General features: G+C 70.0%; 42 protein-coding genes, 1 tRNA gene and 1 riboswitch (2 of these 44 running past the window's edge). Of the genes, 9 read left to right on the top strand and 34 right to left on the bottom strand.

Features of this window, described 5'->3' with window-relative positions; genetic code table 11:
- From ABTX18_RS21830 to ABTX18_RS21795, 8 genes are all read right to left on the bottom strand, one after another.
- On the bottom strand, positions 1-404 hold the 5' portion of the coding sequence (locus ABTX18_RS21830) for a hypothetical protein (protein ID WP_352124371.1). It extends 1180 nt beyond the left edge of the window; 404 of the gene's 1584 nt are visible here — the first part of the coding sequence; its start codon is at positions 402-404; its stop codon lies beyond the left edge, outside the window.
- Positions 405-666: 262 nt separating this feature from the next.
- A tRNA-Leu gene (locus ABTX18_RS21825) sits at positions 667-752 on the bottom strand.
- A gap of 249 nt (positions 753-1001) precedes the next feature.
- Complete coding sequence (locus ABTX18_RS21820) at positions 1002-3410, bottom strand: glycoside hydrolase family 2 protein (protein WP_352124370.1); 2409 nt, start codon at positions 3408-3410, stop codon at positions 1002-1004.
- Complete coding sequence (locus ABTX18_RS21815; RefSeq protein WP_352124369.1) at positions 3407-4318, bottom strand: ATP-binding cassette domain-containing protein; 912 nt, start codon at positions 4316-4318, stop codon at positions 3407-3409. The genes ABTX18_RS21820 and ABTX18_RS21815 overlap by 4 nt, the downstream gene beginning before the upstream one ends.
- Positions 4303-5244, bottom strand: a complete 942-nt coding sequence (locus tag ABTX18_RS21810) for an ABC transporter ATP-binding protein (protein ID WP_148019026.1) — start codon at positions 5242-5244, stop codon at positions 4303-4305. The genes ABTX18_RS21815 and ABTX18_RS21810 overlap by 16 nt, the downstream gene beginning before the upstream one ends.
- Positions 5245-5289: 45 nt before the next feature.
- A complete protein-coding gene (locus tag ABTX18_RS21805) occupies positions 5290-6195 on the bottom strand; it encodes an ABC transporter permease (RefSeq protein ID WP_352124368.1) in 906 nt (301 codons plus the stop codon).
- Entirely contained in the window at positions 6192-7187 is a 996-nt protein-coding gene (locus ABTX18_RS21800) for an ABC transporter permease (protein WP_352124367.1), read from the bottom strand. The genes ABTX18_RS21805 and ABTX18_RS21800 overlap by 4 nt, the downstream gene beginning before the upstream one ends.
- A gap of 119 nt (positions 7188-7306) precedes the next feature.
- Positions 7307-9043 (bottom strand): ABC transporter substrate-binding protein, encoded by a 1737-nt coding sequence (locus tag ABTX18_RS21795; protein ID WP_352124366.1) that lies wholly within the window; start codon positions 9041-9043, stop codon positions 7307-7309.
- Positions 9044-9265: 222 nt separating this feature from the next.
- Here ABTX18_RS21795 and ABTX18_RS21790 point away from each other — a divergent pair, with 222 nt between their 5' ends.
- The 3 genes from ABTX18_RS21790 to ABTX18_RS21780 all read left to right on the top strand — a co-directional run bounded on the left by ABTX18_RS21790 (position 9266) and on the right by ABTX18_RS21780 (position 13877).
- The gene (locus tag ABTX18_RS21790) at positions 9266-10294 is read left to right on the top strand and encodes a LacI family DNA-binding transcriptional regulator (protein ID WP_352124365.1); all 1029 of its coding nucleotides are present in this window, start codon (positions 9266-9268) and stop codon (positions 10292-10294) included.
- Between the two features lie 212 nt (positions 10295-10506).
- Entirely contained in the window at positions 10507-11277 is a 771-nt protein-coding gene (locus tag ABTX18_RS21785) for an ABC transporter ATP-binding protein (protein ID WP_136329839.1), read from the top strand.
- Positions 11278-11345: 68 nt separating this feature from the next.
- Positions 11346-13877 (top strand): ABC transporter permease, encoded by a 2532-nt coding sequence (locus ABTX18_RS21780; RefSeq protein ID WP_352124364.1) that lies wholly within the window; start codon positions 11346-11348, stop codon positions 13875-13877.
- A 69-nt stretch (positions 13878-13946) separates the two neighbouring features.
- On the opposite strand, the gene ABTX18_RS21775 is transcribed toward ABTX18_RS21780, so the two are convergent.
- The 13 genes from ABTX18_RS21775 to ABTX18_RS21715 all read right to left on the bottom strand — a co-directional run bounded on the left by ABTX18_RS21775 (position 13947) and on the right by ABTX18_RS21715 (position 28142).
- On the bottom strand, positions 13947-15251 hold the full coding sequence (locus ABTX18_RS21775; protein WP_352124363.1) for a class I SAM-dependent methyltransferase: 1305 nt from the start codon (positions 15249-15251) through the stop codon (positions 13947-13949).
- 369 nt (positions 15252-15620) lie between these two features.
- The gene (locus ABTX18_RS21770; RefSeq protein ID WP_352124362.1) at positions 15621-17006 is read right to left on the bottom strand and encodes an NAD(P)/FAD-dependent oxidoreductase; all 1386 of its coding nucleotides are present in this window, start codon (positions 17004-17006) and stop codon (positions 15621-15623) included.
- A 435-nt stretch (positions 17007-17441) separates the two neighbouring features.
- The gene (locus tag ABTX18_RS21765; RefSeq protein WP_352124361.1) at positions 17442-18386 is read right to left on the bottom strand and encodes a Ppx/GppA phosphatase family protein; all 945 of its coding nucleotides are present in this window, start codon (positions 18384-18386) and stop codon (positions 17442-17444) included.
- 91 nt (positions 18387-18477) lie between these two features.
- Positions 18478-19011, bottom strand: coding sequence for a DUF501 domain-containing protein (locus tag ABTX18_RS21760; RefSeq protein ID WP_266779713.1), 534 nt, complete (start codon positions 19009-19011; stop codon positions 18478-18480).
- A gap of 83 nt (positions 19012-19094) precedes the next feature.
- Positions 19095-19565 (bottom strand): FtsB family cell division protein, encoded by a 471-nt coding sequence (locus ABTX18_RS21755; RefSeq protein ID WP_351395627.1) that lies wholly within the window; start codon positions 19563-19565, stop codon positions 19095-19097.
- A gap of 101 nt (positions 19566-19666) precedes the next feature.
- Entirely contained in the window at positions 19667-20947 is a 1281-nt protein-coding gene (gene eno / locus ABTX18_RS21750; RefSeq protein WP_352124360.1) for a phosphopyruvate hydratase, read from the bottom strand.
- 352 nt (positions 20948-21299) lie between these two features.
- Positions 21300-22043 (bottom strand): transglycosylase family protein, encoded by a 744-nt coding sequence (locus ABTX18_RS21745; protein ID WP_352124359.1) that lies wholly within the window; start codon positions 22041-22043, stop codon positions 21300-21302.
- A 4-nt stretch (positions 22044-22047) separates the two neighbouring features.
- Positions 22048-22218, bottom strand: a riboswitch (cyclic di-AMP (ydaO/yuaA leader).
- A 299-nt stretch (positions 22219-22517) separates the two neighbouring features.
- Positions 22518-23492: a transglycosylase family protein gene (locus ABTX18_RS21740; RefSeq protein WP_352124358.1), complete on the bottom strand. Its 975-nt coding sequence runs from the start codon at positions 23490-23492 to the stop codon at positions 22518-22520.
- A 106-nt stretch (positions 23493-23598) separates the two neighbouring features.
- Complete coding sequence (locus tag ABTX18_RS21735) at positions 23599-24921, bottom strand: cytochrome P450 family protein (protein ID WP_503061180.1); 1323 nt, start codon at positions 24919-24921, stop codon at positions 23599-23601.
- Positions 24922-24985: 64 nt separating this feature from the next.
- Positions 24986-25948 carry a nucleoside triphosphate pyrophosphohydrolase gene (locus ABTX18_RS21730; protein ID WP_352124357.1) on the bottom strand — a complete coding sequence of 321 codons (963 nt, stop codon included), beginning with the start codon at positions 25946-25948 and terminating at the stop codon, positions 24986-24988.
- A 33-nt stretch (positions 25949-25981) separates the two neighbouring features.
- Entirely contained in the window at positions 25982-26638 is a 657-nt protein-coding gene (locus ABTX18_RS21725; protein ID WP_352124356.1) for a SurA N-terminal domain-containing protein, read from the bottom strand.
- A 137-nt stretch (positions 26639-26775) separates the two neighbouring features.
- Complete coding sequence (locus tag ABTX18_RS21720; RefSeq protein WP_352124355.1) at positions 26776-27177, bottom strand: GtrA family protein; 402 nt, start codon at positions 27175-27177, stop codon at positions 26776-26778.
- Positions 27174-28142 (bottom strand): glycosyltransferase family 2 protein, encoded by a 969-nt coding sequence (locus tag ABTX18_RS21715; protein WP_352124354.1) that lies wholly within the window; start codon positions 28140-28142, stop codon positions 27174-27176. Before ABTX18_RS21715 ends, ABTX18_RS21720 begins: the two co-directional genes overlap by 4 nt.
- A 129-nt stretch (positions 28143-28271) precedes the next feature.
- Here ABTX18_RS21715 and ABTX18_RS21710 point away from each other — a divergent pair, with 129 nt between their 5' ends.
- Positions 28272-29474, top strand: coding sequence for a phage baseplate protein (locus ABTX18_RS21710; protein WP_352124353.1), 1203 nt, complete (start codon positions 28272-28274; stop codon positions 29472-29474).
- Positions 29475-29674: 200 nt separating this feature from the next.
- Here the strand turns inward: ABTX18_RS21710 and ABTX18_RS21705 are convergent, their stop codons facing one another.
- The 6 genes from ABTX18_RS21705 to ABTX18_RS21680 form a co-directional block, all read right to left on the bottom strand.
- Positions 29675-30217 carry a hypothetical protein gene (locus tag ABTX18_RS21705; RefSeq protein ID WP_352124352.1) on the bottom strand — a complete coding sequence of 181 codons (543 nt, stop codon included), beginning with the start codon at positions 30215-30217 and terminating at the stop codon, positions 29675-29677.
- A gap of 126 nt (positions 30218-30343) precedes the next feature.
- The gene (locus ABTX18_RS21700) at positions 30344-40960 is read right to left on the bottom strand and encodes a LamG-like jellyroll fold domain-containing protein (protein ID WP_352124351.1); all 10617 of its coding nucleotides are present in this window, start codon (positions 40958-40960) and stop codon (positions 30344-30346) included.
- A 237-nt stretch (positions 40961-41197) separates the two neighbouring features.
- Positions 41198-41818: a type 1 periplasmic-binding domain-containing protein gene (locus tag ABTX18_RS21695; RefSeq protein ID WP_352124350.1), complete on the bottom strand. Its 621-nt coding sequence runs from the start codon at positions 41816-41818 to the stop codon at positions 41198-41200.
- The gene (locus tag ABTX18_RS21690) at positions 41815-42186 is read right to left on the bottom strand and encodes a hypothetical protein (protein ID WP_352124349.1); all 372 of its coding nucleotides are present in this window, start codon (positions 42184-42186) and stop codon (positions 41815-41817) included. Before ABTX18_RS21690 ends, ABTX18_RS21695 begins: the two co-directional genes overlap by 4 nt.
- A gap of 153 nt (positions 42187-42339) precedes the next feature.
- Positions 42340-43086 carry an HNH endonuclease family protein gene (locus ABTX18_RS21685; protein WP_352124348.1) on the bottom strand — a complete coding sequence of 249 codons (747 nt, stop codon included), beginning with the start codon at positions 43084-43086 and terminating at the stop codon, positions 42340-42342.
- Positions 43087-43218: 132 nt separating this feature from the next.
- Positions 43219-44085 (bottom strand): SCO6745 family protein, encoded by an 867-nt coding sequence (locus ABTX18_RS21680; protein ID WP_352124347.1) that lies wholly within the window; start codon positions 44083-44085, stop codon positions 43219-43221.
- A gap of 117 nt (positions 44086-44202) precedes the next feature.
- Between ABTX18_RS21680 and ABTX18_RS21675 the strand changes: the two genes are divergently transcribed.
- Positions 44203-44781, top strand: a complete 579-nt coding sequence (locus tag ABTX18_RS21675) for a TetR/AcrR family transcriptional regulator (RefSeq protein WP_352124346.1) — start codon at positions 44203-44205, stop codon at positions 44779-44781.
- Here the strand turns inward: ABTX18_RS21675 and ABTX18_RS21670 are convergent, their stop codons facing one another.
- Together ABTX18_RS21670 and ABTX18_RS21665 are read right to left on the bottom strand one after the other, a co-directional pair.
- The gene (locus ABTX18_RS21670; protein ID WP_352124345.1) at positions 44782-45561 is read right to left on the bottom strand and encodes a GntR family transcriptional regulator; all 780 of its coding nucleotides are present in this window, start codon (positions 45559-45561) and stop codon (positions 44782-44784) included.
- A complete protein-coding gene (locus ABTX18_RS21665) occupies positions 45558-46100 on the bottom strand; it encodes a GntR family transcriptional regulator (protein ID WP_352124344.1) in 543 nt (180 codons plus the stop codon). The genes ABTX18_RS21670 and ABTX18_RS21665 overlap by 4 nt, the downstream gene beginning before the upstream one ends.
- A 148-nt stretch (positions 46101-46248) precedes the next feature.
- On the opposite strand from ABTX18_RS21665, the gene ABTX18_RS21660 reads away from it, so the two are divergent.
- Positions 46249-46647 (top strand): ATP-binding protein, encoded by a 399-nt coding sequence (locus ABTX18_RS21660; RefSeq protein ID WP_352124343.1) that lies wholly within the window; start codon positions 46249-46251, stop codon positions 46645-46647.
- Between the two features lie 81 nt (positions 46648-46728).
- Here ABTX18_RS21660 and mfd read toward each other — a convergent pair whose 3' ends face one another.
- From mfd to ABTX18_RS21640, 4 genes are all read right to left on the bottom strand, one after another.
- A complete protein-coding gene (gene mfd / locus ABTX18_RS21655; RefSeq protein WP_352124342.1) occupies positions 46729-50259 on the bottom strand; it encodes a transcription-repair coupling factor in 3531 nt (1176 codons plus the stop codon).
- 228 nt (positions 50260-50487) lie between these two features.
- On the bottom strand, positions 50488-53067 hold the full coding sequence (locus tag ABTX18_RS21650) for an ABC transporter permease (RefSeq protein WP_352124341.1): 2580 nt from the start codon (positions 53065-53067) through the stop codon (positions 50488-50490).
- On the bottom strand, positions 53064-53852 hold the full coding sequence (locus ABTX18_RS21645; RefSeq protein ID WP_352124340.1) for an ABC transporter ATP-binding protein: 789 nt from the start codon (positions 53850-53852) through the stop codon (positions 53064-53066). Before ABTX18_RS21645 ends, ABTX18_RS21650 begins: the two co-directional genes overlap by 4 nt.
- A 464-nt stretch (positions 53853-54316) precedes the next feature.
- Complete coding sequence (locus tag ABTX18_RS21640) at positions 54317-54916, bottom strand: TetR/AcrR family transcriptional regulator (RefSeq protein WP_352124339.1); 600 nt, start codon at positions 54914-54916, stop codon at positions 54317-54319.
- A 75-nt stretch (positions 54917-54991) separates the two neighbouring features.
- On the opposite strand from ABTX18_RS21640, the gene ABTX18_RS21635 reads away from it, so the two are divergent.
- From ABTX18_RS21635 to ABTX18_RS21625, 3 genes are read left to right on the top strand one after another with little or no spacing between them, the layout of a single operon-like run.
- Positions 54992-55684: an NAD(P)-dependent oxidoreductase gene (locus ABTX18_RS21635; protein ID WP_352124338.1), complete on the top strand. Its 693-nt coding sequence runs from the start codon at positions 54992-54994 to the stop codon at positions 55682-55684.
- Positions 55681-56118: a pyridoxamine 5'-phosphate oxidase family protein gene (locus ABTX18_RS21630; RefSeq protein WP_352124337.1), complete on the top strand. Its 438-nt coding sequence runs from the start codon at positions 55681-55683 to the stop codon at positions 56116-56118. Before ABTX18_RS21635 ends, ABTX18_RS21630 begins: the two co-directional genes overlap by 4 nt.
- Before the next feature lie 7 nt (positions 56119-56125).
- On the top strand, positions 56126-57022 hold the full coding sequence (locus ABTX18_RS21625; RefSeq protein ID WP_352124336.1) for a haloalkane dehalogenase: 897 nt from the start codon (positions 56126-56128) through the stop codon (positions 57020-57022).
- Here the strand turns inward: ABTX18_RS21625 and ABTX18_RS21620 are convergent.
- Positions 57019-57671, bottom strand: partial view of an aldo/keto reductase gene (locus tag ABTX18_RS21620; protein ID WP_352124335.1) — the 3' portion only. The gene runs 229 nt beyond the window's last position; 653 of the gene's 882 nt are visible here — the last part of the coding sequence; its start codon lies beyond the right edge, outside the window; its stop codon occupies positions 57019-57021. The two genes, ABTX18_RS21625 and ABTX18_RS21620, sit on opposite strands and share 4 nt — an antisense overlap.

The raw sequence follows: 57671 nt of genomic DNA, 5'->3' as shown, positions 1-57671 counted from the left end.
TCGATCTTGCCGTCTTTGTTGACGTCCGTCTTGGCCTTGCTCGTCGTCTCCTCGAACCCGAATTCGCCGCCGAATTCGATGCCGAGCGTTTCGAACGAGACGCCGAACTTGCCGCCCTGGGTCCCGGCCTTGGTCACCGTGGCACAGGTGAGGGGCTCGAACTCGGCGTTGGGATCGCCGCCCGCCTCACCGCCCTTGCCGGTGTCGCACCCGGCGCTGCCGCCGCCGACCGACGAGACGAGGCACTGGATCCTGTTGCTGATCTGTCCACCGAGGCCGGCCACCGCCATACCGCCGATGAGGGACACGACGACCAGGATCGTGCCGAGGTACTCGAACGCGGTAGCGCCCCGGTCGCCCCATCTGCTGCTGGGTATGGTCTCCCGATACCGCGTCCGCCGCATGGCTTGCCCTCCCGTATGGCCTGAGGGCACGGAGGCTATGGGAGGTGCGTGCGGTGCGACACGGGCCCGTGGGCCCAATTCCCGGTCCTAATTCGCGGGCGCACCGGGCGGGCGGGGCCCTCTCCACGGGCGGCGGGCCCAGACCGCACCCAGGCGGTAGCGGGCTGCGTATCAAGCGTGACGTACCGTGTTCGCCCGCCACCCGGCCCGCGAAGCCGCCACAGGCCCTCGACCCTCGCGCCTTCGTTCCCCGTGCGCGCGGTGGTGCCCGGAACCGGACTCGAACCGGTACGCCCCCGAGGGGCAGCGAGGTTTAAGCTCGCCGTGTCTGCATTCCACCATCCGGGCCTGACGCGCGGCTCCGCGTTTGGCACATGACCCTATCCGGGGGCACCCCCGCGCCGGACGGACAGTGGCTCGATGTTGTCCTATTTTATTGATCTCTTGAGGGTGCGTCAGCACACGTGGGAGGCATAGTCACATGCCCGGGCGGGGTAGCGGGCGCGGCGGCCTCGTATCCGAATTGACGGAAAGTCGCCGCACCCACACAGCCGATTCGCCAGGGGCGCGCCATGGATCGCCAGGGCCGCGCCACCCCTACCGGGTGACGGCGTCGTTGACGCAGCGCAGCACCGGGTGCGCAGCCAGTGCGTCCGGGTCCGCCAGGACCGCTCCCGTGACCGTGAACACCGCGCTCTCCCCGGGCAGCAGCGTGACGAGCATCTGGTCCACCTCGGCTGCCGGGTCCAGCCGGTCGGGGAAGAGCGCGAGGTCCCTCAGCAGGGTGCGGGCGGTCACCTCGACGCGGTAGCCGGGCGCCTCGCCGCCGCTCTCCGTCACCGTGGCCTCGAACCGGGCCTGCGGCAGCGCGAGGCGGGTGTCCTCCTCGTAGAACTCCACCGCCCGGGTGTCGCCGAGGTGCGCGACCAGGAGCTCGCGGGTCCGGTCGGCGGGTTCGGCCACCGACGGCGGCAGCGGGACCCGGGTGACCGAGCGCGCGGCCGTGCTCACCACCATCTCCTCCTCGGCCAGCACCGCCCCGTCCAGGCCGTGCCGGGTCAGGCGCAGCGTGCCGGTCCAGGCGGCGGGGGCGTCGTTGACCAGGTGGACGGCCCCGTCGCGTACGGCGATCAGACGGTCCCCGTACACGGCCCGCAGCGCGTACCAGAGCGGCTTGCGGCGGCCGTCCCCGTCGACGGCCGCCCAGGAGACGACCGGCCAGCAGTCGTTGAGCTGCCACACGATCGTGCCCATGCAGTACGGCGTGTGCGAGCGGAAGTGGCGGATGCCGAAGGCGAGCGCGCGGGCCTGGTTGAGCTGGGTGAGCCAGTGCCAGTCGTCGAAGTCCGCGCCCGGCTGCGGCAGGTGGTCGCCCAGGCCCCGGAGCAGCTTGGCGTTGCCCTCCTCGGCCTTCTGGTGGTGGGCCAGGAGCGGGGCGTCGGGGGTCAGCGGGCCGCTGACGGCGCGGCGCAGGGTGGCGTACGCGGGCGGGCCCTGGAAGCCGAACTCGGCGACGAAGCGCGGCACCCGGTCGGCGTAGGCGCGGTAGTCGGCCCGGTTCCACACGTCCCAGATGTGGATGGTGCCGTGCGCCGGGTCCTGCGGGTGGATGTCCTCGGTGCCGGAGTAGGGCGAGCCGGGCCAGTAGGGGCGGGTCGGGTCCGTCTCGGCGACGATCGCGGGGAGCAGCTCGTGGTAGTAGCCGTGGCCCCAGGTGCGGTCGCCCAGTTCCTTCTGCCAGCCCCAGTCGGCGTGGCCCTCCAGGTTCTCGTTGTTGCCGCACCACAGGACGAGCGAGGGGTGCGGGGCGAGGCGGGTGACGTTCTGACGGGCCTCGGCCGCCACCTCGTCCCACAGCGGCTGCTCCTCGGGGTAGGCGGCGCAGGCGAAGGGGAAGTCCTGCCAGACGAGCAGGCCCTTCTCGTCGGCGAGCTCGTAGAAGTCGTCGCTCTCGTAGAGCCCGCCGCCCCAGACCCTGACCAGGTTGACGCCGGCCGCGACCGCCTGGTCGAGGCGGTCGGAGATCCGCTGCCGGGTGAGGCGGGAGGGGAAGCAGTCCTCGGGGATCCAGTTGACGCCGCGTACGAAGACGGGCTCGCCGTTCACGACGAAGCGGAACGCCTCCCGCTCCAGCACCACACCGCGGAAGCCGGTCCTGGACCGCCGGACGTCCTCGCCGAGGCGGACGGTGACGTCGTACAGGGGCTGCTCGCCGTGGCTGTGCGGCCACCAGAGCTCGGCGTCGGGGACGGAGAGGGTCACGGTCGCCCGGTTCTCGCCCGCGAGGACGGTGAACGCGGCCCGCTCGCCCGCGACCTCCAGGGCGGCTTCGAGGGCCTCCTGGCCGGACCGGTCGACGTCGAGGGTGGCGGTGAGCCGCGGCACCCCCGCGTCGTCGAGATCCGGCAGCAGGGTGACCGACGCGATCCGGGGCCCGCTCCAGGTCTCCAGGGCGACCGGCCGCCAGATGCCGGAGGTCACGAGCGTCGGGCCCCAGTCCCAGCCGAAGTTGCACGCCATCTTGCGGATGAAGGCGTACGGCTCCGCATACGCGCCGGGCCGGTCGCCGAGCCGCTCGCGCAGCTCCTCGGCATAGGTGTACGGGGCGGTGAACCGTACGTCGAGGGTGTTGGCGCCCTCGGCCAGCACCGCGCGGACGGGGAAGCGGTGGCTGCGGTGCTGGTTGGCGCCGCGGCCCACCTCGATGCCGTTGAGCAGGACGGTGGCGACGGTGTCGAGGCCGTCGAAGCACAGGTCGGCGTGGTCGTGCCCGTCCGGCGTCCAGTCGAACGTGGTCCGGTACGTCCAGTCGGTGCGGCCGATCCAGCCGAGCCGCGTCTCGTTGTCGTCCAGGTACGGGTCGTCGATCAGCCCCGCCGCGAGCAGGTCGGTGTGGACGCAGCCGGGCACGGTGGCGGGCACGCCCCCTGTGGGGAGCCCCAGTGGCACAGGACTCTCGGCGGTGAGCGTCCAGCCGTCGTGCAGGGGCAGGTGGCGAAGGGTCACGCGGAGGTCCTTCCGCAGTCGGGGAGCTGGGCGCAGGCGACGAAGTGGTCGGGCTCGGTCTCGTACAGATCGGTGTCCTCGGCGCCGCCGCCCGCGTGGAAGGCGCAGCTCTCCAGCGGCTCGGGCGGGGCCCACGGGGTGTTGAGGCGGGGCACGGCGGCCAGCAGGGTGCGGGTGTAGGGGTGGAGCGGGTTGCCGAACACCTTCTGGGTGTCGCCGCGCTCGACGATCCGGCCGCGGCGCAGCACCACGGTCTTCTCGGCGAGGTAGGTGCCGAGCGCCAGGTCGTGGGTGATGTAGAGGACGCCGAGGCCGCGTTCCTTGAGGGCGGCCAGGAGGTTGAGGACGTCGATGCGGGTGGACGCGTCGAGCATGCTGGTGATCTCGTCGGCGACCAGGAAGCTCAGGTCGAGCAGGAGGGCGCGGGCGATGAGGAGGCGTTGCAGCTGGCCGCCGCTGAGCTGGTGGGGGTAGCGGCCGAGGACCTGTCCGGGGTCCAGGCGCACGTCCCGTACGGCCTTCTCGACGCGGTTGGCCCACTCCTTGTCACAGACGCCCGGGTGGTAGGCGCGGCGGATCATGTCGAAGACGCGGTCGGCCCGGAAGACGGGGTTGTAGCAGGAGAAGGGGTCCTGGAAGACGCCCTGGACGCGGCGGTAGAAGTCCTTGCCCGGGCGGACCGGGCTGCCGTCCAGCGTGAGGCTGCCGGAGCTGACGCCGGTCAGGCCGAGGATCATCCGGCCGATGGTGGACTTCCCGCTGCCGCTCTCCCCGATGAGGGAGACGACCTCGCCGGGCTCGGCGGTGAAGGACACCCGGTCCACCGCGGTGACGGAACCGCCGCCGAACGCTCCGGCGCGGTAGGTCTTGGTGACGTGGTCGAGGGTCAGCATCAGGCCTTCCAGCATGCGACGGAGTGACGGGGGGCTATCTCCACGACCGGTGGTTCTTCGGCGCACTGCTCGTCGGCGAGCGGGCAGCGGTCGCGGAAGCGGCAGCCGGCCGGGGGGTTCAGGAGGGAGGGCGGGGCGCCCGCGATGCCCTTGAGGGGCTTGTCGGCGTACCGGGCGCCGACCTCGGGGAGCGAGCCGAGCAGGAGCTTGGTGTACGGGTGGCGGGGCGCGGTCGTCAGGACCTTCGTGGGGGCCTTCTCGGCGAGCTTGCCCGCGTACATCACCATGATCGAGTCGGCGATGTGCGAGGTCAGACCGAGGTCGTGCGTCACGAAGATCATGCTGGTGACCAGGCCCTTGTCGCGCAGCCCGGTGAGCGCGCCGACGACGGCCCGCTGGGTGGAGACGTCGAGGGCGGAGGTGACCTCGTCGGCGATGAGGACGGACGGGTCGAGGAGCGTGGAGATCACCATGACGGTGCGCTGTTTCATGCCGCCGGACAGCTCGATCGGGTAGCGGTTCAGGACGTCGTGGTCCAGTCCCACCAGGTCGAGGCGGCGGTGCAGTTCGGGCGTGTCCACGCTGACGCCGCGCGAGGCGAGCAGTTCGCGGATCATGCGTCCGATGCGGCGGGTGGGGTTGAGGGCGCTCATGGAGTACTGCGGTACGAGCGAGATCCGGTGGAAGCGGAAGGCGTTCATCGCCCGGTCGTCGGCCACGGGCACGTCGTCGCCGTCGAGGGTGACGGTGCCGCCGGCGTGCCGCATCCGGCCGTCGAGGCGGATGAGCGACTTGCCGAGCGTCGTCTTGCCGCAGCCGGACTCGCCCGCGAGGCCGAGGATCTCTCCGTCGGCCAGGTCGAAGGAGACGCCGTCCAGGGCCCGGACCTCGCCGCGCAGGGTGCGGTAGTGGACGCGGAGGTCGGTCACGGTCAGGGTCATGTGCTCAGGCCTCCGGGAGAGCGGTCGGTCGGAATCGTCATCGGCTCACGCCTCCCGCAGCTTCGGGTTGAAGACCTCGTCGAGGCCGACGTTGGCGACGTAGAGCGCGCCGACGATCGCGGTGATCCCGGCGCCCGGCGGAACGAACCACCACCACATGCCGAGTTGGAGCGCGCTCCATTGCTGGGCGCTCTGCAGCATCATCCCCAGCGAGACGCCCTCGGTGGGGCCGAGCCCGATGAAGTCGAGCGAGGAGGCGATCAGTACGGATCCGCCGAAGAGCAGGATGAACATCATGAAGAGGTACGAGCTCATGTTGGGCGCGATCTCGCGGAAGACGATCCGCCAGGTGCCGCTGCCGCTGAGCCGTGCCAGGTCCACGAACTCCCGGGTGCGCAGTGAGAAGGTCTGCGCCCGGATGGCGCGCGCCGCCCAGGGCCAGGAGGTGAGCCCGATGAACAGGCCCTGCACGGGGACCGAGCGGACCCCGAGGTAGGCGTTGATGATCAGCAGCACGGCGAGTGCGGGCAGCACCAGGACCACGTTGGTGAGCATGTTGAGGATCTCGTCGACCGCTCCGCCGCGGTAGCCGGCCAGGAAGCCGACGAGCATGGCGATGACGGCGGCGATGGCCCCGCCGACGACGCCGACCAGGAAGGTGGCGCGCAGCCCGTGCACGAACTGGGCGTACACGTCCTGGCCGAAGGTGGTGGTGCCCATCCAGTACGTGCCGTCGGGTGGCGCGGCCTGCGGGCCGATGTATTCGTTCGGGTCGGCGTTGTCGAGCAGCGGCGGGCCGATGATGCCGACGAGCAGCAGGAGCACGACGACGGTGAACCCGATGATGAGCTTGGGGTTGCGCACGGCGTAGTGCAGCGTCTCGCGGCCGGGACGGGCGGCTGCGGCGGTGGGGGCGGCGGGTTCGGTGGCCGGTTCGGGCACGGTAGTCATGACTGGCCTCCTGCCATGCCGGTACGGGTCCGCGGGTCGACGACGACGTACACGATGTCGATGAGGAAGTTGGCGATCAGTACGCCGATGACGATGAACAGGAACGCGCCCTGGAGCAGGAAGAAGTCCTGGTTCTGGATCGCGGCGAGGATCAGCGAGCCGAGCCCGGGATAGGCGAACACGATCTCGGTGACCAGGGCTCCGGCCACCAGGACGCCCAGCTGGAGGGCGAGCCCGGTGATCTGGGGCAGCACGGCGTTGCGGAAGGCGTAGCGGCGGATGAGCCGCTGCGGTGCGCCGAGGGCCGACAGATAGGACGAGTAGTCGGACTCCAGCTCATAGATGATCATGTTGCGCATGCCGATGGCCCAGCCGCCGAGTGCGACCAGGAAGAGCGAGAGGAACGGCAGCACCCAGTGCTGGAGCAGGTCCCAGACGAAGGCGGTGGACCAGCTCGGCTGGATGTCGAGGCTGTAGCCGCCGGAGAGCGGGAACCAGCCGGCCTTGGAGCCCAGCGCCCAGGCGAGGATGACGGCGATCCACATGTACGGCATCGCGGTCAGCAGGTAGCCCGCCGGAAGCACGGTGTTGTCGAGCACCTTGCGGCGGGCGGCCAGCGCCCCGGCCCAGTTGCCGACGAACCAGCTGAGCAGGACGGACGGGATCATCAGCCCGAGCGTGTACGGGAGCGCGTCGAGCAGCACGTCGGCGACGGGCTTGGGGAACACCCAGATGGAAAGCCCGAAGTCGCCCTGCAGCAGGGCGCTCCAGAAGTGCAGGTACTGCTGCCAGACGGGCTCGTCGAAGCCGAAGAGGTTGTTGTAGTAGGCGCGCATGGCCTCGACGGCCTCGGGCTGCGAGACCCGGGCCCTGGCCACCATGGCGGCGACGGGGTCGCCGGGCATGAAGCGCGGGATCATCCAGTTGACGGTGACGGCGACGACGAACGTCAGCGCGTAGATCAGAAGTTTGCGGGCGAAGTAGCGGCGCAAGGGAGCTCCCCGGAGAGAGCCCCGCCGTGCGGGCGGCGGTCAGGGCCGCGGGCGCACGGCGGGGCGGTCATGGAAGGAGAAGGACCGGCGCGGGGCCGGTCCTTCTCAGAACGGCCGTGTCACTTGGCGGGCTTCAGCTGGGTGAGGGCTTCAAAGCCGCCCATCTCCAGCCAGTTGCGCCACAGCGCCGGCGCGTACTTGGGCGCACCCGCGGCGTCCGACGGCCAGTTCGTCCAGTTGCCGGTGGTGGACTGGGACCAGAGGCCGTTGTACCAGAGGGGGATGACCGGCATCTCCTTGAGCTGGATGTCCTGGATCTTGGAGATGACCTTCTTCATGCCCTCGACGTCGTCCGTCTTCACTCCGCCGAGCTCCTGGACGAGCTTCCAGGCGTCCTTGTTCTCGTAGCGGCCGAAGTTGACCGTGTTCTGCTGCTTCTGGATGGGCAGCTGGAACATGTACTCGTAGTACGTCCACGGGGTGCTGGACAGCTGGCGCTCGTTGTTCACGACCAGGTCGAAGTTGCCCTTGCCGCGCGTCTCGTTGAGGGCGTTGGCGTCGGGGAACTCGGTGGTGATGCTGATGCCCGCGTCCTTGGCGGACGAGGCGATGACCTTGGCGGCCTCCATCCAGTCGGTCCAGCCGGTGGGCACGGCCAGCTTCAGACTGATCTTGGAGCCGTCCTTGTTCTCCACGAGGCCGTCGCCGTTGGTGTCCTTGTACCCGGCGTCCGCGAGGATCTGCTTGGCCTTGTCGGTGTCGAAGGTGAAGCCCTCCTTGGCCACCAGGTCCTGGTCGACGTACTTGTCCCACTGCGGGAGCAGACCGGTCGGGTTGGCGGGCTTGACCAGCTCCCCGTACACACCCTTGACGATCTTCTCGGTGTCGACCGAGGCCGCGAGCGCCCGGCGGAACGCCGCGTCGTTCATCGGCTTCTTCGTGGTGTTGGGCACCAGCCAGGCCGTGTTGGCGGAGAGCATGTAGGGCGGCTTGTCGTAGTACGACACCACCTTCTTGCTCTTGACCAGCGAGGAGGCTCCGGGCAGGAAGTTGTTGCTGAGGTCCAGCTGGCCCTGGCCGAGCTGGCCGATGACCACTTCGTTGCTCGGGTTGGAGACGTCGACGATGTAGCGGGGCGCCGGCTTCATGGAGAGCGCCTTGACGCCCCACCAGTCGTCGCGCCGCTGCCACACGACCCGGTCCTGGGAGTGGCTCTTGAGCGTGTACGCACCGGAGCCGACGGGCTTGTCGTTGACGCCGTCGAGAATGTCCTTCTCGGAGCGCTTGCTCCAGATGTGCTCCGGGACGATGGGCTGTCCGTAGAGGGTGAAGTCCCACTCCTGGTAGCGGGACTCCTTGAAGGTGAAGCGAACCGTCGTGTCGTCGACCGCCTTCGCGTCCGACAGCCAGCTCCACAGGGTGTGGAAGGACGAGGCCTCGATCTTGCCGAGCCCGTAGGAGTACGCGACGTCCTTGGCGGTCAGCGGCTTGCCGTCCGACCAGGTGATGCCCGGGCGGATCTTGGCCTCGTACGTCTTGTCGCCGGTCCAGCTGCCCGACTCCGCAAGCCAGGGCGTGAGCTTGCCCGCGTTGGGGTCGAAGTGGAACAGCGTCTCGTAGACCAGCCCCTTGGTGCCGGTGGCGTGGTCCCAGTTGTGCAGCGGGTTGTAGTTGGCCGGCGGCCCCCACTGCGTGCCGGTGGTGTAGAGCGTCTCGTTGCGCGGGAGCGCGCCCCCGCCTCCACCCTTGCCGCCCGTGCCGCCGGAGCCGCCGGAGCCGCCCCCCGTGCACGCGGTGGCGGCGAGTCCGATCACGGCGAGCGTGGCCGCGATCCGTCCCCGGAATCCCGTCCCCATCGTCCCTCCATCTCCCCGCCGTCCCTGCCGAGCGGAGTTACTGAACCGGGTAAGTGACGTGAAGCTAAGGCCGCCGAGTGGGCATGTCAAGGGTGCGGGAGCGCTCCCATCCCTTTATTTTCAGGGAGAGTTGGGAGACCATCATTCCGGAAAGGAAGCCCCGACGAGAAAGGACCACCCCTAGGGTGTGGGTGTAATACGAACCGGTTAAGTGAGGTCGCATTGCCCAGACACCGCCCCACCATCGCCGATATCGCGCGCCGCGCCGGGGTTTCCAAGGTCGCGGTGTCCTATGCCCTGAACGACCGCCCGGGTGTTTCGGCCACGACCCGCGCCACCATCAAGGCCATCGCCCAGGAGATCGGCTGGCAGCCCAACAGCGCCGCGCGCGCCCTCACCGGCGCCCCGGCCGACGCGGTCGGACTCGCCCTGTGCCGGCCCGCCCGACTGCTCGGCATGGAGCCCTTCTTCATGGAGCTGATCAGCGGCATCGAGAGCGAACTGGCCCCGCGCGGCTGCGCCCTGCTGCTCCAGGTCGTCACCGATCCGGCGCAGGAACTGGACGTCCACCGCCGCTGGTGGGGCGAGGGCCGGGTGGACGGCGTGTTCCTGGCCGATCTGCGCAGCCCCGACCCGCGGATCGAGGGTGTCGTCGGGCTCGGGCTGCCTGCCGTGGTCATCGGCCACCCCTCGGCGGCCGGCCCGCTCCCCTCCGTATGGTCGGACGAGCACACGGCCGTCCGCGACACCCTCACGTATCTGACCGCGCTGGGCCACCGCTCGGTCGCCCGCGTCGCGGGACTGCGCGGCCTCAACCACACCGAGCTGCGCGACCGGGCCCAGCGCGAGGTCTGCGCCGAACTCGGGCTCGGTGAGCCGGTCATCGTCCACACCGACTACTCCGGCCAGGACGGGGCGCACGCGACGCGACGGCTGATCAGTTCCCCGCAGCGGCCCACCGCCGTCATCTACGACAACGACATCATGGCCGTGGCCGGGCTCTCCGTGGCCCAGGAGATGGGGCTCCACGTGCCGGACGACCTCTCCCTCATCGCCTGGGACGACTCCCAGCTCTCCCGGGTGGTCCGGCCGCCGCTCACCGCGCTGAACCGCGACATCCCCGCGTACGGAATCCACGCGGCGCGCACCCTGCTGTCCCTGGTCACCCACGGGACCGCGGCCGGCTTCGAGGACGTACCGGCCCGGCTCGTCCCGCGCGGATCGACGGCCCCGCCGCGCACGCGGCCCTGACCTCGAGCGCACACGGCAGGAGTCATCCCGCAGGCGTACGCCGGGGCCCTGTGATGCGACTCAAGGCTGTCTGGGGAACGGGCACCGGGAGTGACGACCCGCGGCCGAACGGCGGAGACGATGGAGCGGTGCCCCTGACCCGGGGCCCCGCCGCCCGGCGAGGCCGCCGGGCGGGCTTCCCGTCCCGTACGAACCCGATCCTGGAGACTCCCGTGACCACCATGTCCACCGCTCACCGTGCCACCGCGGTGGCCGCCCGCGCCACGGAACTCTCCAAGGTCTACGGGGAGGGCGAGACCAAGGTGACCGCACTGGACCGGGTCACCGTGGACTTCCCGCAGGGCGAGTTCACCGCGATCATGGGCCCCTCGGGCTCCGGCAAGTCCACGCTGATGCACTGCGTCGCCGGCCTCGACAGCTTCAGCAGCGGCTCGGTGCGCATCGGCGAGACGGAGCTCGGCTCCCTCAAGGACAAGCAGCTCACCCAGCTGCGCCGGGACAAGATCGGATTCATCTTCCAGGCGTTCAACCTGCTGCCGACGCTCTCCGCGCTGGAGAACATCACGCTCCCGATGGACATCGCGGGCCGCAAGCCCGACCAGGACTGGCTGCGCAAGGTCATCGACATGGTGGGCCTCGCCGACCGGCTGAAGCACCGGCCCACCGAGCTCTCCGGCGGCCAGCAGCAGCGCGTCGCCGTCGCCCGCGCCCTGGCCTCCCAGCCCGAGATCATCTTCGGTGACGAGCCCACCGGAAACCTGGACTCCCGCTCCGGCGCCGAAGTCCTCGGCTTCCTGCGCAACTCGGTACGTGAACTGGGCCAGACCGTCGTGATGGTCACCCACGACCCGGCCGCCGCCTCCTACGCGGACCGGGTCGTCTTCCTCGCCGACGGCGCGATCGTCGACCAGATGATGCACCCCACCGCCGACGGGGTGCTGGACCGGATGAAGGCGTTCGACGCCAAGGGCCGCACCAGCTGAGCCCCGGCCCTCCCGGCCCCCACGTCACCCCGTCCGGAACCCTCCCTCCCCTCCCAGGACTGACAGACATGTTCCGTACCGCCCTGCGCAATGTGCTCTCGCACAAGGCCAGGCTGCTGATGACCGTCCTCGCCGTGATGCTCGGCGTGGCCTTCGTCTCCGGCACCCTGGTCTTCACCGACACCCTCGGCAACGCCTTCCGCAACCAGTCGGCCAAGAGCTACGACGACATCGCCGTCGCCGTCACCACCCACGCCGACCAGCGCGACCCGAAGAGCCCCGCCATCGACGCCGCCACCCTGAAGAAGATCGAGGCCCTGGACGGCGTCGCCACCGCCACCGGCCGGGTCGACGGCTTCGCCGGCGTCGCGGACCCCGACGGCAAGCTCATCGGCAACGGCTGGACCAACACCGGTTCCAACTTCGCCCCCGGCAAGGACGGCAAGGACGCGCAGTACACCTTCACCGACGGCTCGGGACCGACCGCGGCGGGCAGCGTCGCTCTGGACGAGGACACCGCGAAGAAGGGGGAGTACGAGGTCGGCGACAAGGTACGGGTCGCCACCAACGGCCCGGTGAAGGAGTACACCCTCTCCGGGGTCTTCACCACCGAGGACGGCGCCGTCAACGCCGGCGGCAGCCTCGTCCTCTTCGACACCCCCGTCGCCCAGAAGCTGTTCCTGCGGCCCGGCCAGTTCAGGGACGTCGCCGTCTCCGCCGCCCCCGGCACCACCGACCAGCAGTTGCTCACCGCCGTGAAGCCGCTGCTGCCCAAGGACGCCGAGGCCAAGACCGGCCAGGCCCGCGCGGACGAGCAGGCCGACCAGACCGAGGCGGCACTGAGCGGCCTCAGCAAACTGCTGCTCGCCTTCGCCGGCATCGCCCTGTTCGTCGGCATCTTCCTCATCGCCAACACCTTCACCATGCTGGTCGCCCAGCGCACCAAGGAGCTCGCCCTGCTGCGCGCCGTCGGCGCCTCGCGCCGACAGGTCAAGCGCTCGGTGCTCCTCGAAGCGGCCGTGGTCGGGCTGATCGCCTCCGTCGTCGGCTTCGCGCTGGGCCTCGGCCTCGCCACCGGACTGCGCTCCGCGATGAGCCTGATCGGCGGGAAGATCCCGGCCGGACCGCTGGTGGTCGCACCGCTGACCGTCGTCGCCGCCTTCGGCGTCGGCGTCCTGATCACCGTCCTGGCCGCCTGGCTGCCCGCCCGCCGGGCCGCGAAGATCCCGCCGGTCGCCGCGATGAACAGCCAGTACGCCGTGGCCACGGTGAAGTCCCTGGTGCTGCGCAACTCGATCGGCGGCGTCATCACACTGCTCGGCGGGGCGCTGGTCGTGGCCGGCGCGGCACAGGCCGGATCGAACGGTCAGCTCCTCATCGCGGGCGGCGCCTTCCTGGCCCTGATCGGCGTCATCATCCTGATCCCGCTGCTGTCCCGCCCGGTGATCGCCCTGGTCCGCCCTCTGCTGCGGCGGCTGTTCGGGGTCTCCGGCAAGCTGGCCGCCCAGAACGCGGTCCGCAACCCCCGGCGCACCGGCGCCACCGCCTCCGCGCTGGCGATCGGCCTCACCCTCGTCACCGGCATCTCGGTGCTCGGCGTCACCCTCGGCCAGGCGGTCGACAAGGTGACGACGGACAACATCAAGGCCGACTACATGGTCTCGATGGCCAGCGGCGACGCGCTCGACGAGTCGGCGCTCACCGCCCTGGAGAAGGCCGACGGCGTCAGCGCGGTCTCCCCGCAGCAGGCGGTCTGGCTGAAGGTCGGCGGCGCCGAACTCTCGGCCTCCGGCGTCACCCCCGGCGATGTGCAGAAGGTGCTCACCGTCGACACCGTCTCCGGCACGGTCGACTCCCTCGGCAAGGGCGAGATCGCCGTCTCGGACAAGACCGCCAAGTCGCACGGCTGGAAGACCGGGGACAGCCTCCCGGTCACGTACGACGTCGACGGCAAGAAGGAGAACCTGAAGGTCGGCGCGCTCTTCAAGGACAACGAGTTCCTCTCGCCCGTGCTGATCCCCCGTGACCTCGTGGCCCCGCACGAGGACCGTGCGGACATCCGCGAGATCTGGCTGAAGGCCGACGGCGGCGCGAGCGCGGCCAACGAGCAGGCCCTGGTGGACGCGCTGGGCGACAACCCCGGCATGAGCATCATGGACCGCCAGGACATCCGCGACATGTTCGGCGGCTCCATCAACCTCGCGATGAACATCATGTACGGCCTGCTGGCCATGGCCCTGATCATCGCCGTGCTCGGGGTCGTCAACACCCTGGCCATGTCGGTCTTCGAGCGCCAGCAGGAGATCGGCATGCTGCGCGCGATCGGCCTGGACCGGCGCAAGGTCAAGCGCATGATCCGGCTGGAGGCCGTGGTCATCTCGCTCTTCGGCGCGGTCGTCGGCATCGGGCTCGGCATGTTCCTCGGCTGGGCGATCGGCCAGACCGTGGCGGCCCAGATCCCGCAATACGTTCTCGTCGTGCCGTGGAGCCGGATCGCTGTCTTCCTTCTGCTGGCCGGACTCGTGGGGGTGCTGGCCGCCCTGTGGCCGGCCCGCAGCGCCGCGAAGCTGAACATGCTGACGGCGATCAAGACGGAGTAGTCCCCGAAGGGACACGGCAGAGGGCCGGTAACCGCCGTGGCGGTTACCGGCCCTCTGCCGTGTCCGGGGTCAGCCGGTCGCGGACGCCTTCCAGTCGCGGGCCCGCAGCGGCATGCGGGAGCCCCCGCCCTCGGCCGGGCGGACCGCGAGAATCTGGTTGACGCCGATCTTGTTGTGCTCGAAGGAGAGCGCGGAGGCGGCCATGTACAGGCGCCAGACCCTGGCCCGGCCGGGTGAGGTCATCCGCACGGCGCGCTCCCAGTCCTGCTCCAGGTTGGTGACCCAGCGGCGCAGGGTCAGGGCGTAGTGCTCACGGAGCGACTCGACGTCGCGGGCCTCGAAACCGGCCTCCTCGAGGGTCGCGACGGTCCGGCCCACCGGGGCCAGTTCGCCGTCCGGGAACACATAGGCGTCGATGAACTCGTCCACGTGGTACGCGGACTCGTCCCTCTCCGGGCGGCGGGCGATCTGGTGGTTGAGGAGGCGCCCGCCGGGCTTGAGGAGTGCGTAGAGGTCGTCGGCGTACTCGCGGTAGCGGACCGTGCCGACGTGTTCGGCCATGCCGATCGAGGAGATGGCGTCGTACGGGCCGTCCCTGACGTCCCGGTAGTCCTGGACCCGGATCTCGATCCGGTCGGTCAGCCCCTCCTCGGCGATGCGCTTCCTGGCGAAGGCGGCCTGCTCCACGGAGAGGGTCACTCCGGTGACGCGGGCGCCGTACTCACGGGCGGCGTGGATGGCCATGGAGCCCCAGCCGCAGCCGACGTCCAGGAGGCGGTCGTCCTCCTTCAGCGCGAGCTTGCGGCAGACCAGGTCGAGCTTGTCGCGCTGGGCGTCCTCGAGATTCCCGCCGTCCTCCCAGTAGGCGCAGGAGTAGACCATGGACGGGCCGAGGACCAGTTCGTAGAAGTCATTGCCCACGTCGTAGTGGTGGCTGATGGCCTCCTTGTCGCGGCGCTTGGTGTGCAGGGTGCCGGTGCGGCGGCGCACCTCCTCGGGCGGGGGCGGGGGCGGCGGCCAGGGGCCGGCGATCTTCAGCAGTCCCTTGGCGGCGGCGCGCAGCTTCGGGTCGCGGACCGGGTGGACGCTGTCCTTCGCCTCTCCGCCGCGCTCCCAGATCAGCCCGGCCATCAGGTCCAGGGCCCCGTACAGATCGCCTTCGATGTCCAGCTCCCCCGCCACCCAGGCGCGGGCCAGGCCCAGTTCGCCCGGCTTCCACAGCAGTCGGCGCAGGGCACGGCGGTTCCTGATGACGAGGACGGGAGCGCCGGGGGGTCCGGCTTCGCTGCCGTCCCAGGCCCGGATGCGGACCGGTAGTGGTTCTCCCAGCAACTCCTGGGCGAGAGCGGTCAGCCGCAATGCGGCGTCTGCCATGGCGCACACCTCCGTGATGGTGTTTCCCAACGTGCCAACGTGCCCAGACATGCCCACACATGTCTCGGACCACGCCCGGCAACCCAGGACGGCACTTTCTGGGCGCCACGGCGAGGTACACCCCCCTCAACAGTCTCCGGCGGCCGTGCCATCCCGCTACTGCGCAATGGTCCGGCAAAATGCCTGTACCGCACATGCATCGACGGGAAGGCCGGCCCCGGCACTCCCGCGACGGTCACCGCGCCGACCTGCGGCGATACGCCGAAGGGGCCGTCCGCACCACGGATGGCGGACGGCCCCTTCGGGCTTCGTGCGACTGGCTGTTCGCGGATACGGAGATCCGCGGACCGGACCGGAGTCCGGGCGGGGTCAGGAGGCCTTGGCCTTCTCGCCCACGGGCTTGGCGGCGGCCGGGGCCGGCGCCGGCTTGGCGGCCTCGTAGAACTCCTCGCGGGGAGTCTCCATGGCGCCGAGCGAGACGACCTCGCGCTTGAGGAACATCGCCAGGGTCCAGTCGGCGAAGATCCGGATCTTACGGTTCCAGGTCGGCATCGCCATGCCGTGGTAGCCACGGTGCATGTACCAGGCGAGACGGCCCTTGAGCTTGATCTTCACCTTGCCCATGACGATCATCGCGACGCCCTTGTGCAGGCCCAGACCGGCGACCGCACCCTTGTTGGCGTGGCTGTAGTCGGCCTGCGGGAAACCTCGCATCCCGGAGATGACGTTGTCACCGAGGACCTTGGCCTGCCGCAGCGCGTGCTGGGCGTTCGGCGGGCACCAGGCGTTCGGGTTGCCGGCCTTGCGGCCGATCAGGTCCGGCACCTGGGCGTTGTCGCCCGCGGCCCAGATGTAGTCGGTGCCCTGAACCTGGAGCTTCTCGGAGGTGTCGACGTGACCACGCGGGCCGAGCGGCAGACCGAAGCGCGCCAGCGCCGGGTTCGGCTTCACACCGGCGGTCCACACGATGGTGTTGGAGTCGACCTCCAGGCCGTTCTTCAGCACCACGTGACCGTCGACGCAGGAGTCCATGGAGGTCGAGAGGAAGACCTCGACACCGCGGGACTCCAGGTGCTCCCGGCCCCAGGTGCCCAGCTTCGGGCCGACCTCGGGAAGGATCTTGTCGGCGGCGTCGACGAGGATGAAGCGCATGTCCTCGCGCTTCACGTTCGTGTAGTACTTCGCCGCGTCGCGGGCCATGTCCTCGACCTCACCGATGGTCTCCGCACCGGCGAAACCGCCGCCCACGAAGACGAACGTCAGCGCCCTGCGGCGGACGTCCTCGTCGGTCGTCGAGTCAGCCTTGTCCAGCTGCTCGAGGACGTGGTTGCGCAGGCCGATGGCCTCCTCGATGCCCTTCATACCGATGCCCTGTTCGGCCAGGCCGGGGATCGGGAAGGTCCGGGAGACGGCGCCCATCGCGATGATCAGGTAGTCGAAGGGCAGCTCGTAGGCCTCGCCGACGAGCGGCGCAACCGTGGCGACCTTGCGGTCCTGGTCGATGGTCGTGACTCGGCCGGTGAGAACCTCAGCCTTGGGCAGCACGCGTCGCAGCGGGACGACGACATGCCGAGGCGAGATGCTGCCGGCAGCAGCTTCGGGGAGGAAGGGCTGGTAGGTCATGTACGACCGGGGGTCGACGACCGTGACGGTCGCCTCGCCGTAGCGCATCTTCTTGAGGATGCGCCGAGCTGCGTACAGGCCTACGTACCCACCGCCTACTACGAGGATCCTGGGACGCTCCGTGGTGCTCATGCCATCGAGTATCCACCCCCCTCGGGGGGCACGCTCGTGAGCCCCTTCACAAGGTATCCCCCACCCTCTGCTACACTGCCCCGCTCGCGTGACCCAGGTCATGGTCCGGCAGGGGAACCACGACACCCTGGCGAACGTTGTTCACCGCTTGTGAGCTGGCCCTGTGAGGCGCCGGACAGGGTGGACCACCCCTCCGGTCCACACGCCCGCAAGGCACCCGGAACCGCCCCGTATGCGACCCGGGCGACCCCCCGCACCCTCCTGCGGACCCGTTCGGTGCAGAAGTCGGGCCCAGAGGGCCCAATTCCTTGTGAAGAAGTTCACGAACTTCGTCGCGGCGTGTCTCCCAAGGGGCCCGCGGAGGGCTCGCGGGCAGCTCAGAAGTGCAGGCCGGAGTGCCGATGAGCACCATTCCGACCGCCTGCGCCGGACGCCTCAGCGGGCCGCGTAGAAGGCGATGCCGTCCAGGATGTCGTGCTCGCTGACGACGACCTCGCGCGCCCCGGTCCGCTCCATCACGGCCTGCAGGATCAGCGCCCCGGAGCTGATCACGTCGACCCGCCCCGGGTGCATCGCGCCGATCGCCGCACGCTCGGCATGGGTCGACGCGAGGAGCCGTCCGGCGATCTCCCGGACCTGCTCCAGGGAGAGCCGGGAGTGGTGGATCGCCTCGGAGTCGTACTCCTTCAGCCCCAGCGCGATGGCCGCCACGGTGGTGACCGTTCCGGCGAGGCCGACGAGCGTGGCCGCCGACGTGAGCGGCACGGTCTCCTCGGCCAGGTCCAGCGCGGCGGCGACATCCGCGCGGATCGCCTCGACCTGCCCGGCCGTGGGCGGGTCACTGATCTCGCCGTCCCGTACGAGGTGACGCTCGGTCATCCGGACGCAGCCGATGTCCACGGACCGGGCGGCCCGCACCCGGTCGTCGCCGACGACGAATTCGGTGGAGCCGCCGCCGATGTCCACGACGAGGTACGGCTTCGCGAGGTCGTCCCGCCCGGAAAGCTCCTTGGTGGCGCCGTCGAACGAGAACTCGGCCTCCTGGTCGCCCGTGATCACCTCGGGCTCGACGCCCAGGATGTCCACCACGCCACGGACGAAGTCGTCCCTGTTCTCCACGTCCCGGGAGGCGGACGTGGCGACGAAGCGGACCTGCTCCGCGCCGTGCTCCTTGATCACCGCCGCGTACTGCCGGCAGGCGGCGAACGTCCGCTCCAGCGCCTCGGGCGCGAACCGCCCGGTCCGGTCGACGCCCTGCCCGAGCCGGACGATCTCCATCCGCCGGTCGAGCTGAACGAGCTCCCCGCTCTCGGGATCGGCATCCGCGACGAGCAGACGAATCGAGTTGGTACCGCAGTCGATGGCGGCCACGCGTGTCATGTCTTCAAGCCTCCTGGGGGTCCCCCCGGACGAAGTCTGGGGGGAGATTGAGGAGCGGGGGTCCGGGGGCAGCGCCCCCGGGTACGGACGGTCAGCCCTCGTCCGGCGCGCCGCACGGCGAAACGCACGGACCCTTGCGCCACCACTCCGGCAGCATCGCAATCGCCTCGTCCCCGAGCGGATTCACCCCCGGCCCCGCGGCCAGCGAGTGACCGACCAGCACATGCAGGCACTTCACCCGGTCCGGCATGCCTCCCGCGCTCGGGAACCCCTCCAGCACCTCGATCGCGTCACGCCGTGCGATGTAGTCCTCGTGCGCGACCCGGTAGGCCGCGGCCAGCTCGGGGTCCGTACCGAGGCGCTCGGTCATCTCCTTCATGACCCCGTTCGCCTCCAGCGTGCCGATCGCGGACGCCGCACGCGGGCACGTCAGATAGAACGTCGTCGGGAACGGCGTGCCGTCCTCCAGCCGGGGCTGCGTCTCGACCACGTCCGGGTTGCCGCAGGGGCAGCGGTGCGCGATCGCGCGCAGCCCGCGCGGCGGGCGCCCCAGCTGCTGCTGGAACGCGGCGATGTCCGCGTCGGTGGGCGCGGTGGACTCGGTCTGGGGAGGGGGCGTTTCCATGCCTGCCTAGGGGTTCTGATCGGACTGCTCGAACTGCGGTTCTGCAGATGTACAAGAAGAAGGGACGCGAAGGGAAACGCGGCTCAGCCGCGGTCGGCGCTGTCGACGCCGTCCCACAGGTTGGAGTGCCAGGGCCGGTCGGTGTCCTCCGGCTTCCCGTTGCGCTCCTTGACCGCGTCGGGGTCGACCACGGTGTAACCGGTCTCCCCCGGAAGAAGGTAGTGCAGGTGCTCACGGGCCAGCCGCTTGACGTACGCGTCGTCCTGGAGCCGCGCCTTCTCGTCGCGCAGCTCCTCGGTACGCGCCTCGGCCTCCTGGGCCATCCGCTCCTGGTCGGCGATCTCGTCGCGCTGCGACACGTACTGCCGCATCGGGTACGCGAGGGCGACGATCAGTGAGCACACGATCAGAGCCAGGAAGGCGGCCCGGCCGGTGAGCCGGGAGCGGCGGGCCTGACGGCGGTTCTGCGACCTGTAGACGCGGGCCGCGGTCTGCTCGCCGAGCAACCGCAGCCGGGTCGCGGTGGAGAACCGGTCCCGGTCCTTCGCGGCCATGTCTCCGCCTCCCCATTACGCACGTCCGTCCCCGCACACGGTACGGGACCGAGTGCGGGGACGGACGGAGGCCGGGGCGCTCAGCCCCGCCCGGCTTCGTGTCAGCCCTTGAAGCGCGGGAACGCCGAGCGGCCCGCGTACACCGCGGCGTCGTCGAGGATCTCCTCGATGCGCAGCAGCTGGTTGTACTTGGCGACGCGGTCCGAGCGGGCCGGGGCGCCGGTCTTGATCTGGCCGCAGTTCACGGCGACCGCGAGGTCGGCGATGGTGACGTCCTCGGTCTCGCCGGAACGGTGCGACATCATGCACTTGAAGCCGTTGCGCTGGGCCAGCTCGACGGCGTCCAGCGTCTCGGTCAGCGAACCGATCTGGTTGACCTTGACGAGCAGGGCGTTGGCGGAGCCCTCCTCGATGCCGCGGGCCAGACGCTCCGGGTTGGTGACGAAGAGGTCGTCGCCGACGATCTGCACCTTGGCGCCGATCTTGTCGGTGATGACCTTCCAGCCGGCCCAGTCGTCCTCGTACAGCGGGTCCTCGATGGAGACCAGCGGGTACGCGGAGACGAGCTCCTCGTAGTACTCGGTCATCTCGGCGGCCGAGCGGGACTTGCCCTCGAACTCGTAGACGCCGTCCTTGTAGAACTCCGAGGCGGCGACGTCGAGCGCGAGCGCGATGTCCTTGCCCGGGGCGTAGCCGGCTTCCTTGATGGCCTCGACGATGAGGTCCAGGGCGGCGCGGTTCGACTCCAGGTTCGGCGCGAAGCCGCCCTCGTCGCCGAGACCGGTCGACAGGCCCTTGGTCTTCAGGACCTTCTTCAGCGTGTGGTAGACCTCGGCGCCCCAGCGCAGGGCCTCGGAGAAGGACTCCGCACCGATCGGCGCGATCATGAACTCCTGGATGTCCACGTTGGAGTCGGCGTGCGACCCACCGTTGAGGATGTTCATCATCGGGACGGGCAGCAGGTGCGCGTTCGGGCCACCGAGGTAGCGGAACAGCGGCAGGTCCGAGGCCTCGGAGGCGGCGTGGGCCACGGCGAGCGAGACGCCGAGGATGGCGTTGGCGCCGAGCGAGCCCTTGTTCTCCGTGGCGTCCAGGTCGAACATCGCCTGGTCGATCAGCCGCTGCTCGGTCGCGTCGTAACCGACGAGCTCCGGGCCGATCTGCTCGATCACGGCCAAGACCGCCTTCTCGACGCCCTTCCCGTGGTAGCGGTTGGGGTCTCCGTCACGAAGCTCGATGGCCTCGAACGCGCCGGTGGAGGCGCCTGACGGAACGGCAGCACGGCCCGTGCTGCCGTCGTCGAGGCCGACCTCGACCTCGACCGTGGGGTTTCCGCGGGAGTCGAGGATTTCCCTGGCTACGACGACGTCGATGGACGGCACGAGGCATCTCCTTCTGGGATATGACGCTGGTGGTGCAGGGTCGCTTTGGCCTTGCGCCAAGAGCCTAACCGGCCGGGCCGCCCCAACCGGCCGACCGCCCGTCCCCTGGGACGAAAAAGGACCCAAGGGCAGGCACAGCGGGACAAAGCGCCAGAATTTTACTGGCGAGTAACAACAACAGTTGAACGAGTAAGCGCGAAACGCGACGGGCCCCGGCCCGGCACGCACGGGGGAAGGTGCGCACCGGGCCGGGGCGGCCGGACCGATCGGCGAGGAGAGACCGCGACCGCTTCGCCGGCGACTACCCGTCAGGCGGCTGCTTCGCCAGGCGATTACTTCGTCGGACGATTGCTTACTTCGTCAGGTGGAGCTGCTGACCCGGGTAGATCAGGTCGGCGTCCTTGACGATGTCCTTGTTCAGCTCGAAGAGCTTCTCCCAGCCGCCCTCGACCTTGTGGTCGGCGGCGATCGTGCTGAGCGAGTCTCCGGCGACGACCTTGTACTCGCCGTCACCCTTCTCGACCTTCTTGCCGGTCGGGGTGGTGACCGTCTTCGACTCGGCCTTGGGGGCGGCCGAGCGGTCCGAGCGGTTGGTGGCGGGGGCCTGGGCGCGCTCGGCCTTCTTCGGCTCGGCCTTCTCGGCCGGCGCCGACTGCTGCTTCGGGGCCGCCTCGGACTTGGCGTCGGAGGAGCCGGTGTCGACGCCCGGGTCGACACCGTCGTTGCTCAGGTTGCCGGCGCCTGCACAGGCCCAGGCGCCCGGGCCCTGAAGGGCGAGGAGCTTCTCGGCGGTGGCGATCTGCTGGGCCTTGGTGGCCAGGTCGGCGCGGGGCGCGTACTGGGTACCGCCGGCGGCGGCCCAGCTGGACTGCGAGAACTGCAGGCCGCCGTAGTAGCCGTTGCCGGTGTTGATGGACCAGTTGCCACCGGACTCGCACTGGGCGACGGCGTCCCACGTGGACACGGAGGCGGCGGAGGCGCCGGTCGCACCCATCAGCGGCACGGCGATGGCGGCACCGGTGACACCGGCGAGCGTGGCGATGCGGACGACCTTGGACGGGCGGCGGTGCTTGTTGCCCTTGCTCTTGAGCAGCATCGAGACTTCTCCTCACCGACGCCTGCGAGGTGAGCTGTCGGGTTCGGGCCAAGTGAGTTGCCCGGTCGCACGTCCTTGCGTGCGACTTAACCCCAAGCCGGTCCCGATGCGTCCTGCGACGATCGGCCCGGCGCCTACCTGGGTCCCCCGCTCCTGCCTACGGCGCTTTACGCGTCTGTTCCCTTCGACCGACGGCAGGATTCGGCGTGACGGTCGACGGGGCCCGCGGTGCGAGCGGTTCCGACCGTAAACACACTGAGCCTCATATCCCAAGATGGACATACCGCATAAACAGCCCTTCCGGTCATCCGAAGAACCACCATTTGCGCAGGTGGGAACGGATGCGGCGGGGCCTCCCGGACAAGACACGCCAGTTCACACGAAGAGACCCATGTCTCACTTGGTCAAAAGTGGGACATAGGCCTCTTAACTACCCCAATTTCTGGGTGTTTTCAGCTGATCATCAGACCTGACTCACTCGGCCTGCAGGCCGAGATCGAGGCTCTGGCCAGGGAGGATGAGGTCCGGGTCGGAGCCCACCTCCGCCTTGTTGGCCTCGTACAGCCCCGTCCAGCCGCCGGGCAGCTTCTGTGCGTCAGCAATCGCCCAGAGGTTGTCGCCGTCGCGGACGGTGTACGTGCCGTCAGAGGCCGCCACACCGGCGTCGCGTGCGTCCCCGTCACCGCGCGAGGCGTGCCGCCCCGCGTCCCGGTCACTGCCGCGACCGGTCTCCCGGGTCTCCTCGGGGGCCGGCGTGCCGCGGTGCTTGCCCGCCTGCCCCTGGTCCTGCCGCGCCTCGGAGGCGCCCGCCTCGGTGGTGTCACCCGAGGGCGTGGTGGACGGCGTGGCCGACGGGGACGCCGACGCGTCCCGCTTCCCGCTCCCGCCCGTCGCCTTGTCCGCCGCATCGTCGCCCGCCCGGCCCGTGGCCCCGCGCGCCGGCTGCGTCGCCTCCGGGGACGCGTCGTCCGCCCCAGGGGTGTCGTCGGCGGGGTCGGCACTCACGGACGGGTCCGCGGCTCCGGTCGGGTCGGCGGAGGGCGCGCTGCCCGGGTCCACGCCCGGCAGCCCGGTGTCCACAGCGAGGCCCGAGACGACCGCGCAGCTGGGCCATGCCTTGTAACCCTGGTCGTCCAGGACCTTCTCCGCCACGGCGATCTGCTGTGAGCGGCTGGCGAGGTCCGCGCGCTCGGCGTACGACTCGCCGCCGTACGACTTCCAGACCTGCTGCGAGAACTGCAGGCCGCCGTAGTAGCCGTTGCCGAGGTCGGCGCTCCACATGCCGCCGCTCTCGCACTCGGCCACCCGGTCCCAGGTCGAGGCGTCGGCGGCGTGCGCGCCTGCCGCGCCGAGCAGCGGGATGGCGATGGCCGAGCCGGTCACGCCTGCGGCGACGATGATCGCGGGTGCCTGCCGAGGGCGACGGTGTCTGCCGTTCGCGGAGCCCATGGGGATGCCTTCCGTGTGACTGACGAGGTGACTGGTGAGTCGAACGGTGAACCTAGCGGGACTCGAACGTGTGTCACAAGTCGATGCAGCGGAGATCACGTGAAAGTCACAGAGTTGACAGAGTGTCACTTTCACCGTGGACCGGGCCCGGCGTGAACTCGACCGGAAGGGTGCGCAGTCCGCGCATGATGAGCCCGCCACGCCACCGCAAATCGGCGGGTTCCCCCGCAAGTCGCAGGTCAGGACAGCGTTTCAGGAGCGTGGCGAGGGCGGCCTGACCCTCCAGCCGGGCGAGCGGCGCTCCCAGGCAGTAGTGGATTCCGTGACCGTAACCAAGGTGCTGATTGTCACGCCGCGCGAGGTCGAGCGTGTCGGGCTCGCCGAAGCGCTCCGGGTCCCGGTCGGCGGCCGCCAGCACCACGAGCACGGGGTCTCCCTCGCCGACCCGCTGCCCGCCGATGGTCAGCGCCTCGGTGGCGTACCGCCAGGTCGCCAGTTCCACCGGGCCGTCGAACCGCAGCAGTTCCTCCAGCCCGGTGGTCAGGAGCTCCGTCTCCCCGGCGACCAGGGAACGCTGGAGCCGCTCGCGCTGCTCCGGGTGGCCCAACAGGGTGTGGACACTATTGCCGATCAAGTTAACGGTCGTTTCGAAACCCGCGAAAAGTAGGATAAAAGCCATCGCGGCGGCTTCGTTCTCGGTCAGGTGCTCGCCGTGGTCGCTCGCCCGGATCAGCCCCGAGATCAGGTCGTCCCCCGGGTTCTCGCGCTTACGGTGGATCAGTTCCAGAAGGTAGCCCCGCATCTTCTTGACCGAACGGGCCACCCCACCGCGCGGACCGCCGCCGTGGCGGATCATCATGCCCGCCCAGTCCCGGAAGTCGTCCTGGTCCTCGCTCGGGACGCCGAGCAGGTCACAGATCGCGTAGATGGGGAGCGGGAAGGCGAACTCGTGGATGAGGTCCGCCTCGCCCTTCTCGACGAAGCCGTCGATGAGCCGGTCGGTCAGCTCCTGTACGCGCGGCGCGAACTCCGCGATCCGGCGCGGCGTGAACGCCTTCGACACGAGCCGGCGCAACCGGGTGTGGTCGGGCGGATCGATGTTCAGCAGATGCGTCATCAGCTCCGCGTTGCGCTCGCCAGGAATCCCCGTCTTCCCCTTGGCGTGCGCGGACTCGGCGTGGTGCGCCGGGTTCTTGGACAGCCGGGCGTCGGCGAGCGCCTCCCTGGCGTCCGCGTACCGCGTGACCAGCCACGCCTCGACCCCGCTGGGCAGCGTGGTGCGGTGCACGGGGCTGTGCTCGCGCAGCCAGGCGTAGGCGGGGTACGGGTCGGTGGCGAACTCCCACGTGAAGAGTTCGGGCGCGGGAGGCGCGGCCGGGGCCAGGTGGGCGGGGCAGCCGGCGGGGGCGTCGGCGGGGCGGTCGTTCACCCCCCGACGTTATCCGCTGCCCTCAGCCGCCGGCCGACGCCCTCGGCCGCCCTGTCGCGTCCCGCTAGCCGACGCCCTCCGCCGCCCTGATCGCGTCCCGGTAGGCGCGGCCCGCGGCGCGCAGGGCGGCCTCCGGGTCGGTGCCCTCCTCCTGGGCGCGCACGGCCAGGGCCAGGAGGCGGTAGCCGACGTCGTCGCCGCCGGGGAGCGGCACGTCGAGGCCGGCGGTGCGAGCCCGGCTCGCGAGCTTCGCGGCGAGTGCCAGGCCGGGCTGGCCGAGGGGCACCCCGTCGGTGACGGACTCGCGCTGCTTCTCGATCGCCTTGGTGCGCAGCCAGTGCGCGTGGACGTCCTCCGGCGTCTCGGCGGTCTCGTCGCCGAAGACGTGCGGGTGGCGGTGGATCAGCTTCTCGACGAGGGTGGCGGCGACGTCGTCGACGGAGAACGGCTCTTCCTCGTCCTCCTCGGCGATGCGCGCGTGGAAGACGACCTGGAGCAGTACGTCCCCGAGCTCCTCGCGGAGCTCCTCGCGGTCGCCGTCCTCGATCGCCTCGACGAGTTCGTACGCCTCCTCGATGGCGTACTTGGCGAGGCCCTTGTGGGTCTTCTGCGAGGTCCAGGGGCATTCGAGGCGGATGCGGTCCATGACCTGGACGAGGTCGAGGAGCCGGGCGCCCGGCAGGTCGTACGAACCGGGCAGCAGCTCCAGGTTCGGCATCCGCACCCGCCCCGAACCGGCGAGCCGCGCCAGTCCGTCGGTGAGCGGCTGGTTGCCCTCCCCGCCGGTGAGGACGACGACGGTCCGGCCGCCGGCGCACACGTCGACGAGCTCCTGCGCGTCGGGCACGCCGGGCGTGACGGTGACGCCGGCCTCGCGCAGATACGGCAGCTGCGGCTGGTCCTGTTCCGCGCAGTGCACGCGGTCGGCGGCGTGCAGGGTCTGCCAGGCTGGCCAGGACAGCAGTCCGGGCGCGACGCGGTGGCTGGCGGTGAGCAGGACGATGCGGCCGGGGTCTTCAGCGTTCACACACTCGAATCTACCCCGGCCGTCGGACACGCCTCAGGCCCCGGCCTCCGCGGCCGACTGGGCGGGCTTGGTGACCTGGGTGATCCAGGGGGCCTTGTAATCGGCGAGCTGGATCTGCTGGTTGTTCCAGGTGCCGAAGCGCGGGTTGACGTCGACCTTCAGCGCCTTGGACGCCTTCGACAGCGCGTCGCCGAGGATCTTCGTGCCGGCGGGGGTCGTCGGGTCGGCGCCGAGGGCCTGGCCGAGCTTGGTCAGCTGGACCTGCTCGCGCAGGAAGGCGTCGATCTGGCCGGGGGCGATCCAGCGCTCCTGGAGCACCGCGGCGCGCAGCCCGTCCTCGCCCTTGTACTGGGCGACGGCCTGCTGCCGCATCTGCTGGATCTCGGCGCGGGTGACGGTCACCCCGGCGTCCGCCGTTGCCCTGTCGAGGACCCGGTCCAGGATCAGCCCGTGCAGCTTGGCGCGGCCGAGCTGGCCGGACTGGTTGGTGATCTGGGCGGCCTGCTCCGAGGTGTCCTGCGCCCGGCGCACGTCCGCCACCTGGCCCTGCACGGTGGCCACCGTGATCCGGTCCCCGCCCACGATGGCCGCGGCGCCCGGGTGGGCCTGGTTGCCGCAGGCGGCGAGGAGCGGCGCTGCGGTGAGCAGTGCGGCGGAGAGGGTGAGCGCGGTGCGACGGCGGCGGTGCAAAGGAGCCTCCCGAGGAGATTGTGCGGCGGTGCACAAGGCCTTGCGGTGATCGATGTTAAGGAGTGAAACCGGTCCGGGCCACTGATTCGACCAACGATTCGGGAGGAGTTGGGGATGTGGGCTGCCGGCGGCCCGGCTCAGCCGACCCGCTCGGCCGGTTTCTGCGGGGTATCGGGCCGCAGCATGATCGTGCGGGAGACGACGAAGGTGATGGGGATGGCGGCGGCCGCGGCGACCAGTGGGGCGTACCGGCTGCTGAATCCGGCGAGGTCGACCAGGAGGTAGACGCCGCCGGTGGTGATGACGAAGTTGGCGGCGTTGGTGAGCGGAAAGAGGAGGAACTTCCGCCAAGTGGGCCGGGTGCGGTAGGTGAAGTACGAGTTGAGGAAGAACGACCCGGTCATGCTCAGGACGAAGGCCAATACGTGCGCGGCTATGTACGGCAGCCGGTGCAGCAGGACGAGGTAGCAGCCGTAGTACGTGCCGGTGTTGACGGCGCCCACGAGGGCGAAGCGGGCCATCTGTGCCTTGACCGTCATCGGCGTACGAACTCCCTGGGTTCCGGCTCCGGGGCCGGCCTGCGGGCCTGGGTGTTGGTGGCCTTGACCAGGAAGTGCGGGCGGCGCTTCACCTCGTAGTAGATCCGGCCGACGTACTCCCCGACCACCCCGATCATCACCATCTGGACGCCGGCGAGGGCGGTGAGGACGACGAGCAGGGTGACGTATCCGGGGGTGTCGACGCCCTTCACCAGGGCGACGCCGACGATCCAGGCGGCGTAGGCGAAGGCCAGGGACGTCAGGAGCATGCCGAGGTAGAGGGCGGCGCGCAGCGGCTTGTTGTTGAAGGAGAGGAGTCCGTCGAGGCCGTAGTTCAGGAGCTTGCCGAAGGTCCAGGCGGAGCGGCCCTGCTCGCGGACGGCGTTCTCGTAGCTGAACGTGGTGGTGGGGAAGCCGACCCAGGCGAAGAGGCCCTTGGAGAAGCGGTTGTACTCGGTGAGTTCGAGTACGGCGTCGGCGGCCCGCCGGGACAGCAGCCGGAAGTCGCCGACTCCGTCGACCAGCTCCACGTCCACGAGGCGGTTGATCAGCCAGTAGTAGGCGCGGGCGGTGAGGGTGCGGGTGACGCGGTCGCCTTTGCGGGTGCGGCGGGCGATCACCTGGTCGTATCCCTGTGCGTGCTCCTGGAGCATGCGGCCGACGAGTTCCGGCGGGTGCTGGAGGTCGGCGTCCATGATGACGACGGCGTCGCCCTCGGCGTGCTGGAGGCCGGCGAGCATGGCGGCCTCCTTGCCGAAGTTGCGGCTGAAGGAGACGTAGCGGGCCCGGGGGTCGGCGGCGGCCAGCTCCTGGAGGATCGGCAGCGTCCGGTCGGCGCTCCCGTCGTCCACGTACACGAGCTGGAAGGCATGGCCCAGGCGGGTCATCTCGTCCGTCACGCGTTCATGGAAGCGTTCGAGGATTTCTTCCTCGTTGAAGCAGGGCACCACCAGGGAGATCAGCACGAATGTACATCAGCCGGTCAAAGTGTCGGGAGCGGTTGATGTGTGTGGCGTGGGTGCGACGGTTGGATGAACTGGTCCTGACCGGGCAGGGCTTGAGCGTGATCACCTCTGCCGCTTGGATGAGGCGCTATGACCCATGACAGGTTCCCTCACCCCAGCCGCCGTTCCCTGCTCGCGTGGAGCGGCGCCGGCGCGCTCACCGCCGCCGGCGTCACCATCGGCACCGGCACGGCCTCCGCCGCCACCCATCCCACGCCGGGTTCGGCGTTGTTGGTGCCTTCGCCCCGGCTCGACCTGAACAGCGCGTCGGAGAACTGGATACGGGAGAAGCCCACCCGTGACACGACGATCATCCAGTCGTTCGGCTATGACAACGCCAACGGCCACATCTACCTGGCCCAGGTGACGCAGGGCGGTCTGAAACTCGCGGGTGAGTCCGCCCCGGTAAGCGGTGTCGATCGCAGTCGGCGTGGCGACCTGACCATCACCAAGTGGGACATGTCAGGCAACACGCTGGGGTACATGTACCTGCGCGGCTTCGGGCACGGCATGAGCATCGGTGTCGAACCGGTCGGCGGCAAGGCCTATCTGTGGACGGAGGCCGACGGCCAGGAGGTCGCGGACCCGGTGCACCCGGACGACCCGACCAGGACGACCAGCCGCGGCAGGCGCCTGGCGCGCTTCCCCTTCGTCAACGGCCAGGTGCTCGACTCCGGCTCGTCCGGGCTCACCATGTACGAGCCGGTCCCGGGCGCCACGACGTACACCGCCTCCGTCGACCCGGTCTACGGCCGGCTCGCCATCCGCTTCCGTGACACGGACGGCGTGATGATCTTCCAGGTCCACGACCTGGATCTGGCCCGCCTCGGCATCTGGAGCCAGCCGCTCGCGAGCGTCCGCGAGCTGAACATCACGACGGTTGAGGGCTGGCCTCTCACTACTTACGGCCGCCCGTTCCTCCAGGGGTACGCCGTCGTCGGTCAGTACCTCTACATGCTGCACGGCAACAGCTACGGTTCCGTCCAGAACATCGACGGCCAGGATCTGGTGATCTCCGAGCCCGGCGTCGGCAACACGTTCATCACCTCGGTGAACCTCACCACGGGCGCGTACGACCCCGCGCCCCCCACGCCCTTCAAGGTGACGGTCAACCCCGCCCACACCGCGGCCGCGTACACACTGGACTACCGCGAGCCGGAGGGCCTCGGCGTCTACATCCCGGACCCGGCCAAGCCCGGGGTATTCCGTATCGGCATGGGCTTCGCCTCGGGAGAGGCGGGCTCACGGGTGGCGAGCATCTACGGCAAGGCGGGGCTCGTTCAGCCTTCCTGATTCTCAGCCTGCGAGCTCACGACACGGCGCCCCATGTCGTCGTCGTAACTGCCGCGGCGCCGGACCGGTTGGTCCCGCGCCCGGCAATCCGCCGCACGAAGGGAGCACGGGCTGCCGCATTCCGGCAGCCCGCGCTGATCTGACAGACCGTTCGGTGAAGCGGCACCAGCCACACCCCGGACACGCGTCACCGGCTGCCTTCAGCTCCGCACCGCCTCGAGGCGCCCGAGGCCCGCCGCGGCGCAGTCGGCCCGGAACCGGCCCGCGTCGTTCGCCCCCTCGACGGAATCGATCGACCGACGCTGCCACGCCTTCTCGTCCTCGTAGAAGTCGGCGCCCTCCGTGTTCTGTTCCAGTTGGAACATGGACGTCAGGGCCACATGGCCGCAATTCACTGCTTCGGCCGAATCACCCGTTCCGACCGCCAGGACCGCATGCCGGAGAGTGAGCGCACTGTAGAAGCAATGAATATCAACGGAATCCGTCAGTCCGGTGTCAGTGGGCTGCATCTCCGGAAAAGCCTCGATCCGGGAGACCACATCGGCAAAATCAGCCATCGCATCATCCGGGTTCCAGAGTCGCTGGAGAATTTCGACGTAGAGGTCGACGTCCTCCTGCCGGTCGGTGTCGGCGGATCGGTGACCGATGAAGATCTGGGCCATGCGCTCGGCGCAGGCCGCACTGTACATACGCATCGATTCGGCGCCGCCGCTCTCGAGACAGGCCTTGACGTCGTCTTCCACAATGAACATTGTTCCCCCAGGCCCTGATGGCGCAGGACGGTCGCGGTGATGTGAGTGCTGGCAGTATACGCCGCAGGGCGGGAACCCCTTAAAGGAGATCCCGCCCTGCAACGCGCTAACAGCAGACTAGTTGTGCTCGAAGCTCTGCTGTCGCGTCGTGGTCTTTCCGTTGCCCTTGAAGACGTTGCCTCTCATGGCTCCACCGAACTGTTGAATCCATGGCAGGCATTTACTTCGACATACGTTTCTGGACGCACCTCCGGCGATGAGTCCGTACCCGTTCGCCTTCATATAGAGAAACGCGTTCTGCTCCGCGTCGGTCCCCTTGATATTCGGCACCCGCATCTCAGGAACACCGTCCGGAGACGAGGCCTTCGTGCGGAGCGGAACCGACATCTGAGCAGGGGTGAAACCGTCACCGCTCGCCGCGACCAGGTCCACAGGCCCGTGCGGCGTCTGCGCCCGCACCACGGCGACCGTACTGACGTTCTTCCTGACGTACTCGCTGGGTTCGGCACCCCAGATCTCTCGCGCACGATCCCGGAACTTGCAGTTGTGCACAAGGATCGGGGTGTTTCCGGCCTCCACGAAGTACGTGTGCAGGCCGTCCACGGTGAGGTCGAACGTGACCGTGTTGTCGCTGTACTGCTGGTTGCCCGAGACGACAGCGGGCTCACCGTTCCCCGTCTGTAGCTTGTCGCCCTCCTTCAGGTCCTTGGCCCGCGTCCAGGTCTTCGACGTGGATTCGTAGATCTGGTGGAGAGCCGTGGTGTTGAGGGTTCGCTGACCGTCCTTGGTCGACACGGTCAGCGCCACGTAGTCACGGTCGTGCGTGGTCACGTGGACCTTCGTGACCTTGTGGGCCTCCTTCTCCTTCTTCCCGGGCTCGGCCGTCAGGACGTAGTCTCCGGTCTTGACCTCCGAGATCGGCTTGGCCATGCCGTTCGCCAGAACCACGGGCGTCGCGCCGGTGAAGCTGTGACAACCACCCCCGCCGACCTTGCCGGCCGCCGCGCCGAACACACCACCCGTCACCGCGCCGACCGCCGTGGCCTTCGCCGCGCCGGAGACGCTGCAGCCTTCCTCGCTGGTCACGCAGGAGATGCCGTAACCGACCGCGCCTTCCGCGGCGCCGCCCGCGGCACCCATCGCCGCGCCGTTCAGCGCCTTGCCGCCGACACCGGCGAGCAGACGGCCCACCGCGCCGGAGGCCGCACCGCCGGCCGCGCCGCCGAGGGCGCCGGTAACGGCTCCCACGCCGACCGCGGTCGCGAAGCCGGCCAGCGTCTTCGGGCCGTCACTCATCGCGTAGCCGACCGCGTTGGCGGCGGCACCCGCGAGCATGCCGCAGGCGACGACGCCTGCGCCGGCGGTCGCCGCTGTGCAGCCTGCGAAGACCACCACGCCGACCGCCACCGAGGCGATCGTCGACGCGTGCTGCTTCACGAAGTTGGCTGTGGCCTTCGCCGCCTTCTTGACGGCCCTGCCGACCTTCTTGGCGGCTTTCACCACCTTGTGCGCGACACTCTTGACAGCCTTGGCGACCTTGCGGACCGCCTTTTTGACGTGCTTGACGACCTTGTGGACGTATTTCTTTACGCGCTTATAGGTGCGTTTGACGTATCTCTTGACCTTTTTGACGCTGTCGGCCACGTAGTGCACGGCCTTCCGCACCACACGCTTGGCCCTCTTGACGGCCTTCTTGACCGCCTTCTTGATCTTCTTGGCCGCGGCCTTGACCTTCTTCGCGACCTTCTTGACAGCGCTCTTGGTCTTCTTCCAGGCCGACTTCGCGACCTTCTTGACCTTCTTCTTGACCTTCTTGATCGCCTTGTCGATGAAGCTCGGCCAGTGACCCGTCGGGTCCGTCGCCGTCATCGGGTTCTGGTCCGCGTACGCGTACCGGTTCGCGGACACCGACGTCGGCAGCGGGTTCATGCCCACCGTGTCGCGGCTGTTGAACTGGCCGGTCTCCGGTGAGTACCAGCGCGCCGCCATGTTGACCTTGGCGGTCTCCGGGTCCGTCCACCCCGACTGGTAGCCGAGGTGTCCGACCATGCCCGTCGACTGCTCGACCTTCCCGAACGGGGAGTACGTGGTCGAGCCGGTCAGCGCCTCGCCGTCCGCGGTGAACTGACCCACCACGTCGTCGTGGATGTCGGTCAGCGCGAGCACCGAGCCCATCGCCGACTTGATGCCCATCAGCGAACCGTCGACATTGCGGCTGTACGACGTACCGCCGTCCGACGCCACGTCGTTGCCGGCCCCGCTGTACGCGAAGTCGTACATCGTGCCGCCCTGGCCGTCGCTCGCCTTCAGCGTCCGGTCCAGGCCGTCGTACGTGTACGTCCGCTGGCCCTCGTTGATGACACGGTTGAAGGCGTCGGCCTTCACCGAGGTCTGCACACCGCCTTCGTCGGTGACCGAACTCATCGTGCCGCGCGCGGTGTACGTGTACGTGTTCTGCCCGTCCGAGGTGAGACGGTTGCGGGCGTCGTACGTGTAGGTGTCACCGCCCACGCGGGTCCGGTTGCCGGACGCGTCGTAGCCGTACTGCTCGGTCGTGCTCCCGTTGTTCCAGGACGACAGGCGGTTCGCCCAGTCGTACGTGTACGTGTTCGTGGTGGCCCCGGCGACACCCGTCGTCGTCTTCGACGTCTCGTTGCCGTTGAGGTCGTAGCCGTACGTGAACGACGCCAGAGACTTGCCCGTCGGTGACGTCAGCCTGTCCGTCGTGAGCTGGCCCAGGGAGTCGTACGAGAAGTCACGCCTGCCCTTGCCCTGCCCGTATTCGATCGACGTCACGTTGGACTCGGTGTCGTAGCCGTACGTCATCGACGTACCCGACGCACCGTCCACCGCCGTCTTCAGGCGGCCCGCCGTGTCGTACCCGAAGGTCGACGTGCCCGACGCGTCCTTGCGCGAGGTCATCGCCCCGTTGCCGTCGTAGGCGAAGGACGAGGTGCCGGAGGGGCCGTTCGCCGAGAGGAGCAGACCACGGTCGTCGTAGGAGAAGGTGTTCTTCTCCTCGTCCGTGCCGGCCACCGAGGTGACCTGGTCGTCCTCGTCATAGGTGTAGGTGTGGTCGGTGGTCTCCGCCTCCGCGCCCGTGCCGTGCTGGCGTACCAGCCGGCTGCGGTCGTCGTACTCGTTGGTGACGACGACCCCGCCCGGGGAGCGCTGCTCCTGGGGCCGGCCCGCCGCGTCGTAGATCATCGTGAAAGTACGGTCCACGAGGTCCGGATGGGCCGGGGTGGACGGTTCGATCTCCTTCTCCGCCATGCCCCACGCGTTGTACGTGGTGAGGAAGGCGTTGCCGCGGCCGTCGGTGAAGCGCGTGCGGTTGCCCGCCGCGTCGTAGCCGAAGGTCGTGGTGATCGACTCGGTCTCCGAGACCGGCTGGACGGCCTTGGTGATCAGGCCCGTCGCGTCACTCGTGAGCGTGACCGTGTGGCCCCGGTAGTCGGTCACCGACTTCGGGTTGCCCGCACGGTCGTAGGTGGAGCTGCTGGTCCGCAGCACCTTGCCCGTCGCGTCCAGGTCCTTCGTGGCGGTGAGCTGGCCGTAGCCGTCGTAGGTGTTGGCGGTGCTGGTGCCGTCGGCGTCCACCGAAGTGAGCGGCCGGCCGTCCATGTCGTACGTGAAGCGGCTGGTGGCGCCCGCGGCGTCGGTCACCTCCGTCGTCTCGCCGAGGACGTTGTACTTGTAGGACTCGCTCACCCCGGTCGGGCTGACCGTCCGGGAGAGTTCACCTCCGGGCGCCTTGTACTCGTTGATGGACGTGTACGCCCGCTCGGTCGGCTGGCGCACGATGTCCGTGTCCGTGACCGGGCGGCCGAGGTAGTCCCAGGTCGTCTCCTGGCGGGCGCCGCCGGGCCGTACGGCCGAGAGCTGGTCGCCGTTGGCGGTGTACGTGTACCGCGTCGTGGCGCCGCCGGGCTCCTTGACGGAGGCCAGGTCGCCGAGCTGGGTGTAGGTGTACTCGGTGCGCTTGCCCAGCGGGTCGACCTCGGCGGTGACCTGACCGAGCTTGTTGTACTCGTTCCAGGTCACGGCCGTGATCGGGGTTGAGGCCCCCGGCGGGGTGTAGTCCGGCATCGTCGTCGAGGACTCCTGGCCCTCGGCGTCGTACGCCGTCGTCACCACGTTGCCCAGCGGGTCGGATGACTCGGTGTCCTCACCGAACGTGTTGTAGCCGGTCATCGACACCGGCCGGACGGTCACTGGAGTGCCGCCTCCGGTCTCGCTGCTGACGGCCGGCTCGGTGACGCTGGTCTGCTGACCCGCCTCGTCGTAGCCGTAGTCGGTGGTGACTCCGTTCTCGTCGGTCATGGACAGCGGCAGTCCGCGCTGGTCCAGCTTCCAGCTGGAGGTGCGGACGGAACTGCCCGCGGCGGGCAGCGTGCCGCCCTTGACCGCGGCCACCTGGGTCGCGGTCAGCGCCTCGCCGTAGACCTGGATGTCGTTGAGCGAGCCGTTGGCGTTCTCCGCGTACGTGCCGCTGGCGAGCCTGCGGCCGATCTGCAACGGACCGGTGGCGTCCCAGGGCGTGGTGAACGCCGTCGAGGTGCCGGACTGGACCCCGTTGACGTACAGCCTGATCTGGGCTGCGTCCCGGTCGTACACACCCGTCAGGTGTGTCCAGGTGCCGGTGGTCACCGCCGAGGTGCCGGAGCTGGCCCGCGCGATGGTGGGGCCCGACATATCCGAGCCGTGCCGGTTGAACGTCCAGCCGTAGGCCGTGGAGTAGTACAGCTGGAAGCCGCTCGCGGTCTCACCGTCCTGCGCGAGGAAGGTGCTGTTGGCCGCGGTGGAGTTCAGCTTGACCCACGTCGAGACGGTGAAGGAGCCGCCGGTGTTGACCACCGCGCCCTTCGTCTGGCCGTAGGCGTTCGCCGTGCCGTCGAAGACGGCCGAGCCGCCGCGCTCCGTGGAGCGGGTGACCCCGCTGCCGAAGGTGGCGGTGCTGTTGCCGCCGGAGGAGTCCGCGGCCGTGAGGCCACTGGTCTCGGCCATCTTCCAGCGGGCCACCGGTGCGGTGGTGCCGTCGTGGAGGGTGGATCCGGTGACGTTGCCGAGGTTGTCGTAGAGCGTGTCCTCGGTGCTGGTACGGCCGTTGGCCGGGTCGAGGTCGGTCTCCGATACGACGTTGTCGTCCGGGTCGTAGCTCACCTTCGTGGTCCGGGCGAGGCCGCCCGGGTCCATGACCGACGACGTGGTGCGGTCCGACGCGTCCACCGTGAACGTGGAGACGGTCTGCCCGTCGTTGGTGACCTGCTTGATCAGGTTGCCGGCCGCGTCGTAGGTGTTGGACTCCTCGGTGAAGGAGAGCCCGTTGGCCGGGTCCTTTCGCACCACCGTGGCGGCGAGACCGTCGTCCGTGTACGTGTACGCCGTGACGTGGCCCATCGCGTCCGTGATCGACGCGAGACGGCCCGCGGGGTCGTACGCCCGGGACTCCTGCACGAGGGTCGTGGGCGACGACGGGTTCGCCGGGTCGCCCGTGTAGTTCAGCAGGTTGGTGGTGAGGGGCCTGCCCTCACCGTCGAAGGTGTAGGTGTTGACGTTGCCGGCCGGGTCGGTCTCCTTGACCTTGTTCCCGTACACGTCGTACTCGAACGACGTGGTGTCGCCGCCCGGGTCGGTCCTCGACGCCATGCGGTTGTACGCGTCGTACGTGATCGAGGTGGCGCGGGGCGCGTCACCGCCGGTCAGGTCGGCGATCGTCTGCGAGGAGACGTTGCCGTCGGCGTCGTAGACCGTGCTGGTCCGCCCGGTGTGGACGGCGCCGGTGACCCGGTTGGTGACCGGCGGGTCGGTCTCGGTGAGGACCTGGTCGTCCTTGTCGTACGTCAGCGTCGTGGTGAGGCCGCCCGGCTGGGCGTCGGTCACCTCGGTCCTGGTCAGCTGTCGTCCGAGGTTGTCGTATGTGCTCCGTTCCTTCGCCCCGTTGGCGTCGGTTGTCTCGGCGACGTCACCGTTGGCGAAGTAGGAGTACGCGGTCTTCCGGCCGCCCGGTGTCACCACCTCGGCGACCAGTCCGGCCGGCGCCTTCGCGGTGCCGCCCTCCGCCGCCGCGGTGGTGGCGGTCGTGTACGTGGTGGTGGCGGTCCGCCCGTCGGGGTGGCCCGGCACCGGCGGCGTCGTCACCGAGGTGAGGTTGCCCGCCGTGTCGTACACGTAGCTGGTCAGGTAGGTGTTGTCCGTCGGCCCCGAGGAACGGCCGTCGCGCTCGGTGAGCACCAGGTCGTTGCGCGGGTCCATCGGCGGGAACGCCGTGGTCGAGTCCGGGTAGTACGTGTAGTAGTCGGTGGCGCACTTGCCCGCGGCCGTGTCCTGGCACATGGTCTGGGAGACGGTGTTGCCGCGGATGTCGTGGCCGGTGATCGAGCGGTTGCCGTTGGCGTCGGTCACGGTGCGCAGGAAGCCCGCCGTGTCGTAGCCGTACGTGGTCCGCTTGCCGTTGGTGTCGATCGCGGTCAGCAGACGGTTGCCCATCTCCGCGTCGTACACGTAGGTCAGCGTCTTGTCGGTGGGGTCGGTGAGCTTCACCGTCCGCACCGGGGCGACGCCCGCGGATGCCTTGTACGCCGACCAGTGCTGCTCGACCTGCTCCTCGGTGAGCCCGGCCGCGTGCACGGCGACCTCGGCGATGGAACCGGTGAAGTAGCTGACGTCGGCCGGGGCGCTGATCCAGCCCTTGGCGAAGCCCGCGCCGATGAAGGTGCGGGTGTTCGTCTGGTCGTTGGGCGCCCCGGTGAAGTCGGCCTGCTTGACGCCGTCGACGAACAGTGTCTGGGTGGTGCCGGTCGCGGAGAGCACCGCGTGGTGCCAGACGTTGTTGTCGACCTTTTCCTTGGACCCGAAGTCCGTGGCGGCCGACCCGGAAGCGCTGTACCAGTGGCCGCGGAGCTTGCCGTCGGCACCGACGTAGAGGACGGGGTTGATGGGGCCGCTCGCCCCGGCCGCGTCATTCACGGCCTTGGCCTGGTCGGCCACCAGCACGCCGGGCTTCGCGGTCTTGAACCACAGCTCGACGGACCGGTCGCCCTTGGCGTGCCAGGTCCCGTACGGGACCTCCGCGTACGAGCTGGTGCCGTTGAACTGTGCCGCCGTGACGTCACCGGAGCCGAACGGCCCGGCCACGCCCTGAGTCACGCTGTTGTACGTGCCGAAGCCCGTGTGCAGCTCGTTGGCGGCCTGAGCGGCACCCTGGGTGTCGTCCAGGCGCCAGTAGCCGGCCGGTGCCGACCCCATCACCGAGGAGCGGTAGACCTGGGACGAGCCGGTGACCGTGGCGGGGTTCAGCTTCCAGGTGCCGCCGTCGCCGTCGGTGGCCTGGACGACCAGGTCGTCCGTGGTGCCGTAGGTGACGGCCGACTGGGTCTTTCCGTTGGGCGTGGTGATCTTGTTGAGCAGTCCCGCGGACCGGGTGGCCGCGAGGTACTGAGCGGTGATGACCGACGGGTCGAGCGCCTCGGTGTAGACGGCGACTTCGGCGAGCTGTCCGGAGTAGTGCCCCAGCTTGTCGGAGGCGTTCATGGCCGGCCAGCCGTCGGTGTTCACCCCGGCACCGAAGGAGATGTAGGGCTGCTCCCAGTCGTTGATGGTGCCGGCCAGGCTGCCCTGCTTGGCACCGTCGAGGTAGAGCGTCTGCGTGGTCGCCGCTCCGGTGAGGGCCACGTTGTGCCACTTGCCGTCCGTGACGGTGGCCGTGGAGGCGATCGTGGTCATGCATCCCGGAGACATGGCGAGGCAGCCACGGAGCTTGCCGTCCGTGCCCACGTACACCGCCGGCGTGTTCTTCGTGGTGTTCGCGACCGGGTCCGCGTCACTGAGCGGCTTGTCCCCGTAGTAGAAGAGGACACCGCCCGCCTGCGTGGTCTTGAACCACAGCGACACCGTCGTGTACGAGGGCGTGGCGCCGGGAGCGCTCGGGATCTCGACGTACGACGTGGTGCCGTTGAAGGTGGCGGCCTTCTGCGTGGAGCCGGTCAGCGGACCGGTCCCGCCGAGGGTCACGTTGCGGTAGAGGCCGTTGAACCTGCCCTGGTTGATGTCGACCGTGTCGCTCGCGACCGTGCCGCTGGTCTCCCCCAGCCGCCAGTACGCGAACGGGTCCGCGTCCATGACGGTGGTGCGGTAGTGGTTGCCCGTGGCGTAGCCGTAGACCGTGCACTTGGTGGGGTCGGCGGGCGGGCAGACCTTGGTGAGCTGGTCGCCGGTGTAGCCGTAGTTCCAGACCTGGGCGGTGCTCGCGTCCCCGGCCTTGGCGGGGTCCGTGGTCACGGTCGACACGTGCGGGGCGGTGGCCCCGGTGGGCGTCTGCCAGGTGAAGGACAGTGACCGGTTGGACGTGGTGTTGGTGACCTTGCTGAGCTTGCCGCTCGTGTACGTGAAGGTCTCGGCCCGGTTCGCGTAGTCCTTGATCGAGGAGATCGCGAACGCGCCGGTCCGGCCGGTCACCGCCTGCTGGAAGCCATAGGCGGTGAAGTCCTTGTCGGTCAGCGTGTATCCGCCGCCCGACGCGGCCGCCGCCAGCCTGGCGTACCGCCCCATCGGGGGCACGAAGGTGCCGTCGGCGTTGCGGCCGAAGGCGACCTGCTCGCCGCCCGGGTAGGTGATCACGACGCTCGTGAGAGTGCCTGCGCCGTCCTTCACCTCCACGGCCGTCATGTCGGTGACCGTCGCCCAGCCGGCGCCGAAGGCGCCGTCGGTGCGCGGGTCGCGACTGTTGTACGAGCGCTCCACGGACAGGGACGGGCCGACGACCTCGACCTCGGCGTCGGTGTCCTCGGTGGTGTAGTTGGCGTCGCTCGGGTCGAATTCGTGGCCGTCGGTGTTCTGGGAGAGGCCCGAGGTGACCGGCGGCTGCGGCACCGCCGTGGCGAACCGGCTCGCCGAGTACATCACCGAGTCGTATCCGTCGGTGACACTGACGTACCAGGCGTAGTTCTTGCTCCACTTGAGCTTGCCGGCGGGTATCTTCCAGCTGCTCTTGCTGATGATGCCCGAGGTGGCGACGGGGGTGGTGCTGTCGCTGTCCGCGTCGTACACCTCGAAGGCGTACGTCAGGGCGGCCATCGGCCACTTGTCGGCGTCACTCGCGTAGACGAGCAGCTCGGGCTGGAGCGTGTTCGACTGGTGGTTCTCCGGCGGGTACTGGGCGTTGATCTGCGGCGCCGTGTTGGGCGTGTAGGTCAGGTCCAGCGCGGGCCGGAAGGCCGCGGTGGTGCTGTTGTCGGAGTGGAACTTCTTCCAGTGCAGCCCGTCGGCGGTGGGCGCGGTCAGGGCAAGGCCGTAGTTGGCACTGCCGGTGGCGACGCCGTCGAACCATCCGGTGGACAGCTTGACCGGCATCTTCACGCCGACGCTCAGGTCGTTGGTGCCGCCGGCGTTGTTGCTGCAGGAGGCACCGGGGGCGACCGTGGCGCTGCCGATCGCGGCGCCGTAGGCCGGGCCGGGGTAGGAGGTGACACCGGACGGGGTCCAGGACGCGGTCACCGGGCTCACCGAGAACGGCTCGGCGGTGCAGGTGGCGGACCAGATCGCGTACACGTTGAGGGTGGCCGCGGTGACGCGCTGCCCCTTGAGCGTGGTGCCCAGCGAGGAGAACTGGAGGAACGAGTTCGCCTTGTTGGTGCCGGAGTCGTAACTGCCGACCTTGATCTGGTTCTCGGTGGAGTGGTCACCACCGATGGTGCTCTGCGCGTAGGTCGTGTTGCCGGCGGTGACCGTCGGGTCCACGGTGACGGGGTAGGCGCGGGCGGGGTCGTCCAGCCAGGCGCGGTCGGCGGTCAGGCGCAGGGCGGGCTTGCCGTCGGCGGTGGTGAGTTCATAGGTCACCGCGCGGGACATCGCCGCGTCGCCGGAGCGGGGGTCGATCCTGGAGTCCTCCATGAAGGCGTGGGGAATGATTGCGGTCACCTCCCCGTCCCCGTCGGTGAACTCCACGTCGCCGTTGTCCGCGATGCGCGGGGTGAGCCCCTGGACATCGAGGGGGAACAGCCAGGAGTTCGGGGCGTCGGCCGACCGCAGGACCAGCCGCTCCTTGAACCCCTCGGCCAGAGGGGACAGCAGCAGGTCGGTGTCCGGCAGGACATCGGCGTACGTCGCCGTGTTGTCGGCGTCGACCGTGGCGGTGGCCTTCTTCGCGCCTCGGAGCGAGTAGGCGAGGCTACGGCCCGCCCCGAAGTCGATGGAGGCGAGCTGCTGGTCGCCCGCGTCCGGGGCGAACTCGACGTCGAGGGAGTTGGCGGCCTGCTGGAGCCTGCCGCCCTTCTCCTTCGTCAGGTCCGTGTCGATCGGCTTCCAGGTGCCGTCGGTGCCCTTGAAGTTGGACCGGCCCGCGTAATGGCGGACGGTCGTCGATCCGTCGGCGTTGACGAAGTAGTCGGAGGTCGCCGTGGACTTCTTCGCGTTGCGCTTGCTCGTCCTCGCGTCGAAGCTCTTGGCATTGCCGGCGACGGAGTCGGTGACCGCCGTACCGGGGCGGTCGTCGGCGCGGGTGTAGGCGTCGAGTTCGCCCTTGCCCTTGCCTGCCTTGTGGCCGACCGCGACTTTGCCGCTGGTCTGGTCCGCGGTGGCGGTGTGGCTCTTGCCGCGTGCGGTGCCGCTCTCCTGCTCGGGGGTGTGCAGAGGCGACTCGTCCAGCCACTTCCACAGCCCCGACAAGGACATCTCCGGCATCGAGAGCGCCGGAAGGGTCTGACCCGTGGCGGACGCCGTCTCGGTCGTCAGCATGCACGAGAGCGAGACGAGCACGGCGACTGCCGTGCCTCGCGCCCTGCGTCGCCCGACGGGGCCTGGGGGGAACAACGATGATGGTCTTCGCCATCGAGCACGCATTGGAGCTGCTTTCTCTTCAAGGCCTATATATGGCCTCGCGAGATTGCCCCATACACCGACAGGAGATCCACCAATTCCCGGGTGATCTTATGCGATGTTTATCTCATCGCTCGTGTCGGGCCACTTCGCCTGCTACTGAACGACGTTGACTGCCCGTCGGACGGCCTTCGCGACCTCGTCCGGCACCTCGTCGCCCGGTGCGACCACGGTGAGGTTGCCGGCTTCCGCGGCCCGGCCCTCCCTTTCGGATCCGACCACCACGAACCGCACCTGCGGATGGCTGCCCGCCGCCTTGCGTACGGTCTGGGTCTGGGCCCGGCCGGTGGCCAGCACGACCTCGCAGTCCCGCTGGATCAGGCCGTTCAGGTGGGGAAGCGCGTTCGCAGCCGACTGCTCGCCCATGACCGGAACATGGGTGACGCGGACCCGCGTGTCCCCGGAGGCCGCCTCCATGCCCTTCCAGGCGGCGGCGGCCGGGGTGCCCGCCTTGATGCCGTCCTCGCCGGTGAGCAGGCACGCGTCCACGTCCTGGTACTGACGCGCCCTGGCGTCCGGCGGGCCCGCCGCTTCGTCCTCGCCGCTGAACACCCACACGGCGACGAGGGCGCAGACGGCGAGCAGCGCCCCTCCCGCCGCCCAAGCGCCGCGGCGCCCGCGCAAGAGAGCCGCCGCCGACGCGAGGAGCGTCCGCACACGAGGCGTCCGGCGCTGAAGTGCGGGTGTCCTGCCCCGCCAGGTACGCCGGGTCCTCATGCCTCGTCCTTTACGCCCGGGCGCGACATCCGCCACGAAGGCCCGGCGAGCAGGCCGTGCGCCGCGGCGCCCAGCGTGCTGACCAGAACCAGCAGCAGGTCCGCCGCGAACTCCGCCCCCCGCGTCTCCTCCGGGGTCAGCGCCGCCCAGAGCACCCAGGCCACGTTGGTGGCGGCGAAACCGGCGAACGCCGCCCAGTCACCGGCCCGCCGCCGCCGGGCGGCGATGACGAGAGAGGGCACGAAGGACAGCATGCCCAGCGTGACCACGGGGACCGCGGCCAGCAGGAGACGGGGCGTCGCCGTCATCACCATCGCGAGCGGTGAACGCGGACCGGCCTCGACGGCGTGGGGCGCAGCAGGCTGCACGCTGTGTTCCTTAAGGGAGCGACGCGGGCGGCCCGGCGTGGAGCGGCTCGGACCGTTCGCACAGACGCCCGCTGGATTCGGACGCCGTAGAGTACACCGCTCCGTGACAGGTCCGGGACAGCAGGCTCCCGGCCCGAGGGGCGGCGGACTGCCTCACCCGCCGCACAGCCCCAGCATGACCTTCTTGTCCGCGGCGGTCACCGGGAGTTCGTACTTCAGCGAGACCTGGGCGAAGCGCAGCGCGTACGAGCAACGCACCGGCTTGTACGGCGGCAGCCAGGACGCGGGGCCCGAGTCGCGCTTGGCGTTGTTGGCGGGGCCGTCGACCGGGAGAAGATTCAACGGATCATTGGCGATCTGCTGCCTCTTGGCCTCGTTCCAGCGGGCGGCGCCCATCTGCCAGTCGTACGACAACGGCATGACGTGGTCGATCTGGACCTTGGCGGCCTGCCGCTTGCGCCACTCGATGGCCGAGCCGGTGTACGGGTCCATGAGCGTCATGGCGACGACCACGCAGTCCGAACCGTCACGGAACCTGACCTTGCGGCCATCGCGGTTCAGGAGGTCGTTCCGCGTATCGCAGCCGTTGCGCGAGAGCGGGATGCCGTCGACCGAGTCCTTCCAGGCGTACCCGAACTCGTCCCGGTCGTAGCCGGTCTTCGGGCCGCGCCCCTTGGTCGCCACCTTCTCGATGATCTTCCGGGCCGCCGCGCGGTCCGTGTCGGAGGTGAGGGGGGCGAGGCCCGGCTTCGTACCGTCCGGGTTGTCCAGCGGGCTGGCGCCGAAGCCGGTGGCGGGCCGGCCGCCGCCGCTCGAGCCGCCGTCACCGGAGGCCACCTGGTCGGGGTCGCAGCCGGTCAGGGCCAGGACCGCCGCCACACCCAGGGCGGGCACGACCACTCGACACACGCGCGGAGATATCACTCGAAGCCGTCCTGACGGGGAGAAAGCCGAACCAACCCGGGAATCCTATGGATTCCTTCCCCGCCGGGACCCGTTCATGGCGTCCCTGCCCTCCGGATGCGGCCCGAATCACACCTTGCCGATCCCCAGCGTCGTCTCCGACGGCAGCAGTCCGGACCCGATCGCCGCCACCCACAGGGGGCCCAGGAGTTCGACGAGCCGCTCCCGCTCCTCATCGGTGAGCACCCGCCACGGGGCGGCCGCCGCCTCGTCCGTGCGCCGCTCGACCTCCGCGCGCAGCGCCCGGCCCGCCTCCGTCGCCGTACCGTCGCCCGCCAACAGGCCACGCTTCGCGAGGCGTTCGCGGGCCTGCGACCACTCCTCGTCGCTCCACCGCCGGCTCGCGAACACCTCCGGGCGGGCCGCACCGATGGCGGCGAACGAGACCAGCGCCTCGGCCGGGTCGAGCTCCGCGTCGGCGAGTGCCGCGAGGTGGCCGTCGCCGCGGTGTTCGCGCAGGACGGTCGCCGCGTGCCAGAGCGCGAGGTGCGGCTCGTCCGGCCAGGGAAGTGCGGCGTTCGCGGCGGCGAGCGGGCGGTCCGCCGTGTCGGCGGCCTGCGCGACGCGTCGCAGGAGCACGGCGGTCTCGGCCGTCTCCGGAGCGGTGACCGACTCCCCCAGCAGTGTGCGGTAGGTACGGTCGACGGCCCGTCGCCGGGCGGCGAGCACGGTGTCCGGCGAGGCGACGGACCAGATGGCGGGGACGTACGCGTCCACCATCCGCGGACTGAAGCTGTAGAAGGTCTCCGCCACCCGGCCGGCCGACGCCTCCCCGAGCGGCGCCGCCCGCCAGGCGAAGTAGCTCGGCCAGCGCTCGTCGACGGCGTACCCGAGCGCCGAGGCCTCCTCGAAGGCCTCCGGCGCGTAATAGAGAACAGCGTGCAGGGGCTCCAGCAGGTGCCACAGCTGCCGTACGCGACCCAGCTCGTCGGACATGTCTCCGCCTTCCGTCACCGCTTCGATCTAGTCACCGACTAGATTCCCTTGCGGCAGCAAGACTGCACCCCACCGCACCAACTTGTCAATGACTAGATTCCGCGTAGGCTGCTGTTCATGAGCAGTGACCGCACCTACCACCACGGCGACCTCCGGCGGGCCGTCCTCACCGCCGCCCTCGACGTCATCCGCACCGAGGGCCCCGCCGCGCTGAGCCTGCGCGACCTGGCCCGCCGGGCCGGCGTCTCCCACGCCGCCCCCGCCCACCACTTCAAGGACCGCACCGGCCTGCTCACCGCCATCGCCACCGAGGGCTACACCCTCTTCGCCGACGCCCTGGCCGAGGCGCCGGACCTACGGGAGCGCGGCGTGCGGTACGTACGCTTCGCGGCCGAACACCCGGCGCACTTCCAGGTGATGTTCCAGCCGGCCCTCTACCGCACGGGCGACCCGGACCTGATCGCGGCGAAGGAGCGGGCGTCGGTGGAACTGCGCGCGGGCGTCGACAGCCTCCCCTCCGGCGGCGGTGACGACGCCCGGCTCACCGGCGTGGCCGCCTGGTCCCTGGCCCACGGCTTCGCCACCCTGCTGCTCACCGGCAACCTGGCCGGGGCCGTGGGCGACCGGGACCCGGAGGAGGTGTTCCGCGCATTGGCCACGCCGGCCTTCGCGCAGGGTGGGCCCAACTGGCCCTGATCAGCCGGGAAGGAATGTGTACTCCAGCTCGTAGAGATGCCCTGCCTTGACCATCACCGTGGCCTCGATAGGCAGGTCACGATCACCGAGGACGACACGCAGGGTGCGGAGCACGGGGATGTCGCCGGGGAGCCGCAGCGATCGGTACTGCTCCTGGGTGGCCACGCGCGCCGACACCCTGTCCACGCTGCGCCTCGGCGAATACCCCAGCGCCGCGAGCAGGGTGGGCGTGCCGCCGGGAATCCTGCGACGCTCGGCCAGAGCGGTTCCGCCGGCGATCTCCAGCGGGTAGTACGAGGCCACGAGTTCCGCGGGCTCGTCATCGATGGACAGGAGTTGGCGCCGAAGCAGCGCGAGACCGCCCTGTTGAAGCCGCAGGGCGGCAGCCACGTCCGCCGGCGGCACCTCTTCCGCCACATCCAGCAGAGTGCTGCGGGCACGGACACCGGAGCCGGAGACCTCGGACAGCCAGCGGTAGGGCTCTCCGGAAGCCGCTGGCGCCATGTAGGCGGCGGGGCGCATGGTGCGCTGACGGTGCTCCCGTACGCTCACCGAAGCACCGGGCCGGCCGATCACCAACCGTTCGTCCTTGAGCAGGTGCAGGGCCTTCTGCACGGTGGCGTTCGAGGCCGCGAACCGGTCCTTGAGCTGGGCCGTGGACGGGAGACTGGCCCCCGGCCCCAGATCGCCGGACATGATCTCGTCGCGCAGATCGGCCGCGATCCGCTCATGGAGCGAGCGCCGGTCCTCGCCTTCGCCTTCCGCTTCGAGCACGGTCATCCGATCCCGATCTCGTACCGCAGCTTCTGCCCACGCGGTGACATCACCATGACGTCGGCCTGGATCGGCCGATCGTCCGCGTCCAGTGTGCGACGCGTCAACTCCAGGACCGGCACACCGGCGTCCAGGGCCAACGACGCCTGCTCGGCCCCGGACGGCATACGGGCCACGACCTGCTCCTCGGCCCGGACACCCACATACCCGAGATCGGCGAGCAGCCGGACGGCCCCGCCACGAATCTTGGCCGTCCCGCCCAGTCCCGTATCTGCGGCGATCGCCAATGGGTAGTAGGTGTCGGTCAGTTCGCACGGCACGTCGTCGAGATACATGATCCTGCGCCGCTCGACAACGCGGCTGCCGCGCCCCACGCCCAGCAGGTCGGCCACCCGGTCAGGGGCCACCACCTCTCCGGCGCGCACGATCCGCTGCGTGCCACGCCGCCCCTCGGCTGCCGCCTCGGCCCCCCAGGCATCACCCGCACCCGGGAGAGGCCGCGCCAGGTATCGGGCGGACGCTCCGGTCCACTCGCCTTCACCCATGACCTGCTCCTTCACCACCGACATCGAGAGGTCCTGCTGCTGAACACGGTAGGCGAACCCATTCGGCCACCAAAGACCACCTTGCCGCTATTCGCGAATAGCAGTACGGTGAGCGCGTTACGGCCCACGAGCAAGGCGGTGAACCACCGTGCCCCTGTCGCAGCAACGGCGTTTCCCCCGACGGCGCAGTTCCGTCGGTGCCTCACGCGACTTCGTCGTCAACGTCCTCGCGGAGTGGCAGCTCACGCCTCTGATCGAGGACATAAAGCTCTGCGTCTCGGAGTTGGCGACCAATGCCCTGCTTCACGGTGTCCCGCCGGGAAGAGAATTCGCCGTCCTTCTGCACACCGGCGGCGATGACGACTTCGTACGCCTGGAAGTGCGGGACAGCGGCGGCGGCCGACCGGTTGTTCAGTATCCGGACGAAGACAGTTGCTCCGGCCGCGGACTGTTCCTCGTCGGCGAGCTGGCTGCGGAGTTCGGCGTCGACCACCACGTCGTCGGAAAGACAGTGCGGCTGGCCTTCAAGAGGCCCTCTGGGGCCTGACGGCGGCCCCGGTACATCCCGCACAGGGCACCGGCCCCGCCCAAGATCCTTGGGCAGGGCCGGCGGGAATTCGCCCCCCCCTCACGACCCCAGGATCGTCGTAAGGAACTCCCCCGTCCAAGCCAGCAGTTCGCGCCCCACGACCGGCTTGCCGCCGATCCTGCCCGCGGTGGGGCGCGGGACCAGGATCTGGTGCAGGGCCGGCTTGATGATCGTCTTCGGGTGCAGGCGCTTCAGGCGCAGTTCCTGCGACTCGCGCAGGTCCACCGGCGCGAAGCGGATGTTCGACCCCTGGAGCACGATGTCGCCGACCCCGCAGGCGCGGGCCAGCATGCGCAGACCCGCGACCAGGAGGAGGTTCTCGACCGGTTCCGGAAGCTTGCCGTAGCGGTCGGTGAGCTCCTCGCGCACCGCCCTGATGTCGTCCTCCGAGGACGCCGAGGCGATCGAGCGGTACGCCTGGAGGCGCAGCCGCTCGCCGGGGGCGTAGTCGTGCGGGACGTGCGCGTCGACCGGGAGCTCGATCTTGACCTCCAGCGGCGGCTCCTCCTCCACACCGCCCTCGAGCGACGCCCGGTAGTCCGCGACGGCCTCGCCGACCATGCGGACGTACAGGTCGAAGCCGACGCCCGCGATGTGGCCGGACTGCTCGCCGCCCAGGAGGTTGCCCGCGCCGCGGATCTCGAGGTCCTTCATCGCCACGTACATGCCCGCGCCCATCTCGGTGTGCTGGGCGATCGTGGCGAGGCGTTCGTGGGCCGTCTCGGTGAGCGGCTTCTCCGGCGGGTACAGGAAGTAGGCGTAGCCGCGGTCGCGGCCGCGGCCGACGCGGCCGCGGAGCTGGTGGAGCTGGGAGAGGCCGAAGTTGTCGCCGCGCTCCACGATCAGGGTGTTCGCGTTGGAGATGTCGATGCCGGACTCGACGATGGTCGTGGAGACCAGGACGTCGAACTTCTTCTCCCAGAAGTCCACCACCACCTGTTCCAGCGCCTGTTCGGACATCTGGCCGTGGGCCGTGGCGATCCGCGCCTCGGGGACGATCTCGCGGAGGCGGGCTGCGGCGCGGTCGATCGACTCGACGCGGTTGTGGATGTAGAACGCCTGGCCCTCGCGGAGCAGTTCACGGCGGATGGCCGCGCCGATCTGCTTCTCCTCGTACGGGCCGACGAACGTGAGGACCGGGTGGCGCTCCTCGGGCGGGGTGGTGATCGTCGACATCTCGCGGATGCCGGTGACCGCCATTTCGAGCGTACGGGGGATGGGCGTCGCGGACATGGTGAGGACGTCCACGTTGGCGCGGAGCTTCTTCAGCTGCTCCTTGTGCTCGACGCCGAAGCGCTGTTCCTCGTCGACGATGACCAGGCCCAGGTCCTTGAACTTCGTCTCGGAGGAGAAGAGGCGGTGGGTGCCGATGACCAGGTCGACGGAGCCCTCGCGAAGCCCTTCGAGGGTCGCCTTCGACTCGGACTCCGACTGGAAGCGGCTCAGCGCCCTTACAGTGACGGGGAATTGGGCGTAGCGCTCGGTGAACGTACCGAAGTGCTGCTGGACGAGGAGGGTCGTGGGGACGAGGACGGCGACCTGCTTGCCGTCCTGGACCGCCTTGAACGCCGCCCTGACCGCGATCTCCGTCTTGCCGTAGCCGACGTCGCCGCAGATCAGCCGGTCCATGGGGACGGACTTCTCCATGTCCTCCTTGACCTCGGCGATGGTGGTCAGCTGGTCGGGCGTCTCCGCGTACGGGAAGGCGTCCTCGAGTTCGCGCTGCCACGGGGTGTCCGGGCCGAAGACATGGCCGGGGGCGGCCATGCGGGCCGAGTAGAGCTTGATCAGGTCGGCGGCGATCTCCTTGACGGCCTTCTTCGCGCGCGCCTTCGTCTTCGTCCAGTCGGCGCCGCCGAGCCGGTGCAGGGTCGGGGCCTCGCCGCCGACGTACTTCGTGACCTGCTCCAGCTGGTCGGTCGGGATGTAGAGCCGGTCGCCGGGCTGGCCGCGCTTGGCGGGGGCGTACTCGACGAGGAGGTACTCGCGGGTGGCGCCCTGCACCGTGCGCTGCACCATCTCGACGTAACGGCCCACGCCGTGCTGCTCGTGGACGATGTAGTCGCCCGCCTCCAGCGTCAGCGGGTCGATGGTCTTCCTGCGGCGGGCCGGCATCCGGCCGAGGTCCTTGGTGGCGGTGCGCTGGCCGGTCAGGTCCGTCTCGGTGAGGACGGCGATCTTGAGCGCGGGGTCGACGAAGCCGTGTTCGATGGCGCCGCAGGAGACGTGGACCAGGGATGGGCTGATCTCGGCGAGGTCCGCGTCCAGGCGGGCCGCGATGCCTTCGCCGCCGAGCACCTCGACGGTACGGGAGGCGAGCCCCTGGCCCTCGGTGACGTACACCGTGCGCCAGCCGTCGGCCAGCCAGCCCTTGGTGTCGGCGAGCGCCCGGGCGGTGTCGCCGCGGTACGCCTCCGGGGCGTGCATCCGGAGCTTGAGGGTGTCGTCGTCCAGCTCGTCGTCGGCGGCGAACGGGGAGATCGACCACCACATCATGTTCAGCTCGCGGGCCCGGTCGCGGACGTCCGCGATACCGCGCAGCGAGGCCGCGCCGACGTCGATGGGGGCCTCGCCGCCGCCCGCGGTGGCCGCCCAGGACGCCTCCAGGAACTCCTGGCTGGTGGCGACCAGGTCCGCGGCCCGCGTACGGACCCGCTCGGGGTCGCACACGACGGTCATGGAGCCCCGGGGCAGCACGTCGATCAGGAGTTCCATGTCGTCGACGAGGACGGGGGCGAGGGATTCCATGCCCTCGACCGCGATGCCCTCGGCGATCTTGTCGAGGAGTTCGCCGAGCTCGGGGTGGGCCTCGGCGAGCGCGGCGGCCCGCTCGCGGACCTCGTCGGTGAGCAGCAGCTCGCGGCAGGGCGGCGCCCACAGCCCGTGGTCGGCGATCTCCAGCGACCGCTGGTCGGCGATCTTGAAGTAGCGGATCTCCTCGACGTCGTCGCCCCAGAACTCCACCCGCAGCGGATGCTCCTCGGTCGGCGGGAAGACGTCCAGGATGCCGCCGCGCACCGCGAACTCGCCGCGCTTCTCGACCAGTTCGACGCGTGAGTACGCGGCTGCCGCAAGGGCCTCCACGGTCTCGCCGAGATCCGCGCTCTGCCCGATCCGCAGTGCCACGGGCTCCAGATCGCCGAGCCCTTTGACCTGCGGCTGGAGCACGGAACGGATCGGTGCGACGACGACGGAGACCGGCCCGGTCTCCGGGTCGTCCTGCCTCGGGTGCGCGAGGCGCCGCAGCACGGCCAGCCGGCGGCCCACGGTGTCGGAGCGCGGGGAGAGCCGCTCGTGCGGCAGGGTCTCCCACGACGGGTACTCCGCGATCGTGTCCGGCGGCAGCAGGGTGCGCAGCGCGGCCGCCAGCTCCTCGGCCTCGCGCCCCGTCGCGGTGACGGCCAGCACGGTCCGGCCGGCGTCCCGGGCGAGCGCCGCCACGGCGAAGGGGCGCGCGGCGGGCGGGCCGACCAGATCGATGTGCATCCGGTGGCCGTCTCCGGCGGCCTTCACCGCTTCGTCGAGCGCCGGATCACGTACGACGACATCCAGCAGACCGTGCAGGCTCATGAAGGGCTTCCGTCCGGGTAACGAGGGGGAGGTCTGACAGCCGGCTGCTGCCAGGGCAACACGAAGGGCCCGACACGTGCCACGGGCCGGGGTTCCAGCGTACGACTCCGGGGTGACAGCCGCTCCCGCAACGGGGCGCGCGCCGACGCCCGCACGCGGAAATCCCGCCCCGGGGCGTTTGGAGGAACGCCCCGGAGCGGGAACCGTCAGTCTATGCGGACCGCCCGCTCACCCGTCGGTGGCGATGGCCTTCAGCACGTTCATCCGCCCGGCCCGGAACGCCGGGACCAGTGCCGCGAACAGTCCGACGAAGGCCGAGGCGACGAACACCGTGATGATGGTCGGCCACGGGATCTCCAGGACGCCGAGACCCTCCAGGGCCAGCAGCTTCTGGGCCGAGGTGCCCCAGCCCATGCCCAGGCCGAGGCCGAGCAGGGCGCCGAACAGGGCGATGACCACGGACTCCAGCCGGATCATCCGGCGCAGCTGGCGGCGGGAGAGACCGATGGCGCGCATCAGGCCGATCTCGCGGGTCCGCTCGACCACGGAGAGGGCCAGGGTGTTCACGACCCCGAGCACCGCGACGATGATCGCGAGGGCGAGCAGGCCGTAGACGATGTTCAGAAGCTGGCCGATCTGGTCCTTCAAATCCTGCTTGAAGTCGGCCTGATTCTGCACCTTGTACTGCGGGTACTCGGCGAGCGAGCCCTTCAGGGCGGCGTAGGCTTCCTTCTCCTTGCCGTCCTGCGCCTTGGCGAACATGATCACGTTCTTGGGCATCTTGTCGGCGGGGACGTACTTTTCGGCGGTCGTGGTGTTCATGTACATCGCACCCTGGTCCACGGTCGTGTCGTCCGAGGTGATCGCGGCGACCTTCAGCTTCGCCGCCTCGCCCGCCTTGAACGCGACGGTGATCGTGTCGCCGACCTTGATGCCGTGCGCGGTGGCGTAGTCGTCGCCGACCGACATGGCGTTCTCGCCGTACGCGGCGCTCAGGTCACCGGCGACGGTCTCGCGCCGCAGATCCTGCGGGTACGTCGGGTCGGCGGCGGTGACGTCCTCGTCCGTCGTGGAGCCGTCGGGGTTGGTGAGCTTCGCGGCGATGGCCTTGTAGTTCGTGACGTGCTCGATGCCCGGCGCGGTCTCCAACGCCTTCGCGGCCTGCGGCACGATCAGCTGGCCGGTCGAGGACTGCACGATGAAGTCCGCGCCCACCGACTTGTCCAGCTCGTCCGTGGCCGAGGCGACCATGGAGGAGCCGACCACCGACAGGCAGGCCACCAGGGCCAGGCCGATCATCAGGGCCGCACCGGTCGCACCGGTCCGGCGCGGGTTGCGCAGCGCGTTGCGTTCGGCCAGCCGGCCGACCGGGCCGAACAGCCGCAGGACGACGACGCTGAGTGCCCGTACGACGACCCCGGCGAGCAGCGGGCCGATGACGATGAAGCCGATGAGGGTGAGCACGACGCCCAGACCGAGGAAGAGCGAGCCGTCGCTGGCCTTGTCCGCCTGCGTCGTCGCCCAAAGGGCTGCGGCACCGGCGCCGGTGAGGACCAGGCCGATGCCGGCCCGGATCCAGCCCGACTTGGCGTCCGCCGGTGTTCCGGCGTCGCGCAGGGCGGCCATCGGGGAGACCTTGCCGGCCCGGCGGGCCGGGATGTAGGCGGCGAGGACGGTCACGACGATGCCGAGCGCGAGTCCGATCGCGGGGGTCGTCCAGGCGATGGTGAGGTCCTTGGTGGACAGCTCCATTCCCATGGCGCCCATGAGCTTCATCAGCCCGACGGCCAGTCCGACGCCGGCGGCGACGCCCAGGATCGATCCGACGATGCCCAGCAGCACCGCTTCGAGGAGCACGGACCGGTTGACCTGCTTGCGGCTGGAGCCGATGGCCCGCATCAGGCCGATCTCGCGGGTCCGCTGGGCGACCAGCATCGAGAAGGTGTTGACGATGAGGAAGATGCCGACGAGGAAGGCGATCCCGGCGAAGCCGAGCATCGCGTACTTCATCACGTCGAGGAAGGAGCCCATCGAGTCCTTGTTGGCCTCCGCGGCCTCCTTCTGGGTCTGCACCTTGTACGCGGCCGAGCCGTCCAGTGCCGCGGTGACGTCCTGCTTCAACTGCGTGTCGGTGACGCCGTCTTCGGCGGTGATCGAAATCTGCGTGAAGACGTCGGGGCTGCCGAGGAGCTTTTGCTGGGCGGTGGCCGTGTCGAGGTAGACGATGGCCGCGCCCGGGTTGGTGACCTTGAAGGTGGCGATACCGCTGATGCGTGCCCGGATGTCGCCGGTGACCGCGATGGTACGCAGCTCGTCACCGATCTTCAGGCCGTGCTTGTCCGCGGTGTCGGCGTCGACCATGACCTCGGTCGGGCCGCGCGGGGCGTGGCCGGAGGTGATCTCCATGGAGCGCAGGTCGTTGGACGTCCAGTTGCCGGCGAGCGTGGGGGCGCCCGTGTCGGAGCCCATGTTCTTGTTGTCGCTGTCGACGACGGTGACCGCCGAGCTGGAGATCGCCCCCTCGGCCTTCTTCACGCCGTCGGCCTTCTCGACCTGGGCGATCACGGAGGCGGGCAGCGACTGGGGCTTGCCGTTCTCGGGGGTGTCGTCGACCTTCGCCGTCTTCGGGCTGACGGTGACATCGGCCGCCGTCGCCGCGAAGAGCTTGTCGAACGTGGTGTTCATCGTGTCGGTGAAGACGAGCGTGCCGCACACGAACGCCACCGACAGCAGGACGGCGACGGCGGACAGCGCCATGCGTCCCTTGTGCGCGAAGAAGTTGCGCATCGAGGTCTTCCAGACGGTCATGACGTCCGCCCGCGTGCGTCGAAGTCCTTCATCCGGTCGAGCACCTGGTCGGCGGTCGGGTTGAGCATCTCGTCGACGATGCGCCCGTCCGCGAGATACAGCACACGGTCGGCGTACGAGGCGGCGACCGGGTCATGGGTGACCATGACGATCGTCTGGCCGAGCTCGTCGACGGACTTGCGCAGGAAGCTCAGCACCTCCGCGCCGGCCCGCGAGTCCAGGTTCCCCGTCGGCTCGTCACCGAAGATGATCTCCGGCCGGGCGGCGAGCGCCCGCGCCACGGCGACGCGCTGCTGCTGGCCGCCGGAGAGCTCGGTCGGCCGGTGCTTCAGCCGCTCGGCGAGCCCGACGGTCTCCACGACCTGCCGCAGCCAGGCGGCGTCCGGCTTGCGGCCCGCGATGTCCATCGGCAGCGTGATGTTCTCCAGCGCGTTCAGCGTCGGCAGGAGGTTGAACGCCTGGAAGATGAACCCGATGCGGTCCCGGCGCAGTTGGGTGAGCTTCTTGTCCTTGAGCCCGGTGATCTCGGTGTCCGCGAGGTGGATCTGCCCGGAGGTCACGGTGTCCAGACCGGCGAGGCAGTGCATCAGCGTCGACTTGCCGGAGCCGGACGGGCCCATGATGGCCGTGAACTGCCCGCGGGCGATGTCGACGTCGACGTGGTCGAGCGCGACGACCCGGGTCTCCCCGGCCCCGTACGCCTTGACGACCTGCCGCGCCCGCGCAGCTACGGCCGTACGCCCTCCAGTGCCCCCGTGCCTGGGAATGGTTACAGCCGTTGTCACGGTTTTTCTCCTATGTCGGCCGGCGACGGGTCGTCGCCGTTCTGATGTGAAGTCTGGTCGCTGGAGGGGGTCGGGCGCGCTGGTGCCCAGCGCAGTCTTCGGGTGGGGTTTTCCCCACCCCGCCCCCTGTGGTCTGCCGCAATCTCTGTACGTGACAACGCTACGGAGCAGCCGGGCGGGCCGCGTCCTCCGCCGGGAGGAACGGCCCCTCGGCAGATCTGAGGAGCTTCCCCTAGGGGTCTGGGCCCGGGGGTGCACACGTATCTCAGGGACTGCGCCCTCGGGTGCACCACCCCTGGGTGGAGCGCAGGGGTCCGGTGCGTGCAGCTGCGAGGCGGAGGAGGGAGTCACTGCGATGGGGGTCCCCCACGCCTTTCGGGCTATGGGGGAATTGGCGACCGACGACAACGCCGCAGATGCGCGTGCCGGACCCCGCGAGCCCGGCATGATCCCAGCGAAAGGCCCTAACGCGCGGTGCGGGGCCGCGGGGCCAGCGCCGCGCGCAGGGCCGGGGTGAGGACGGTGCGCGTCTCGGCCGGGGTGAGAGCCGCGGGGGTGGCGAGCGGGTTCAGATAGCGGGTGTAGATGAGCCCGCCGAGGATCGTCACCACGGCCGTCGCGCGGGCGGTCGCGTCCCGGCCGCCCAGGAATTCAACAAGCCGGGCCAGCAGCTCGCGTTCCAGGTATTCGCGGATCACGTCGGTCGCCTCGTCGCCCTGTGTGGTGAGCCGGCGGAAGTCGGCGTCCTCCCACAGGCCCGTCACCGCGTCGACCAGCCGGCCCGGCAGCGTGGCCGGGTCACCGCCCAGGACCTCGTCCACCGCCAGGGCGTTGGCGCACTGGAACTGCATCACGTCCGCGAACAGGCCCTTCTTCGACCCGAAGTGGTAGGCGATCAGCGCCGGGTCGACCCCGGCGGCCCCGGCCACCGCGCGCAGTGTCGTGGCCCGGTAGCCGCGCTCCAGGAACAGCGCACGTGCCACCGGGACGATCGACTCGCGGGTCGGCGGGTTGCCTCGGGGGCGGCCTCGGGTGCGGGCGGCGGCGGGGACGGCGTTATTCATCAGCGTTGAGCGTGCGTTTCCTGATCGGCACAGTCAAGGGCGTTCCCACCGCCGCCGCACGAAGGATCACCCGCCATGCGTATCGCACTCTTCGGCGCCACCGGACCGACCGGCCGCCACCTCACCGCCCAGGCCCTCGCCGCCGGGCACGAGGTCGTCGCCGTGACCCGCCGCCCCGGCTCCCCGCCGGCCCGCCCCGGCCTCCGCCTGGCCGTCGCCGACGCCACCGACCAGGCGGCCGTCGACGCCGCGGTCGAAGGAACGGACGCCGTCCTGTCCGCGCTCGGCGCCCGCTTCAGCAAGGACTCCGTCTCCCTGTACTCGGCGAGCGCCACGGCGATCACCGACGCCATGGTCCGCCACGGCGTGAAACGGCTCCTCGCCGTCAGTTCCAGCATCGCCGACCCCGGCTGGCGGCCCACCGGCGCGCACTTCTTCAACCACGTGCTCGACCCGCTGGTGAACCGGCGCCTGGGCCGCACGCTCCACGAGGACATGCGCCGCATGGAGGACGTGATCCGGGCGACCGGCCTCGACTGGACCCTCGTCCGCCCCTCGGGCCTCTTCGAGCACCCCGTCGTCACGGACTACCGCACCGCACCGGTCAGCGCCGACGGCGTCTTCACCGCCCGTACCGACCTCGCCGCGAGCATGCTGCGCGAACTCGAGGAGCGGCGCTATGTCCGTACGGCCATGGGCGTCATCACCACCGAGGTGAAGCCGAACATCGCCAGGCTGATCTGGAACGAGGGCGTGAAGAAGAAGTGAGCAGGCAGGTCCTCCAACTCGGTTCCGAAGCACTGCAGTTCCTCGCCCGTCCCCGCACGGCCACCCTCACCACGCTGCGCCCCGACCGCACCCCGCACGTCGCCCCCGTCCGCTTCACGTTCGACGCGTCCACCGGTCTGGCCCGGGTGACCACCAGGGCGGGCGCCCGCAAGGCCCGCAACGTGTCGGCGGGCGGCCCCGCGGCCCGGGTCGCGCTCTGCCAGGCGGACGGCTTCCGCTGGCTCACCCTCGAAGGCCGGGCCGAGGTCGGCGACGACCCCGTACGCCTGGCCGAGGCGGTCGCCCGCTACACCGCCCGCTACCGCACGGCCCCGCCCGCCCCGCCGGACCTGGTCGTCGTCGAGATCACCGTCGACCGTGTCCTGAGCCTCGGCCTCCGACCCGTACGCACCCCGGACCAGAGAGTGATGTGACACCGCAATGCCCACCGTTCCCGTCCTCGGCACCACGATCCACTACCGCGAGTCCGGCGACCCCGACGGGCTGCCGTTCGTCTTCCTGCACGGCAACCCCACCTCCTCCCACCTGTGGCGCAACGTCCTTCCCGGGGTGGCCGCGCCCGGCCGCCGGCTCCTGGCCCCCGACCTGATCGGCATGGGCGAGTCCGGAAAGCCCGGCCTCACGTACTCCTTCGACGACCACGCCCGCCACCTCGACGCCTGGTTCGACGCGCTCGGTCTGGCCGAGGCCGTCCTGATCGGCCACGACTGGGGCGGCGCGCTCGCCTTCGACCGGGCTGCCCGGCTCCCGGGGGCCGTCCGCGCACTCGCCTTCACCGAGACGATCGTCAAGCCGCTGGTGGGCGACGAATTCCCGGCTGCAGGGCGGGAGTTGTTCACTCTGCTCCGGACTCCCGGCGTGGGCGAGTCGATGATCCTGGAGCAGTCGCTCTTCATCGAAGGCCTCCCGGCTACGCTCGCCACTTCCCTCTCCCCCGCCGACCTGGACGTCTACCGGCGGCCCTTCCCGACCCCGGACAGCCGGCGCCCGGTGCTGGCGTGGACGCGCATGCTGCCGCTGGACGGCGAACCCGCGGACGTCGTGGCGCGCATCGAGCGGTACGACGCCTGGCTGGCCGCCACCCCCCACGTACCGAAGCTGCTCGCCGCCTTCGAGCCGGGTCCGGGCGCGATGACCGACGCGGGGGCGGTGGCCTGGTGCGAGGAGAACATCGCGGGCCTGGAGGTCTCCCGTCACGGCGTGGCCGGTCACCACTCGCCGGAGGACCGCCCCGAGGAGCTGGCCGAGGCGATCGACGCCTGGGCCCGGCGCCACGGACTGGTGCGGCCGCCGGGGTCCGGCTGGGGCCCGCGCTAGTCGATTGCGGCATCGAGCCGCGCCGCCTCCGCCTCGCTCAACAGGATCTCCGCCGCCCCGGCCGAGTCCTGGACCGATGCCGGCCGGCTGGCCCCCGGCACCGGGATGACCGCCGGGGAGCGGGCCAACAGCCAGGCGAGGGCGATCCGCTGGGGGCTGACCCCGCGCTCGGCCGCGAGGGCGTGAAAGGCGGTGCCCGCCGAGGCCGGGCCCGCGTGGCCGTCGAGCGAGCTGCGGGAGATGCCTCCCAGCGGGCTCCACGGCAGGAACGCCAGGCCCAGTTCCGTACTCAGCCGTAGTGCGGGCTCGCTGTCGCGCACGGCGGGCGAGTACCGGTTCTGTACGGAGACCAGGCCGTCGCCGAGAATCGCGTGCGCCTCCCGGATCTGGCCGGTCGTCACGTTGGAGATCCCGGCGGCCCGGATCGTGCCGGCGTCGAGCAGGTCGCGCAGCGCGCCGACGGAGTCGGCCCAGGGGACGGCCGGGTCCGGCTTGTGCAGCTGGTAGAGGCCGATCGCCTCCACGCCCAGGCGCCCCGCGGAGGCCTCGGCGGCGCGCTTGAGGTGCCCGGGCGTTCCGGTGACCGTCCAGCTGCCGTTGCCGGGCCGGCCGCGTCCGCCCTTCGTGGCGATCAGCACGCCGGAGGTGT

The sequence above is a fragment of the Streptomyces sp. NPDC096323 genome (assembly GCF_040302845.1).
Classification (GTDB): Bacteria; Actinomycetota; Actinomycetes; order Streptomycetales; family Streptomycetaceae; genus Streptomyces.
This window is presented reverse-complemented; position numbering and strand designations above follow the sequence as displayed.

Coding starts and splice junctions, on each gene's coding strand:
- ABTX18_RS21815 (WP_352124369.1), bottom strand. CDS start 4,318: ATGCTGGAAGGCCTGATGCTGACCCTCGACCACGTCACCAAGACCTAC.
- ABTX18_RS21810 (WP_148019026.1), bottom strand. CDS start 5,244: ATGACCCTGACCGTGACCGACCTCCGCGTCCACTACCGCACCCTGCGC.
- ABTX18_RS21805 (WP_352124368.1), bottom strand. CDS start 6,195: ATGACTACCGTGCCCGAACCGGCCACCGAACCCGCCGCCCCCACCGCC.
- ABTX18_RS21795 (WP_352124366.1), bottom strand. CDS start 9,043: ATGGGGACGGGATTCCGGGGACGGATCGCGGCCACGCTCGCCGTGATC.
- ABTX18_RS21780 (WP_352124364.1), top strand. CDS start 11,346: ATGTTCCGTACCGCCCTGCGCAATGTGCTCTCGCACAAGGCCAGGCTG.
- ABTX18_RS21775 (WP_352124363.1), bottom strand. CDS start 15,251: ATGGCAGACGCCGCATTGCGGCTGACCGCTCTCGCCCAGGAGTTGCTG.
- ABTX18_RS21770 (WP_352124362.1), bottom strand. CDS start 17,006: ATGAGCACCACGGAGCGTCCCAGGATCCTCGTAGTAGGCGGTGGGTAC.
- ABTX18_RS21765 (WP_352124361.1), bottom strand. CDS start 18,386: ATGACACGCGTGGCCGCCATCGACTGCGGTACCAACTCGATTCGTCTG.
- ABTX18_RS21760 (WP_266779713.1), bottom strand. CDS start 19,011: ATGGAAACGCCCCCTCCCCAGACCGAGTCCACCGCGCCCACCGACGCG.
- ABTX18_RS21755 (WP_351395627.1), bottom strand. CDS start 19,565: ATGGCCGCGAAGGACCGGGACCGGTTCTCCACCGCGACCCGGCTGCGG.
- ABTX18_RS21745 (WP_352124359.1), bottom strand. CDS start 22,043: ATGCTGCTCAAGAGCAAGGGCAACAAGCACCGCCGCCCGTCCAAGGTC.
- ABTX18_RS21740 (WP_352124358.1), bottom strand. CDS start 23,492: ATGGGCTCCGCGAACGGCAGACACCGTCGCCCTCGGCAGGCACCCGCG.
- ABTX18_RS21720 (WP_352124355.1), bottom strand. CDS start 27,177: ATGACGGTCAAGGCACAGATGGCCCGCTTCGCCCTCGTGGGCGCCGTC.
- ABTX18_RS21710 (WP_352124353.1), top strand. CDS start 28,272: ATGACCCATGACAGGTTCCCTCACCCCAGCCGCCGTTCCCTGCTCGCG.
- ABTX18_RS21700 (WP_352124351.1), bottom strand. CDS start 40,960: ATGCTGACGACCGAGACGGCGTCCGCCACGGGTCAGACCCTTCCGGCG.
- ABTX18_RS21695 (WP_352124350.1), bottom strand. CDS start 41,818: ATGAGGACCCGGCGTACCTGGCGGGGCAGGACACCCGCACTTCAGCGC.
- ABTX18_RS21680 (WP_352124347.1), bottom strand. CDS start 44,085: ATGTCCGACGAGCTGGGTCGCGTACGGCAGCTGTGGCACCTGCTGGAG.
- ABTX18_RS21675 (WP_352124346.1), top strand. CDS start 44,203: ATGAGCAGTGACCGCACCTACCACCACGGCGACCTCCGGCGGGCCGTC.
- ABTX18_RS21670 (WP_352124345.1), bottom strand. CDS start 45,561: ATGACCGTGCTCGAAGCGGAAGGCGAAGGCGAGGACCGGCGCTCGCTC.
- ABTX18_RS21665 (WP_352124344.1), bottom strand. CDS start 46,100: ATGGGTGAAGGCGAGTGGACCGGAGCGTCCGCCCGATACCTGGCGCGG.
- mfd (WP_352124342.1), bottom strand. CDS start 50,259: ATGAGCCTGCACGGTCTGCTGGATGTCGTCGTACGTGATCCGGCGCTC.
- ABTX18_RS21650 (WP_352124341.1), bottom strand. CDS start 53,067: ATGACCGTCTGGAAGACCTCGATGCGCAACTTCTTCGCGCACAAGGGA.
- ABTX18_RS21640 (WP_352124339.1), bottom strand. CDS start 54,916: ATGAATAACGCCGTCCCCGCCGCCGCCCGCACCCGAGGCCGCCCCCGA.
- ABTX18_RS21635 (WP_352124338.1), top strand. CDS start 54,992: ATGCGTATCGCACTCTTCGGCGCCACCGGACCGACCGGCCGCCACCTC.
- ABTX18_RS21625 (WP_352124336.1), top strand. CDS start 56,126: ATGCCCACCGTTCCCGTCCTCGGCACCACGATCCACTACCGCGAGTCC.